Annotated in this window: 54 protein-coding genes (2 of these 54 running past the window's edge); 44 read left to right on the top strand and 10 right to left on the bottom strand. The window is 64.5% G+C overall.

From position 1 onward, the window contains the following. The 15 genes from ACYQ2U_RS03745 to ACYQ2U_RS03675 form a co-directional block, all read left to right on the top strand. Nucleotides 1-1341: the 3' portion of a phospholipid carrier-dependent glycosyltransferase gene (locus tag ACYQ2U_RS03745; protein WP_459948985.1), read on the top strand. It extends 345 nt beyond the left edge of the window; only the last 1341 of its 1686 coding nucleotides appear in the window; its start codon lies off the left edge, out of view; the stop codon is at nt 1339-1341. Further along, nucleotides 1338-1709, top strand: coding sequence for an SMR family transporter (locus tag ACYQ2U_RS03740; protein WP_459948984.1), 372 nt, complete (start codon nt 1338-1340; stop codon nt 1707-1709). Before ACYQ2U_RS03745 ends, ACYQ2U_RS03740 begins: the two co-directional genes overlap by 4 nt. Further along, the gene (locus ACYQ2U_RS03735; protein WP_459948983.1) at nt 1706-2839 is read left to right on the top strand and encodes a DegT/DnrJ/EryC1/StrS family aminotransferase; all 1134 of its coding nucleotides are present in this window, start codon (nt 1706-1708) and stop codon (nt 2837-2839) included. The genes ACYQ2U_RS03740 and ACYQ2U_RS03735 overlap by 4 nt, the downstream gene beginning before the upstream one ends. Before the next feature lie 13 nt (nt 2840-2852). After that, nucleotides 2853-3794: a glycosyltransferase gene (locus ACYQ2U_RS03730; RefSeq protein ID WP_459948982.1), complete on the top strand. Its 942-nt coding sequence runs from the start codon at nt 2853-2855 to the stop codon at nt 3792-3794. After that, nucleotides 3791-4741: a formyltransferase gene (locus ACYQ2U_RS03725; RefSeq protein WP_459948981.1), complete on the top strand. Its 951-nt coding sequence runs from the start codon at nt 3791-3793 to the stop codon at nt 4739-4741. Before ACYQ2U_RS03730 ends, ACYQ2U_RS03725 begins: the two co-directional genes overlap by 4 nt. A 7-nt stretch (nt 4742-4748) precedes the next feature. Continuing rightward, on the top strand, nt 4749-5795 hold the full coding sequence (locus ACYQ2U_RS03720) for a bifunctional UDP-4-keto-pentose/UDP-xylose synthase (RefSeq protein ID WP_459948980.1): 1047 nt from the start codon (nt 4749-4751) through the stop codon (nt 5793-5795). A 12-nt stretch (nt 5796-5807) separates the two neighbouring features. Then, nucleotides 5808-6731, top strand: coding sequence for a polysaccharide deacetylase family protein (locus tag ACYQ2U_RS03715; protein ID WP_459948979.1), 924 nt, complete (start codon nt 5808-5810; stop codon nt 6729-6731). Continuing rightward, the gene (locus ACYQ2U_RS03710; protein ID WP_459948978.1) at nt 6718-8310 is read left to right on the top strand and encodes an ArnT family glycosyltransferase; all 1593 of its coding nucleotides are present in this window, start codon (nt 6718-6720) and stop codon (nt 8308-8310) included. The genes ACYQ2U_RS03715 and ACYQ2U_RS03710 overlap by 14 nt, the downstream gene beginning before the upstream one ends. Next, nucleotides 8307-9506, top strand: a complete 1200-nt coding sequence (locus tag ACYQ2U_RS03705) for a sialidase family protein (RefSeq protein WP_459948977.1) — start codon at nt 8307-8309, stop codon at nt 9504-9506. Before ACYQ2U_RS03710 ends, ACYQ2U_RS03705 begins: the two co-directional genes overlap by 4 nt. Beyond that, nucleotides 9506-10087, top strand: coding sequence for a hypothetical protein (locus tag ACYQ2U_RS03700; protein ID WP_459948976.1), 582 nt, complete (start codon nt 9506-9508; stop codon nt 10085-10087). Before ACYQ2U_RS03705 ends, ACYQ2U_RS03700 begins: the two co-directional genes overlap by 1 nt. Continuing rightward, entirely contained in the window at nt 10084-11043 is a 960-nt protein-coding gene (locus ACYQ2U_RS03695) for a glycosyltransferase family 2 protein (RefSeq protein WP_459948975.1), read from the top strand. The genes ACYQ2U_RS03700 and ACYQ2U_RS03695 overlap by 4 nt, the downstream gene beginning before the upstream one ends. Before the next feature lie 107 nt (nt 11044-11150). Next, a complete protein-coding gene (locus ACYQ2U_RS03690; protein ID WP_459948974.1) occupies nt 11151-13721 on the top strand; it encodes a bifunctional diguanylate cyclase/phosphodiesterase in 2571 nt (856 codons plus the stop codon). 58 nt (nt 13722-13779) lie between these two features. Then, entirely contained in the window at nt 13780-14694 is a 915-nt protein-coding gene (locus ACYQ2U_RS03685; protein WP_459948973.1) for a lysylphosphatidylglycerol synthase transmembrane domain-containing protein, read from the top strand. A gap of 14 nt (nt 14695-14708) precedes the next feature. Then, on the top strand, nt 14709-15164 hold the full coding sequence (locus tag ACYQ2U_RS03680; RefSeq protein WP_459948972.1) for a peroxiredoxin: 456 nt from the start codon (nt 14709-14711) through the stop codon (nt 15162-15164). 182 nt (nt 15165-15346) lie between these two features. Then, nucleotides 15347-16726: a PhoH family protein gene (locus ACYQ2U_RS03675; RefSeq protein WP_459949241.1), complete on the top strand. Its 1380-nt coding sequence runs from the start codon at nt 15347-15349 to the stop codon at nt 16724-16726. Between the two features lie 47 nt (nt 16727-16773). Here the strand turns inward: ACYQ2U_RS03675 and ACYQ2U_RS03670 are convergent, their stop codons facing one another. Further along, entirely contained in the window at nt 16774-19056 is a 2283-nt protein-coding gene (locus ACYQ2U_RS03670; RefSeq protein WP_459948971.1) for a TonB-dependent receptor, read from the bottom strand. 230 nt (nt 19057-19286) lie between these two features. On the opposite strand from ACYQ2U_RS03670, the gene ACYQ2U_RS03665 reads away from it, so the two are divergent. Both ACYQ2U_RS03665 and ACYQ2U_RS03660 read left to right on the top strand, forming a co-directional pair. Further along, entirely contained in the window at nt 19287-20660 is a 1374-nt protein-coding gene (locus tag ACYQ2U_RS03665; protein ID WP_459948970.1) for a histidine kinase, read from the top strand. Then, nucleotides 20657-21319, top strand: coding sequence for a response regulator transcription factor (locus ACYQ2U_RS03660; protein ID WP_459948969.1), 663 nt, complete (start codon nt 20657-20659; stop codon nt 21317-21319). The genes ACYQ2U_RS03665 and ACYQ2U_RS03660 overlap by 4 nt, the downstream gene beginning before the upstream one ends. Before the next feature lie 9 nt (nt 21320-21328). Here the strand turns inward: ACYQ2U_RS03660 and ACYQ2U_RS03655 are convergent, their stop codons facing one another. After that, a complete protein-coding gene (locus ACYQ2U_RS03655) occupies nt 21329-23323 on the bottom strand; it encodes a sigma-54-dependent Fis family transcriptional regulator (protein ID WP_459948968.1) in 1995 nt (664 codons plus the stop codon). Nucleotides 23324-23606: 283 nt separating this feature from the next. Between ACYQ2U_RS03655 and pedF the strand changes: the two genes are divergently transcribed. From pedF to ACYQ2U_RS03635, 4 genes are all read left to right on the top strand, one after another. Next, complete coding sequence (gene pedF, locus ACYQ2U_RS03650; protein WP_459948967.1) at nt 23607-24035, top strand: cytochrome c-550 PedF; 429 nt, start codon at nt 23607-23609, stop codon at nt 24033-24035. Further along, complete coding sequence (locus ACYQ2U_RS03645; RefSeq protein ID WP_459948966.1) at nt 24025-24888, top strand: substrate-binding periplasmic protein; 864 nt, start codon at nt 24025-24027, stop codon at nt 24886-24888. Before pedF ends, ACYQ2U_RS03645 begins: the two co-directional genes overlap by 11 nt. 1 nt (nt 24889) lies before the next feature. Beyond that, nucleotides 24890-25831: a beta-propeller fold lactonase family protein gene (locus ACYQ2U_RS03640; RefSeq protein WP_459948965.1), complete on the top strand. Its 942-nt coding sequence runs from the start codon at nt 24890-24892 to the stop codon at nt 25829-25831. An 89-nt stretch (nt 25832-25920) separates the two neighbouring features. Next, the gene (locus ACYQ2U_RS03635; protein WP_459948964.1) at nt 25921-26457 is read left to right on the top strand and encodes a cytochrome b; all 537 of its coding nucleotides are present in this window, start codon (nt 25921-25923) and stop codon (nt 26455-26457) included. A gap of 139 nt (nt 26458-26596) precedes the next feature. Here ACYQ2U_RS03635 and ACYQ2U_RS03630 read toward each other — a convergent pair whose 3' ends face one another. The 3 genes from ACYQ2U_RS03630 to exaC all read right to left on the bottom strand — a co-directional run bounded on the left by ACYQ2U_RS03630 (nt 26597) and on the right by exaC (nt 29011). Further along, nucleotides 26597-26926, bottom strand: a complete 330-nt coding sequence (locus tag ACYQ2U_RS03630; RefSeq protein WP_459948963.1) for a c-type cytochrome — start codon at nt 26924-26926, stop codon at nt 26597-26599. 27 nt (nt 26927-26953) lie between these two features. Further along, nucleotides 26954-27370, bottom strand: coding sequence for a DUF779 domain-containing protein (locus ACYQ2U_RS03625; protein WP_459948962.1), 417 nt, complete (start codon nt 27368-27370; stop codon nt 26954-26956). A gap of 120 nt (nt 27371-27490) precedes the next feature. Next, entirely contained in the window at nt 27491-29011 is a 1521-nt protein-coding gene (gene exaC / locus ACYQ2U_RS03620; protein WP_459948961.1) for an acetaldehyde dehydrogenase ExaC, read from the bottom strand. A gap of 306 nt (nt 29012-29317) precedes the next feature. Between exaC and ACYQ2U_RS03615 the strand changes: the two genes are divergently transcribed. Beyond that, the gene (locus ACYQ2U_RS03615) at nt 29318-31138 is read left to right on the top strand and encodes a sigma-54-dependent Fis family transcriptional regulator (protein ID WP_459948960.1); all 1821 of its coding nucleotides are present in this window, start codon (nt 29318-29320) and stop codon (nt 31136-31138) included. A 25-nt stretch (nt 31139-31163) separates the two neighbouring features. On the opposite strand, the gene ACYQ2U_RS03610 is transcribed toward ACYQ2U_RS03615, so the two are convergent. After that, complete coding sequence (locus ACYQ2U_RS03610; RefSeq protein WP_459948959.1) at nt 31164-31820, bottom strand: response regulator; 657 nt, start codon at nt 31818-31820, stop codon at nt 31164-31166. Nucleotides 31821-32019: 199 nt separating this feature from the next. On the opposite strand from ACYQ2U_RS03610, the gene ACYQ2U_RS03605 reads away from it, so the two are divergent. The 3 genes from ACYQ2U_RS03605 to ACYQ2U_RS03595 are packed head-to-tail and all read left to right on the top strand — an operon-like array spanning nt 32020 to nt 35050. After that, nucleotides 32020-33921 (top strand): methanol/ethanol family PQQ-dependent dehydrogenase, encoded by a 1902-nt coding sequence (locus ACYQ2U_RS03605; protein WP_459948958.1) that lies wholly within the window; start codon nt 32020-32022, stop codon nt 33919-33921. A 54-nt stretch (nt 33922-33975) separates the two neighbouring features. Next, nucleotides 33976-34575: a pentapeptide repeat-containing protein gene (locus tag ACYQ2U_RS03600; RefSeq protein ID WP_459948957.1), complete on the top strand. Its 600-nt coding sequence runs from the start codon at nt 33976-33978 to the stop codon at nt 34573-34575. Between the two features lie 19 nt (nt 34576-34594). After that, complete coding sequence (locus ACYQ2U_RS03595) at nt 34595-35050, top strand: c-type cytochrome (protein ID WP_459948956.1); 456 nt, start codon at nt 34595-34597, stop codon at nt 35048-35050. Between the two features lie 81 nt (nt 35051-35131). On the opposite strand, the gene ACYQ2U_RS03590 is transcribed toward ACYQ2U_RS03595, so the two are convergent. Together ACYQ2U_RS03590 and ACYQ2U_RS03585 are read right to left on the bottom strand one after the other, a co-directional pair. After that, entirely contained in the window at nt 35132-35512 is a 381-nt protein-coding gene (locus ACYQ2U_RS03590) for a c-type cytochrome (protein ID WP_459948955.1), read from the bottom strand. 112 nt (nt 35513-35624) lie between these two features. Beyond that, complete coding sequence (locus tag ACYQ2U_RS03585) at nt 35625-37346, bottom strand: PQQ-dependent methanol/ethanol family dehydrogenase (RefSeq protein ID WP_459949240.1); 1722 nt, start codon at nt 37344-37346, stop codon at nt 35625-35627. A 434-nt stretch (nt 37347-37780) separates the two neighbouring features. On the opposite strand from ACYQ2U_RS03585, the gene ACYQ2U_RS03580 reads away from it, so the two are divergent. The 8 genes from ACYQ2U_RS03580 to ACYQ2U_RS03545 all read left to right on the top strand — a co-directional run bounded on the left by ACYQ2U_RS03580 (nt 37781) and on the right by ACYQ2U_RS03545 (nt 46751). After that, nucleotides 37781-38557: a quinoprotein dehydrogenase-associated SoxYZ-like carrier gene (locus ACYQ2U_RS03580; protein ID WP_459948954.1), complete on the top strand. Its 777-nt coding sequence runs from the start codon at nt 37781-37783 to the stop codon at nt 38555-38557. Further along, complete coding sequence (locus ACYQ2U_RS03575; protein ID WP_459948953.1) at nt 38554-39510, top strand: quinoprotein relay system zinc metallohydrolase 1; 957 nt, start codon at nt 38554-38556, stop codon at nt 39508-39510. The genes ACYQ2U_RS03580 and ACYQ2U_RS03575 overlap by 4 nt, the downstream gene beginning before the upstream one ends. A 7-nt stretch (nt 39511-39517) precedes the next feature. Further along, entirely contained in the window at nt 39518-40255 is a 738-nt protein-coding gene (locus ACYQ2U_RS03570; RefSeq protein WP_459948952.1) for an energy transducer TonB, read from the top strand. Continuing rightward, a complete protein-coding gene (locus ACYQ2U_RS03565) occupies nt 40252-41667 on the top strand; it encodes an ATP-binding protein (RefSeq protein WP_459948951.1) in 1416 nt (471 codons plus the stop codon). The genes ACYQ2U_RS03570 and ACYQ2U_RS03565 overlap by 4 nt, the downstream gene beginning before the upstream one ends. Continuing rightward, a complete protein-coding gene (locus tag ACYQ2U_RS03560) occupies nt 41664-42311 on the top strand; it encodes a response regulator (RefSeq protein ID WP_459948950.1) in 648 nt (215 codons plus the stop codon). The genes ACYQ2U_RS03565 and ACYQ2U_RS03560 overlap by 4 nt, the downstream gene beginning before the upstream one ends. A 152-nt stretch (nt 42312-42463) precedes the next feature. Then, on the top strand, nt 42464-44575 hold the full coding sequence (locus ACYQ2U_RS03555; RefSeq protein ID WP_459948949.1) for a TonB-dependent receptor family protein: 2112 nt from the start codon (nt 42464-42466) through the stop codon (nt 44573-44575). 364 nt (nt 44576-44939) lie between these two features. Further along, entirely contained in the window at nt 44940-46067 is a 1128-nt protein-coding gene (locus ACYQ2U_RS03550; RefSeq protein ID WP_459948948.1) for a porin, read from the top strand. A gap of 195 nt (nt 46068-46262) precedes the next feature. Then, nucleotides 46263-46751, top strand: a complete 489-nt coding sequence (locus ACYQ2U_RS03545; RefSeq protein WP_459948947.1) for a DUF302 domain-containing protein — start codon at nt 46263-46265, stop codon at nt 46749-46751. Nucleotides 46752-46810: 59 nt separating this feature from the next. Here the strand turns inward: ACYQ2U_RS03545 and moaA are convergent, their stop codons facing one another. Beyond that, nucleotides 46811-47875, bottom strand: coding sequence for a GTP 3',8-cyclase MoaA (gene moaA, locus ACYQ2U_RS03540; protein ID WP_459948946.1), 1065 nt, complete (start codon nt 47873-47875; stop codon nt 46811-46813). Between the two features lie 134 nt (nt 47876-48009). On the opposite strand from moaA, the gene ccmA reads away from it, so the two are divergent. From ccmA to ACYQ2U_RS03485, 11 genes are all read left to right on the top strand, one after another. Continuing rightward, on the top strand, nt 48010-48654 hold the full coding sequence (gene ccmA / locus ACYQ2U_RS03535) for a cytochrome c biogenesis heme-transporting ATPase CcmA (protein ID WP_459948945.1): 645 nt from the start codon (nt 48010-48012) through the stop codon (nt 48652-48654). Further along, nucleotides 48651-49331: a heme exporter protein CcmB gene (ccmB, locus tag ACYQ2U_RS03530; protein WP_459948944.1), complete on the top strand. Its 681-nt coding sequence runs from the start codon at nt 48651-48653 to the stop codon at nt 49329-49331. Before ccmA ends, ccmB begins: the two co-directional genes overlap by 4 nt. An 8-nt stretch (nt 49332-49339) precedes the next feature. Continuing rightward, on the top strand, nt 49340-50110 hold the full coding sequence (gene ccmC / locus ACYQ2U_RS03525; protein ID WP_459948943.1) for a heme ABC transporter permease CcmC: 771 nt from the start codon (nt 49340-49342) through the stop codon (nt 50108-50110). Continuing rightward, nucleotides 50107-50295 (top strand): heme exporter protein CcmD, encoded by a 189-nt coding sequence (ccmD, locus tag ACYQ2U_RS03520; RefSeq protein ID WP_459948942.1) that lies wholly within the window; start codon nt 50107-50109, stop codon nt 50293-50295. The genes ccmC and ccmD overlap by 4 nt, the downstream gene beginning before the upstream one ends. Further along, a complete protein-coding gene (ccmE, locus tag ACYQ2U_RS03515; protein WP_459948941.1) occupies nt 50292-50738 on the top strand; it encodes a cytochrome c maturation protein CcmE in 447 nt (148 codons plus the stop codon). Before ccmD ends, ccmE begins: the two co-directional genes overlap by 4 nt. Then, nucleotides 50735-52648, top strand: a complete 1914-nt coding sequence (locus ACYQ2U_RS03510; RefSeq protein WP_459948940.1) for a heme lyase CcmF/NrfE family subunit — start codon at nt 50735-50737, stop codon at nt 52646-52648. The genes ccmE and ACYQ2U_RS03510 overlap by 4 nt, the downstream gene beginning before the upstream one ends. Then, nucleotides 52645-53172 carry a DsbE family thiol:disulfide interchange protein gene (locus ACYQ2U_RS03505; RefSeq protein WP_459948939.1) on the top strand — a complete coding sequence of 176 codons (528 nt, stop codon included), beginning with the start codon at nt 52645-52647 and terminating at the stop codon, nt 53170-53172. Before ACYQ2U_RS03510 ends, ACYQ2U_RS03505 begins: the two co-directional genes overlap by 4 nt. Further along, complete coding sequence (locus tag ACYQ2U_RS03500) at nt 53169-54242, top strand: cytochrome c-type biogenesis protein CcmH (protein WP_459948938.1); 1074 nt, start codon at nt 53169-53171, stop codon at nt 54240-54242. The genes ACYQ2U_RS03505 and ACYQ2U_RS03500 overlap by 4 nt, the downstream gene beginning before the upstream one ends. Before the next feature lie 144 nt (nt 54243-54386). After that, nucleotides 54387-54824, top strand: coding sequence for a hemerythrin domain-containing protein (locus tag ACYQ2U_RS03495; RefSeq protein ID WP_459948937.1), 438 nt, complete (start codon nt 54387-54389; stop codon nt 54822-54824). After that, on the top strand, nt 54821-55042 hold the full coding sequence (locus ACYQ2U_RS03490) for a DUF2249 domain-containing protein (RefSeq protein WP_459948936.1): 222 nt from the start codon (nt 54821-54823) through the stop codon (nt 55040-55042). The genes ACYQ2U_RS03495 and ACYQ2U_RS03490 overlap by 4 nt, the downstream gene beginning before the upstream one ends. Before the next feature lie 3 nt (nt 55043-55045). Beyond that, nucleotides 55046-56347, top strand: a complete 1302-nt coding sequence (locus ACYQ2U_RS03485; RefSeq protein ID WP_459948935.1) for a hypothetical protein — start codon at nt 55046-55048, stop codon at nt 56345-56347. Here the strand turns inward: ACYQ2U_RS03485 and ACYQ2U_RS03480 are convergent. Then, on the bottom strand, nt 56304-56478 hold the 3' end of the coding sequence (locus tag ACYQ2U_RS03480) for a Crp/Fnr family transcriptional regulator (RefSeq protein ID WP_459948934.1). It continues 431 nt past the right edge of the window; only the last 175 of its 606 coding nucleotides appear in the window; its start codon lies beyond the right edge, outside the window; it ends in the stop codon at nt 56304-56306. The genes ACYQ2U_RS03485 and ACYQ2U_RS03480 overlap by 44 nt on opposite strands.

Below are 56478 nucleotides of genomic sequence, written 5' to 3'. Positions count from 1 at the left end.
GTCCTGGCCGGCGCCATCCTCGGCTCCAGCCTGCTCTACAACGTGATGGGCCACGTCATTACCCTGGACATGGGCCTTTCCTTCTTCCTCCAGGTGGCCTTCACCGGTTTCATCCTGGCCCAGGTGGAACCCCAGCGCAGCCGCCACTGGATGTGGCTGGCCTGGGCCGGGCTGGCCCTGGCGACCCTGTCCAAGGGACTGGTGGCCGGCGTGCTGACCGGCGGCGTGCTGGTGGCCTATTCCGTACTGAACCGGGATGCGTCGCCGTGGAAGCGCTTCGCCCCGATCAGCGGCCTGCTGCTGTTCCTCGCCATTGCCGCCCCCTGGTTCATCGCCGTGTCCCTGGCCAACCCGGAATTCCCCCACTTCTTTTTCATCCACGAGCACTTCGAGCGTTTCCTGACCAAGGTGCACAACCGCTACCAGCCGGCCTGGTACTTCGTCCCCATCTACCTGATGGGCGCCCTGCCCTGGACCTTCATGCTGCTGCACGCCCTGGCCAAGTCCTGGACGCCCCGGGAACCGGGCAGATTCAGCCCCGAACGCTTCCTCGTGCTGTGGTCCGTGCTGACCTTCGCCTTTTTCAGCGTCTCCAGCTCCAAGCTGCCGCCCTACATCGTGCCCATCTTCCCCGCCCTGGCCCTGTTGGGCGGCAAGGTGCTGGCCGACCTGTCCCGCCGCGCCCTGCTGATCCACCTGGGCCTCTTGCTGCTGGTGGCCTTGCCGGCTCTTTGGCTGGCGCCGCAAATGGCCCAGGAAGTGGACCAGGACTACAGCCAGGCCATGATGAACGGCCTCGCCCAATGGCTCACCGGCGCCGCCGCCCTGTGGACGGCCACTCTCGCCCTGACCGCTTGGCTGGTGTGGAAACATGCCCGCCTGCTGGCCCTGGTGGTGCTCGCCCTGGGCAGCTTCGCCGCCGGTACGGGCATCCTGCTCGGTCATGACCAGCTCCATCCCTTCAACTCCGCCTGGAGCAGCGCCGAGAAAATCCGTCCCCTGCTGACCCCGGGCGTCCCCTTCTACAGCGTCCAATGGTACGAACAGACCCTGCCCTTCTACATCAAGCGCCAGGTCACCTTGGTGGAATACCAGGATGAAATGGCCTTCGGCATCGAGCAGGAACCGGACAAATGGATCTCCACCGTCGCCGAGTTCAAGCAACGCTGGCTGGCGGACAAGGACGCCTTCGCCATGGTTTCCATCAACAATTTCAACGCGCTCAAGGGCGAAGGCTTCCCCATGGAGGAAATCTCCCGGGACCAGCGCAACGTTTACATCCGCAAGTCCCAGGCGCCCGCCACGCCGTCCGCTGACATCGCCGCCACCGCCACCCCATGACCCCCATCGCCTTCATCCTCATCCTCACCGGCGTGCTGCTCAATGCCGCCGCCCAGTTGCTGCTCAAGGCCGGCACCAATGCCGTCGGCCACTTCGACTTCCATCTGGAAAACATCCTGCCCATCGGCATGAAGATCGCCTTCCAGCCCTTCATCATGGGCGGCATGGCCTGTTACGCGGTGAGCCTGGTGGTCTGGATCATGGCCCTGTCCCGGGTGCCGGTGAGCATCGCCTATCCCATGCTGTCCATCGGCTACGTGGTCAATGCCATCATTGCCCACTACTGGTTCGGCGAAGCCCTGGCTATGCAAAAGGTGCTGGGCATCGGCTTCATCATCATCGGCGTCGTTTTGGTAGCCAAGTCATGAGCACACTACCCTTCCTGAATTTCACCAAGCCCTCCATCGACGAGGAAACCATCGCCGCCGTGGCTGACGTGCTGCGCTCCGGCTGGATCACCACCGGCCCCAAGTGCCAGGCCCTGGAAGCCGCCCTGTCGGCACGCTGCGGCGGCCGCCCGGTGAAGGTGTTCAACTCGGGCACCGGCACCCTGGAAATCGCCCTGCGACTGGCCGGTGTCGGCCCTGGCGATGAAGTCATCACGACGCCCCTGACCTGGGTGGCCACCGCCAACGTGATCCTTGAAGTGGGCGCTACGCCCGTGCTGGCGGACATCGACCCGGTGACCCGCAACATCGACCTGGACAAGGCCGAAGCCGCCATCAGCCACAAGACCAAGGCCATCATCCCCGTGGACCTGGCCGGTCTACCCGTGGACCGGGACCGGCTCTACACCCTGGCTGCCGATTACAACCTGCGGGTGGTGGAAGACGCCGCCCAGTCCTTCGGCGCCAACTGGGGTGGCAAGACCATCGGCAGCTCATTTGGTGACAATCGTGACTTCGTTTCCTTCAGCTTCCACGCCAACAAGAACCTGACCACCATCGAAGGCGGTGCCCTGGTGCTGCCCGAGGACATCGACCCGGCCCTGGTGGAGCGCTACCGTCTGCAAGGGGTCAAGCGCAGCCCCGACGGCGGCATAGACGTGGACGTGCTGGGCGGCAAGTTCAACCTCACCGACGTGGCCGCCGCCGTGGGCCTGGGCCAGTTGAAGCACATCGACGCCTTCACCGCCCGCCGCCGCGAACTGGCCAAGGCCTATTTCGCCAAGCTCGATCCAGCCTTGGGCCTGGAACTGCCCCCGGCCGATTTCGAACAGTCCAACTGGCACATGTTCCAGCCCCTGCTGCCTCGGGGTACCGACCGCGGCGCCTTCCTCGCCGCCATGAAGGAACGGGGCATCGGTGTCGGCGTCCACTACCCGGCCCTGCACCTGTTCAGCCTCTACCGCCAGCACGGCTTCCAGGCCGGCCAGTTCCCCCTGGCCGAGGACGTGGGCGCCCGCACCGTTACCCTGCCCCTTTTCCCGGCCATGGCCGACAGCGACGTGGATCGCGTCTGCGCCGCCCTGACCGAGGTTCTACCCCGGAAATCCTGACACGGACACCGTCATGAACACCCCCGAAATCTCCATCGTCATCCCCGTCTACAACGAAGAAGCCGGCCTGCCCGCCCTGTTCGACCGGCTCTACCCGGCCATGGACAAGATCGGCACGTCCTACGAAGTCATCTTCGTCAACGACGGTAGCCGCGACCGGTCCGCCGCCGTGCTGCGCGAACAGTTCGAGCGCCGCCCGGACGTGACCCGGGCCGTGCTGCTGGCCAACAACGCCGGCCAGCACATGGCCATCATGGCCGGCTTCGAACACAGTCGCGGCCAGATCGTCCTGACCCTGGACGCCGACCTGCAAAACCCGCCGGAAGAAATCCACAAGCTGGTGGACAAGATGCGGGAAGGCTACGACTACGTCGGCTCCATCCGCCGCAAGCGCCAGGACAACTGGTTCCGCACCTACGCCTCGAAGGCCATGAACCGGCTGCGGGAAAAGATCACGCGGATCAAGATCACCGACCAGGGCAACATGCTGCGGGCCTACTCGCGCAATGTGATCAACGCCATCAATTCCTGCAAGGAAGTGGCCACCTTCATCCCCGCCCTGGCCTACACCTTCGCCAGCAGGCCGACGGAAGTGGTGGTGGAGCATGAAGAGCGCTCCGCCGGCGAATCCAAGTATTCCCTCTACAGCCTGATCCGCCTCAACTTCGACCTGATGACCGGCTTCTCCCTGGTGCCCCTGCAATGGTTCTCCATGCTCGGTACCCTGGTCTCCATCGGTTCCGCCGCCCTGTTCGTACTGCTGATCCTGCGCCGGATCTTCCTCGGCCCCGAGGCCGAGGGCCTGTTCACCCTGTTCGCCCTGATGTTCTTCCTCATCGGCCTGGCCATCTTCGGCATCGGCCTGCTGGGCGAATACGTGGGCCGCATCTACATCCAGGTCCGCCATCGCCCCCGCTACCGGGTGGAGGCCATCCTGGAACAGAAAAAATCATGAGCCACGCGCCGGCAAAAGCCGTTGTCTTCGCCTATCACAACGTGGGCGCCCGCTGCCTGCGGGTCTTGCTGGCCCAGGGTGTGGACGTGGCCCTGGTGGTCACCCACCAGGACAGTCCCACCGAGAACATCTGGTTCGAGCGGGTGGCCGACGTGGCCAAGGCCTACGGCATCCCCACCATCACCCCGAAGGACCCCAATGTCCCCGAGATCGTGGAAGGCATTGCCGAACTGGCCCCGGACTTTTTCTTCTCCTTCTACTACCGGCTGATGTTGAAGCCCACCCTGCTGGCGCTGCCCAAGCACGGCGCCTACAACATGCATGGTTCCCTGCTGCCCAAGTACCGGGGCCGGGTGCCGGTGAATTGGGCGGTGATCCACGGTGAAAGCGAAACCGGCGCCACCCTGCACCGCATGGTGGAGAAACCCGACGCCGGCGAGATCGTGGCCCAGCAGGCCGTGCCCATCCTGCCCGACGACACGGCGGGCGATGTGTTCAACAAAACCACCCTGGCCGCCGAAATAGCCTTGAACGGCGTACTGCCCGCCCTGCTGGCCGGCACCGCCCCCCATGTGATGCCCGACCTCAAGCAGGGTGGCTACTTCGGCGGGCGCAAGCCAGAGGATGGCCGCATCGACTGGACCCAATCCGCCAAGGACGTGCACAACCTGATCCGGGCCGTGGCCCCGCCCTATCCCGGGGCGTTTTTCGACCTGCAAGGCCACCGCATCACGGTCCTGGGCAGCCTTTCCCTAGCCCTACCGGCGCTGGAAATCCCCCTGGAACCGGAAAAACCCCTGCTTTTCAGCCAGGATCACCAGCTTTTTGCCCGCTGCGGCGACGGCAGGGTTGTTAGAATCACGTCCCTTGAAGTGGACGGCCAGCCCCTCAACCCGGCTGAACTGCCCGCCCGCCTCGGCGGCAACCCAATTTCATTGATTTCCTAAGCCCATCATGACCAAAAAAATCCTGATCCTCGGTGTTAACGGTTTCATCGGCCACCACTTGTCCCAGCGCATCCTCGCCACCACCGATTGGGAGGTGTACGGCATGGACATGAACAGCGAACGCGTGGCTGATCTGATGGGCAATGACCGTTTCCACTTCTTCGAAGGCGACATCACCATCAACAAGGAATGGATCGAATACCACGTCCGCAAGTGCGACGTGATCCTGCCCCTGGTGGCCATCGCCACCCCCGCCACCTACGTGCAGCAGCCCCTGCGCGTGTTCGAACTGGACTTCGAGGCCAACCTGCCCATCATCCGCCAGGCTGTGAAGTACAAGAAGCGCGTGATTTTCCCTTCCACCTCCGAGGTCTACGGCATGAGCCAGGACCCCGAGTTCGATCCGGAAAACTCCCCCCTGATCTACGGCCCCATCAACAAGCCCCGCTGGATCTACGCCTGCGCCAAGCAGATGATGGACCGCGTGATCCACGCCTACGGCCAGCAGGAAGGCCTGCAATACACCCTGTTCCGCCCCTTCAACTGGATCGGCCCCGGCCTGGACTCCATCCACACGCCCAAGGAAGGTTCTTCCCGCGTAATCACCCAGTTCCTCGGCCACATCGTCCGCGGCGAGTCCATCAAACTGGTGGACGGCGGCGGTCAGAAGCGTTCCTTCACCTACGTTTCCGACGGCATTGACGCCCTGATGAAGATCATCGACAACAAGGACGGCGTGGCCAACGGCAAGATCTACAACATCGGCAACCCGAAGAACAACTACTCCATCCGCGACCTGGCCAACCTGATGCTCAAGCTGGCGGCCGAGTACCCCGAGTACGCCGAGGGCCTGGCCAAGGTCAAGGTGCTGGAAACCACCTCCGCCGAGTACTACGGCAAGGGCTACCAGGACACCCAGCACCGCGTGCCCAAGATCGCCAACACCATGGCCGACCTGGGCTGGGAGCCCAAGGTGACCTTCGAGGATTCCCTGCGCGGCATCTTCGAGGCCTACCGCAACGACGTGGCCGAAGCCCGCAAGCTGATGGACTGAGGCATCCTCGCGATGCCCCAACTTGCGTTAAAGATTGACGTCGACACCTACCGTGGCACCCTGATCGGCGTGCCACGGCTGGTGGAAACCCTGCGCCGTCACGGTGCCGGCGCCACTTTTCTGTTTTCCCTCGGACCCGACCACACCGGTCGCGCCATCAAGCGCGCCTTCCGGCCCGGCTTCATGAAGAAGGTGTCGCGCACCTCGGTGGTATCCCACTACGGCCTGCGCACCCTCATGTACGGCACCCTGCTGCCCGGTCCGAACATCGGCCGCCGCTGCGCCGCCATCCTGCGCGGCGTGCGCGATTCGGGCTTCGAAACCGGCATCCACTGCTGGGACCACGTGAAGTGGCAGGACGAAGTCCGCACGGCCGACAATGCCTGGACCGAAAAGGAAATGGACCTGGCGGTCCAACGCTATGCCAAGGTCTTCGGCAGCGCCCCCCTGACCCACGGCGCCGCCGGCTGGCAAATGAACCGCCACGCCCTGCGTCTGACCCAGCGCCTGGGTTTCAAGTACGCCTCCGACAGCCGTGGCAGCCACCCCTTCATTCCGGTCTGGGATGGCGAAATCATCGCCTGCCCGCAACTGCCCACGACCCTGCCCACCCTGGACGAACTCATCGGCGTGGACGGCCTCAGCGAGGACAACGTCCATGAGCGCCTGCTGGAAATGACGGCCGACGCGCCCTCCCAGGGTCACGTCTATACCCTCCATGCCGAACTGGAAGGCATGAAGCTCGCACCGATCTTCGAAAAGCTGCTGCTGGGCTGGAAACAGCAAGGCTACGAGCTGGTATCCACCGGCACGCTGCGGGATGGCCTCGACCCGGCCACCCTGCCCCGCCACACCATTGGCTGGGGCGAGGTGCCGGGCCGCAGTGGCGAACTGCTGGTGCAAGGACCGGAGTTCCTGGCGGATGTCCCTGCTTAAGGGCATCGCGCTCTTCCTGGTCGCCGCCCTGGTCCTGGGGCTGGGCATCTCTGCCGCCACGGGCCTGACCGGCAAGGACGAATACCTGCTGGGCCTGCGCATCCCTCTGGAAATGATCCAGGGCGACCATTGGTGGGTGCCCTTCATCGACGGCGAGCCCCGCCTGAAAAAGCCCCCCTTCCTCTACTGGATCGGCCGCGCCGCCTACGAAGCCTTCGGTCCATCCTTGCTGGCCGCCCGGTCCGTCACCGTGGCCTTCGCCCTGCTATTGCTGGGCTGCACCGCCTGGCTGGGCAAACGCCTGCTCGGCACCCCAAGTGCCGGCCTGCTGGCCGCCGGAGTGCTGTTGGGCACCATGGGCCTGGCCTCCGAATCCCGCCGCCTGATGCTGGACGTACCCGTGGCCGCCCTGTCCCTGGCGGCCTTTTGCGCCTATCTGAGTTGGCTGGAAAAACCCCGCTGGAGCCCCCTGCTGGCGGCGGCCCTGCTGCTGTCCGCCGCCCTGCTGACCAAGGGGCCGATCGCCCTGGTGGTCTGCGGTGCCGGCGTCCTGGCCCTGGCCTGGCATCGCGCCGACCTGCGCTACAAGGCCTTCTCCCGCTGGCCCCAGCAACTCCTGGCTGGCGTGCTGGCTCTGGTCGTGCCTGCCCTGTGGCTGATCTACGTCAAGCGCCATTTCGCCGAGCAACTGCTCAAGGTGACCCAGGACGAATTGGAAGCCCGCCAAGTGGCCCAGCTTTCCGCCGATCCCCTGATCGGCCTCGCCACCCTGGCGCTGCCCTGGACCCTGGTGGCCCTCTACGCCGTTTGGCGCTACCGGCGTGACGCGACGGTACGGCTGCTGACCCTGTGGCTGGCGATCACCCTGCTGCCCTTCTTTTTCATCAACAGTTTCAGCCGCTATCTGATCGGTTCCCTGCCGCCCCTGGCCCTGCTCTGCGCCGTGGCCCTGGAGCGGGGCGCCGGCAGCGCCGGCCTGGCCTGGTGCCGGCGCCTGGGCAGCCTGATCCCCGCCCTGCTTTGCGCCGCCCTGGCCCTGCTGCTGTGGCGCTGGCGCCTGAGCGGTTGGGAAGCACTGGCGATCGTCACCGGCCTGTTCCTGCTGCTCTGGTGGTGGCGCCGTTGCGCCCCGCCCCTGCTGGCCCTCAGCGCGGCCCTGCTCTGGATGACCGCCTGGGGCGTGGCCTTCCCCGGTCTCGGCGTCAATGCCGTGGCGCCCGAGGCCGTCGCCCTGGCCCATGACAAACCGGTAATTTTGTTCGACGGCCCGCAACCGGCCCTGCTGCCGATATTGCTGCACCGCCCCCTGCGCCAGACCGGCCAATTGACGGCGGACCTGGCGGCACCCGGCACCCTGATCGCCTTCCGTGCCGAGGATCAGCCCCGGCTGGAACAGCAGTTGCACGACCTCAAGTGCCGGACCATTCCCCGCGTGGAATACCGCAGCCTGACCTCCACCGGCTCCGGCGCCCGTTTCGCCCGGGAAGGAAGCACGCGAGTAGACTGGCAGCAGGCTTGGGACGAACGCAGTCCAGCCCCCCTGATGAGCACCGTCAAACTGTGGGAGGTGGTCCCATGAGTTTCCTCGAAAAACTGAAAGACTGGCAGGTGCGCCTGGAGCAGCAGCGCCATGCCATTTTGCCCATGGCACGCAACCGCTGGATTCCCATGGGGGTCTTCGTCGTCGCCGTGGCGGCCAGCGTGCCCTGGCTGCGTCCCCTGCCCGTGAGCCGTTTCGCCGTCGAGGCGCCGCTGACAGCCCTGCCCCTGCATAAGCCGGCCCGGCTGGAGCGACACGACATTCCCAATCCCGCGCCCTCGGCCCACAGTGCCAGTCTGGCCAGCCTGGGGCCGGAACGCATCGCTGCCGCCTGGTTCGCCGGCAGCCGGGAAGGCGCCGGCGACGTGCGCATCCTTTTTTCCGTGTTCAGCGGCCACGACTGGACCGAACCGGAAGCCATCATCACCCGCCGACGGGTGGAACAGGACACCGGCCGCCTGGTGCGCAAGCTGGGCAACCCGGTGCTGTGGCACGACGGCGACGGCCACCTGCACCTCTGGTTCGTCAGCGTGGCCTATGGTGGCTGGGCCGGCAGCGCCCTCAATCACACGGTGTCCCTCGACGGCGGCCGCAGTTGGGGCAAGGTGCGGCGTCTGATCACCTCGCCCTTCTGGAACATCTCCACCCTGGTCCGCAATGCGCCCCTGCCCCTGGCCGACGGCGGCCTGGCCCTGCCGGTGTACCACGAGTTCATCGCCAAGCGGCCGGAATGGCTGCTGCTCAACAGCCGCGGCCTGGCGACGGACAAATACCGCATTCCCGCCGCGGGACGCAGCCTGCAACCGGCCGTGGTCGCCTTCAGCCCGCACCAGGCACTGATGCTGCTGCGCGACGCATCCCCGACCCAACGCATCCGCGCCTCCCGTAGCGAGGACGGCGGCAGCCATTGGAGCGTCCCCCAGGCCACCGCCCTGCCCAATCCCAATGCCGGGATCGCCCTGCTGCATCTGGCCGATGGCCGCCTGCTGCTGGCCTACAACCCCCAGGAAAGCAACCGCAATCAACTGGCCTTGAGCCTCTCCGCCGACCAGGGGCAAAGCTGGTCGCCGCCCTACCTGATCGAGAACGGCAGCAGCGACGAGGAATTCTCCTATCCGACCCTGTTGCAGGACCAGGAAGGCTGGGTGCATCTGGCCTATACCTGGAAACGGAAACACATCGCCCATCTCAGTTTCCACCCTGAGTGGCTGCGACAACTGCGGGGGATCAACTGATGCTGCTCGCCCAAGTGCTGATCGTCATCTTCCTGCTGGATCTGCTGCTGCCCAAGCGGCTGCACCTGGTCGCCATCCTCGGCGGCCTGCTGATCCTGATCCCCCTGCCCGAGGTATCGCCAGCCATGGCCCTGCGCGGCCTGTGGGGCGACCCCAGCATCACCACCCTGCAACTGCTGGTGCTATCCCTGGTCAGCCGCCGGCCCAAGGCCTTCACCGAGGATTGGCAAGGCCCGGCACTGATCGCCTTCGCCGCCGCCCTGTTCTACCCCCTCTCCCTGGGCCTGGGCGACTTCGATCCCTACCGCCTCGGCTACCAGCCCTGGCGTCTGATCCTGGTGCTGACCCTGCCCGCCCTCTACTGCTGGTGGCGCGGCCACAACCTGTGGCTATGGCTGCTCTCCATCGACATCCTGGCCTGGGCCGCCGGCCTGCTCGAATCCCCCAATTTCTGGGACACCCTGCTCGACCCCCTGCTGGCCGTCGCCTGCCTCTACATGGCCCTGCGCAACGCCTGGCGCCGCTGGCGGCGCCCGCCTCCCGCCCCTTCCACCGAAGCACCCGCTGACACCCCGACATGACCATCGACACCCTCGACATTTCCGTCGTCATCCCGATCTACAACGAAGAAGAAAACCTGCCGGACTTGGTGCGTCGAGTGGAGGAAGCCCTGGCCCCCAGCGGCTTTTCCTTCGAACTGATCTGCGTGGACGACGGCTCCAAGGACGACTCCGCCCGGGTTCTGAAGTCCCTCGCAGCCCAACATCCCTGGCTCAAGCCCCGCTACCTGATGCGCAACTACGGCCAGACCGCCGCCCTGCAAGCGGGTTTCGACGCGGTCCAGGGCCGCTACACGGTAACCCTGGACGGCGACCTGCAAAACGATCCCCTCGACATCCCCGGCCTGGTGCGGGTGCTGGAAACCACCCCGGACATCAACATGATCTCGGGCTGGCGCAAGGACCGCCAGGATGCCGCCGTCAATCGCAAGATCCCCTCGATGATCGCCAACCGCATCATCGCCAAGGTCACCGGCGTCAAGCTCCACGACTACGGCTGCGCCCTCAAGGCCTACCGCAGCGACCTGATCCGCCGCATCCGCCTCTACGGCGAACTGCACCGCTTCATCCCGGTGCTGGCCGCCGAGGCCGGCGCCAAGATCCTTGAGGTGCCGGTGCGCCACCACGCCCGCACCAAGGGCGTATCCAAGTACGGCATCGACCGCACCTTCCGGGTCATCCTCGACCTGCTGCTGATGAAGTTCATGCTGCGCTACCTGCACCGGCCCCTGCACTTTTTTGGCGGCGCCGGCCTGTGGATGCTGACCCCGGGCCTGGGCATCTGCGCCTATCTGACCCTGCTCAAGCTGCTGGGGGAATCCATCGGCGGTCGCCCCCTGCTGATGCTGGGGGTGATGCTGGTACTCATGGGGGTGCAACTGATCGGTCTCGGCCTGCTCGGCGAAATTCTGATCCGCATTTATCACGAGCCCGAAGGGCGCGACCAATACCGCCTGCGGCCTCCGCCGGAGAATTAACATCCGCTTGATAATCAAGAAATAAGTGCATTGCCCGACCATTGATGGCAGAATGCGCGAAAGTTGAAAAAATATAACTTTCGTATTATCCATCCTGCATTACCCCAATGGTCTTTTTGCGTTTTTTCCGCCCCTCCGTCCACTTGCTGGTTCCCGCCGCGATGCTCCTGGTGGGCCTCGCCCTGACGGAACTGGTGGTCTGGCAGGAACAGGACCGGCTGCTGTCGGACCAACACGAGCAGACCATGGCGACGGCGGCCACCGTCCGCGCCGAACTGGAAGCCGAGCTCAACGCCACCCTGCACCTGGCCTCGGGCCTGGCCGCCTACATCCGCGCCACCGAGGGCAAGCCCGATCGCCGCGAGCTGCATTCCATGCTGGAAGGGCTCTACCGGCGCGGCCACCACCTGCGCAACATGGGCATCGCCCCGGACAACCGGGTCAGCGCGATCTACCCCGTCGCCGGCAATGAAAAAGTCCTGGGGCTCCACTATCCCTCCCTGCCCGAGCAATGGCCCACGATTTCCCGCGCCATCGCCAGCCACCAACCTACCCTGTCCGGACCCCTGGCCTTGGTCCAGGGCGGCCAGGGCCTCATCTACCGGATGCCGGTCTATCTGGCGGACGGCCGCTACTGGGGTCTGATCAGTACCGTGATCGACGCCGACCAACTGCTGCGGCTGACGGTCACCGCCCAGGAAAAGGCCAACCTGCACCTGGCCCTGCGCGGCCGGGATGGCCTGGGGGCGAAGGGTGCCGTGTTCTACGGACCGGCCACCCTGTTCGCCGACAAATCCGCCGTCACCATGAACATCGCCGTGTCCGGCGGCGAGTGGCAATTGGCCCTGGGACAAGCCGACAAGAAATCCCCCATGGCGCGCCTGCTGGCAATCCGCCTGGCCGGCAGCGGCATCTCCCTGCTGCTGGCCCTGCTGCTGGGCCGTTCCCTCAAGGCCTACCGGCAGCAACGCCTGCTCACGGCCCGCCTGCGCACCGAGCACGAAAAGCTCCACGGCCTCTACGAACTCTCGCCCCTGGGCATCGCCCTGCTGGATGAAGAGGGTCGCTATCTGGAAGTGAACCGCAGCTTCTGCCGCATCACCGGCTACGACGAGGAGGAACTGCGCCATCTCGACTATCGGCGGCTGACCCCCGAGGACAATGCCGCCCAGGAAGAAAAGCTGATGGCCACCCTGATGCGCCAAGGCCGCTACGGTCCCGCCGAAAAGGCCTACCTGCGCAAGGACGGCACCCGCATTTCGGTGCAGATCAGCGCCGCCCTGGTGCCGGGGGAAGGGGGCGAGCGCTACATCGGTGCCATCGTCGAGGACATCAGCGAGCGCAAGGCGGCCGAGGCCCGCATCCACCTGCTGGCCTTCTACGATCCCCTCACCACCCTGCCCAACCGTCGCCTGCTGATGGACCGGCTGGGCCATGCCCTGGCCGCCAGCCAGCGCCACCGCCAGTACGGCGCCCTGCTCTTCATCGACCTGGACAATTTCAAGACCCTCAACGACACCCGTGGCCACGACGTGGGGGACTGCCTGCTCCAATCCGTGGCCGACCGCCTCAGCAAGAGCGTGCGGGAACGGGACACGGTGGCCCGCCTCGGCGGCGATGAATTCGTCATCATGCTCGAGGAGTTGAGTGGCGAAATTTCCGTCGCCGCCGCCCAGTCCGAGGCCATCGCGGAAAAGATCCGCGACCAATTGGACCGTCCCTACCTGCTGGAAGGGGACGCCACCTCCTTCCATTGCAGCGCCAGTTTCGGCGTCAGCCTGTTCTGCGGCCAACGGGAAACGGTGGACACCCTGCTCAAGCAGGCCGACGTGGCCCTCTACCAGGCCAAGGCGGCGGGACGCAACGCCATCCGTTTCTACAACAGCGAAATGCAGGCCACCCTGGATGTCCGCGCCAAGATGGAACACGACCTGCGCCGGGCCTTGGTGAACAACGAATTCGAACTGTATTTCCAGCCCCAGATCGGCGCCGCCACCGGCCTCACCGGCGCCGAGGCCCTGCTGCGCTGGAAGCCCCGCGGCGGCGCTACGGTGTCCCCGGCCGAGTTCATTCCCCTTGCCGAGGAAACCGGCATGATCCTGCCCATCGGCCTATGGGTACTGGACCAGGCCTGCCGCCAACTGGCCCACTGGCAAACCATGCCGGCCACGGCCCGGCTGCAACTGGCGATCAACGTCAGCGCCCAGCAGTTCCGCCAGCAGGAATTCGTCCAGCAAGTACGCCAGGCCCTGACGAAGCACGGGGTGCGGCCCTCGGGCCTGAAGATCGAATTGACCGAAAGCCTGGTGCTGGACGACGTGGAGGACGCCATCGACAAGATGCAGGCGCTGCGCCGACTGGGCGTCACCTTCTCCCTGGACGACTTCGGCACCGGCTACTCTTCCCTTTCCTACCTGCGGCGACTGCCCATCGACCAGGTAAAGATCGACCGCTCCTTCGTCACCGACATCGCCGAGGCCGGCAACGACCTGGACAACAGCGCCATCATCCGGGCCATCATCAGCATGAGCGAATCCCTCCACCTGCAAGTCATCGCCGAAGGGGTGGAAACGGAAAGCCAGCAGGACTTCCTGATCCGCCACGGCTGCGACCACTTCCAGGGCTATCTGTTCGGCCGTCCCATGCCCGGGGACAGCTTCGCCACCATCCTGAACTGAGTCACCCCCGGCGCACGCCGATTGCCACGGACGGGCTTTTTTCTGTCATCCTCCGTCCATGCGTAAAGCGTCAATCCGTATCGCCGCAAGCCTGTTGCTCGTCGTCCTGGTTTTTTACTTCGCCGACCCGCCCCGGGTGATCCGTTCCCTGGGACACACCGACCCCGGCTGGCTGGCCGCCGGTTTCGCCAGCGCCGTCCTCGCCTCCCTGCTCTCCGCGCTACGCTGGCTGGACATCGCCCGCTGGCTCGGACTCCAGGTGGATACCACCGGGGGATTGCTCGCCTATTGGCGCGGCATCACCGCCAACACCGTGTTGCCCGGCGGCCACCTGGGGGGCGACGCCCTGCGCACCCTGCACCTGCAACAGGCCGGCAACGGTCTGATCACCGCCGCCGCCAGCGTCGCCCTGGATCGCTTGTCCGGCCTCTGGATGCTGGTGGTACTGTCCCTCGCCGCCGCCGCCGTGCCCGGCCTGCTGCCCCCCGGCATCCTGCCGGCACCGGGCATCCTCGCCCTGCTGGCCCTGGTTGCCCTGGCGGCACCGGTCCTGCTCTGGCTGTTTTCAGCCCGCCTGGCACCCTGGCTACCCAACAAGATCGCCGCCCTGCTGACCACCTTGCATCAGCGCCCCGCCCCGCGCCGCCTGTATCTGCGGCAAATGGCCTGGTCCACCGGCGTCCAGGTCTTTTCCGTGCTGGCCTACGCCCTGGGCGGCAGGGCCGTGGGATTGGACCTGTCCTTCGTCCTCTTCCTCGCCGCCGCCGGGCCGGTGTTCATCCTCGCCGCCCTGCCCATCAGCGTCGGCGGCTGGGGCACGCGGGAAGCCGCCTCAGCCCTGGTCCTGAGCGCCCTCGGCGCCCCGCGCGAACTGGCGGTGGCGGCGGCGGTACTCTACGGCCTGTTTGCCGCCCTGCAAGGACTGCTGGGGGCCGCCACCCTGCTCAGGGGGAAGTCGGCCCCCACGAACTAAAGGAGAAACAAACCATGCTCGACAAGCCAGTTCCCAATTTCACGGCCGCCGTCACCGGCGCAGAATCGGTTTCACTCACCGCCCTGAAAGGCAAAAAGGTCGTGCTCTACTTCTACCCGAAGGACAGTACCCCGGGCTGCACCACCGAGGCCCAGCAGTTCCGCGATCTCCACGGCGACTTCCTCAAGGCCGGCGCCCTCGTCTACGGCGTCTCCCGCGACAGCCTCAAATCCCACGAGAACTTCCGCGCCAAGCAGGGCCTGCCCTTCGACCTGATTTCCGACGCTGACGAAGCCCTCTGCGCGCTGTTCGGCGTCATCAAAATGAAAAACATGTACGGCAAACAGGTGCGCGGCATCGAGCGCAGCACCTTCCTGATCGACGGCAAGGGCGTGCTTCGCCATGAATGGCGCGGCGTCAAGGCCGACGGTCATGCCGCCGCCGTGCTCGCCGCCGTGCAAGCTCTGTAACCCATCCCCATTCCCCACCCCCAGGAGTCACGATGAACGCCAAGCGCAGCAGCCCCAGCACCCCGACTGCCAAGCCCGTAGCCAAGGCCGCCCCCAAGCTCCACGTCAAGGCGCCGCCCAAACCGGGCAACAAGGCCGGTGGCAAGGTCACCAAGCTGTTCGTCCTCGACACCAACGTGCTGATGCACGACCCGGTGAGCTTGTTCCGCTTCGAGGAGCATGACCTGTACGTGCCGATCATGACCCTGGAAGAGTTGGACAACAACAAGAAGGGCATGTCGGAAGTGGCGCGCAACGCACGCCAGGCCAGCCGCATGCTGGACGAGATCGTCAGCGGCTCCGAGGACGGCATCGCCGCCGGCATCGAACTGGCCGGCCCGTCGCGCGACCTGGCCACGGGCCGCCTGTTCCTCCAGGCCGAGGCCATCAGCGCCGAGCTGCCCACCTCGCTGCCCACCGGCAAGGGCGACAACCACATCCTCGCGGTGGTGATGTACCTGCACCAGAAGCATCCGAAGCGTCCGGTGATCCTGGTCTCCAAGGACATCAACATGCGCATCAAGGCCCGCGCCCTGGGCCTCGACGCGCAGGACTACTTCAACGACAAGGTGCTGGAAGACACCGACCTGCTGTATACCGGCACCATGGTGCTGCCCCCCGACTTCTGGGACAGCCACGGCAAGGACATGAAATCCTGGAAGCAGGAAAGCAAGACCCTGTATGAAGTGAAGGGCCCGCTCTGTCCCGACCTGCTGGTGAACGAGTTCGTCTACCTGGAAGAAGGTGGCGAGAAGCCCTTCACCGCCATCGTGCGCGAGAACAAGGGCAAGAGTGCCGTGCTGTCCACCCTGGTGGATTACAGTCACGGCAAGAACGCGGTGTGGGGCATCACCGCCCGCAACCGGGAACAGAACTTCGCCCTCAACCTGCTCAACGATCCCGACATCGACTTCGTCACCCTGCTCGGCCAGGCCGGCACCGGCAAGACCCTGCTCACCCTGGCCTCGGCCCTGACCCAGACCCTGGAGGCCAAGCGCTACTCGGAGATCATCATCACCCGGGTCACCGTTCCCGTGGGCGAGGACATCGGTTTCCTACCCGGCACCGAAGAGGAAAAAATGACGCCCTGGATGGGCGCCATCGAGGACAACCTGGACGTGCTCAACCGCCCCCACGACGAGCCCCAGGGCAATGAAAAGGGCGGCAGCTACGGTGGTGACTGGGGCCGTGCCGCCACCATGGACCTAATCCGCAGCCGGATCAAGATCAAGTCCCTCAACTTCATGCGCGGCCGCACCTTCATCAACAAGTTCCTCATCATCGACGAGGCGCAGAACCTGACGCCCAAGCAGATGAAGACCCTGGTCACCCGCGCCGGCCCCGGTACCAAGGTGGTCTGCCTGGGCAACATCGCCCAGATCGACACGCCCTACCTGACCGAAGGCTCCTCGGGCCTGACCTACGTGGTGGACCGCTTCAAGGGCTGGCCCCACTCCGGCCACATCACCCTGCAACGGGGCGAACGTTCGCGCCTGGCCGACCACGCGGCGGACGTACTGTAAGTCACGCGGCCCGCGATGGGGACGGCGTTTGCCGTCCCCATCGATCATCACAGGCTGTAGCGCACCCCGATAAAGACGCTGCGGGGCGCTCCTGGCGCCAGGAATGACTCCTTGCGCCACTCCGCCGAGTTGCTTTCAAAGCTGCCGCCGTGGAAGGCGTTCTCCCCCAATTGGCCGGCAGTGGCGTAGCGCCGGTCAAACAGATTGTTGATCCGGCCGAACAACTGCCAACCACCCCCGAGCCGTACTTCGCCGTTCACATTGACCACGGCATAGCCCGGCAGAATGCCCGGACCGAAAGTGTTGGTGCCGTCGGACTGGTGGGCGTTGTTCTCGTTGCCGCGGGCATACTGACTGGAAAACGCCACCACTTGCAGTCCCAAGCGGGTCCCTGCGGCAGGCTTCCAAGCCGCGCCAAGCTTGAACTGATGACGGGGGATGCCGGGAATGGTGTTTCCTGCACTGACCTGGATGTTACGGTTGCCGTCGGCCTGGCTATTGGAGGGACTGGCCACCACCGCGTCGCTTTGATAGGTGGCATCCACCAGGCTATAGCTCCCCTGCCAGTCGACACTATCCCCCTCGGCGCTCAAACCCAACTCCAGGCCCTGACGCCGGGTACGACCGAAATTCTGGAAATAACCGGTACTGGTGGTGGTGGCGACGAACAGGATGTCGTCCCGATTGTCGGCCCGGAAAACACCGGCATTCCAGCGTAGACCGCTGCCTAGCCGGCCGCGCAGCCCCGCCTCTTGGTTGGTGGTGACCACCTGTTTCAGGTAAGGATCGGATTGCATGGCGTTGGGCAGGGTGCAAGGCGCGTTGGGGTCGGCGCAGGCAAGCTCGATGGGACTGGGCGCCCGGTTGGTCTGCCCCCAGGATCCGTAGGCGGTCAGATTGGGCGCAGCCTCCCAGGTCAGGCCCAGGGCCGGATTGAGGCGATGATAGGTGAAGTCGTTGGACAGCCCCTGGGAATTCGTGAGGATAGGATTGGCGGGGTCGAACAAGTGATCTTCGGTCTTGACCCGGGTCTGGTTCCAGCGCGCCGAGGCCGTCATCAACCATCCCTCGGCCAGGGTTTCATGCCAGACCGCAAACAGGCCGTGGGAAGTGCTGTTGCCGCGCACATCGACGATGTCCGTTTCCGTGCCCAGAGGCACCACGCCGCGGCTGGCGTCGAAACTACCCAACTGATAGCTGCGCTTGTAGTCGGCACGCCCCGACTCGTGGCTGTATCCCACCAGATAGCGCCTCCCGGCGCTGCGTTCCAAGGCGACTTGCAGATTGAACCCCACCATCTGCTGATCAAGCCGTTGTCGATTGATGGAGGCCTCCTCGCCGGCATTGCCGGTATCCTCGTAGGGCTGCACGCCGAAACGGTTATCGGTGACCTGGTTAACATCGGGATTGATCCCCCGGGTATGGGTCTGTCGCACGTAGACATTGCCACTGAGGAACATCCCCGGCCGCAGTTCCCGCGCAGCTTGCAGATTCAGGTGCCAGGCCCGGTTCCTGGTTTCATCGCTATGGGTGTAAACCGACTCCCGCCGTTCCGCCAGCATCTCATCCGGCGTCAGTCCGTTCCCACTCAACTTGGCCTCCGACGCAGCGAAGGAAACATCCACGTCACCGTCTTCCACTTGGCGTCCCAATTTGGCGAACACCTGGTTTTGATTGGAAGGTGAAAAATCCCGCCAACCGCCGTCACGCCAGCTATTGGCGGCCAAAAACCAGCCCACGCCATCACGGCTACCGCCATGGGCGGCGGATAGGCCGCCGTAGCCATGGCTGCCCCCCACCCATTCCACTTCGCTGCCAGGGTGGGTCTCACCGGACTTGGTCCCCATGTTCAGGGCGCCGCCCAGGGCGTTGAGACCGAACACAGGATTGGCACCGGCCAGGAGATTGGCACCAGCGATGGCGTTGCGGGGAATCAAATCCCACAGTACGGTATCGCCGAAACTTTCATTCATCCGCATGCCGTCCAAATAGACCGACAAGCCCTGGGGCATGCCCATCAAGGGACTGGCATAAAAACCACGATAGGCCAAATCCACCTGCAAGGGGTTGCCGGTGACGCTGTTAGCGGAGACAGAAGGCAACTGCTCCGTCATGAATGCCGGCAGATTGGCAGACTGGGCGCGCTTCATGTCCTCGCCGGAAAAGGACTGGACATTGCTCGGCACCAGATGTTTATCCATGCCCAGACCGGGCACGAAGCTTTCACCGATCACCTCGACGGTGGGTGCTTCCACGCTGCGTTGTTGAGCCTGGGCCGTCCATGAAGCCAATGCCACGGCCATGGACAGGGCGAGTTGAGAACGGCGCATTGTCGCCTTCTGATCATTGCATCGTTGCTGGGCCAGCACGATTTCCTCCTCGAATTGTTTTTGGTGGCGGGACTATAAAAATCCGGATTCCCGTCGGCTATAGGAAGAATTCCCGACCCGACGTCTTGCCCCATCGGATGTCATCGGTGTCGACTTTCTACGTGAGGGATGCGCCGCTGGTATGGAATCTGCAATTGCTTTAAGCAAGAACCATCACGGCAGCGTCAGTCATGAAACCACCCATCGAATTACGCAGGCTTCTGTTGCGACGCATTGTCTGGATCGCCCTCGGCACCCTGCTCCTGGCCCTGCCCGGTCTTTGGTGGCAAGCCCGTGGCGACATCCGTGCCGAGTCCCAGGGGGCCGAGGAAACCGCCGCCTTGTTGTCCCACCTGTTGGCCTTGCAAAACAGTCGGGGCAGCGAGCTGGAGGCCCGGCTTGCTGCCCTGGCCGCACCGGACGCCATCAACAGGCTGCGCCACCTGAAGCTGATCGTCACGGATGAAACGGGACGCCGCATCACGCCAGAACCAGCCCCCCCCTCTGCCCTGGCCAGCGTCTTCTTGAGGAGCATGGAACCGCAGGCAAAAACCACCTACGCCAGTTGGATACAGACGGGCGATGGGCACAGGCTGCATATCGCCCTCATGAGCAATCCGGCCAGCGAGGCGGGGGAAGCCTTGGAAACCCTGCTCGATCTGGCGCTGTGGTGTGCCTTCTACACGGTACTGCTGGTGGTCGGCATGAGCTTTGCCGTGCACCGGGCCTTTGCCCCATTGCGACACATTGTGGAGAAAATGGCCGACTGCCTGTCACAAAATTACGCAACCAGGCTTCCCGCCTTCCCCATCCGAGAACTGGACCTGATCGGACGCTCCCTCAATCATTTGGCGGAGGAATTGGCAAAGACCGAGGCTTCGCGGCGGACCCTGAGCCTGAAAATGGCGTCGGTCCAGGAAGAGGAAAGAACGCGCCTGGTTCAGGAGTTGCACGATGAATTCGGCCAGAGCCTCACCGCCATGCGGGCCAGTGCCTCCTATCTGATCCGGGCCACCGACCCACAGCCGGAAATCCAGGCGGTGGCGCGTGAGCTTGCCAGCCAGTGCCAGCAGCTCCACGGAGGCATTCGCGATTTGCTGCGGCAACTGCGGCCCCAGGGTTCCGCCGACGCGCAAGGCCCCGTCCCCCTGCGCAATCTCTTGGAGAAATTGATCCGCAGTTGGCGTGAACTGCCCGGCAACGCCGTCGACTACGCGTTCCATTGGGCAGCGGAAGAGTCTGCCCTGGCCCCCACCCTGTCCCTTGCCCTTTATCGCATGACCCAAGAAGCATTGACCAATGCGGTTCGCCATGGCGCGAGCCACCGCATCCAGGTGATTCTGCGCCAGGAAGGAGAATGCCTGTACTGGTCCGTGGCCGACGACGGCGTCGGTATTGCCGACATCGATGCGGCCCTACAACGGGGTAACGGTTTGGCCGGCCTGCGCGAACGGATCTGGGCCCACGGCGGCAGCTTCAACCTGGGCACGGGCATGGAAGGCAAGGGTCTCGTCCTGCGCGCCAACTTCCGCCTCAAAGGCCATACCGAACAGGAGCCATCATGACCATTGCCGACCACGCCCCTGAACCCTTGCACCATCCGATGCGGATCGCCCTTGCCGACGACCATGCCGTGGTCCGTACCGGTTATCGCCGTCTGCTGGAACTGGAACCGGGACTGGAAGTCGTTGCGGAATTCGCGGATGGTGAAAGCGCCTACCAATGGCTGCAACAAAACCCGGCGGACTTGCTGATTCTCGACCTTTCCATGCCCGGCCGCGGCGGACTCGAAACCTTGATGCGGCTGCGGGCGCGGCATATCGGAACGGCAGTCCTGATTTTCACCATGCACGACGGCGCCGACATTGTGGCGCAAGCCCTGGAAGCGGGCGCGGCCGGGTTCATCACCAAGAGCAGCCCACCGGAAGACCTGGTCGCTGCCGTCAAGAAAGTGGCACAAGGCGGCATCGCCCTATCCGCCGATATCGCCCGATGCACGACGGCAAGGGCGCAAGCGACGCCAGATCGGAATCTGTCGCCACGGGAATTCGAAATCTTTCGTCTGCTGGCCCAGGGTGAGGAGGTGGCGGATATCGCCCGCCGCCTTTGCCTCAGCGAAAAAACCGTTTTCAACTACCAAACCAGCATCCGCCACAAGACCGGATTGGGCTCCACCCTGGACATGCACCGCTACGCCAGCCGCCGCCGCTTGATTGCGGCTTGACGGCCTGGCTCAGAATTTCCCGATCTTGCGGTAAATGGTGTTCCGGCTGATACCCAGCAGCCGGGCGGCGGCGGAGACATTACCGCCGACGGAGGCCAAGGCGCGCGTGATCGCCTGATGCTCCACTTCCCCAAGACTGGAGGGGAAGGACTCACCGGGTGTCACGGCGCGGGGCTGCTGGACCACCAGCGACGGATCCGCCGGTTGGTCCGCCGCCTCTCTGATTTCATCGGGCAGGTGCCACTCTTCGATCAACACTTCGTCGTCGTCGAGCATGGCGATCAACACGCGAATCACGTTGTGCAACTCCCGGATATTGCCCGGCCAGGAATAACGGGAAAACATGGCAAAGGCCCCTTCGCTCAAGGTAACCGGGCTGCGTCGGTCACGACACTCATTGGCGATCAACCGATCCACCAATGGCCGCAGGTCCGTGCGCTGACGCAATGCGGGCAAAGTCACGCACAAACCGTTGAGGCGATAGTAGAGGTCTTCGCGGAATGCGCCCCGCGCCACTTCTTCGCGCAATTTTCGGTGGGTGGCGCAAACCAAGGAGATATCGACCGGAATGGCCTTGGCGCCGCCCAGGGGCGTCACGCAACGCTCCTGCAAGACCCGCAGCAAGCGGGCCTGGAGCTGCAAGGGCATGTCGCCGATCTCATCAAGGAACAAGGTCCCACCATGGGCCTGCTGAATCTTGCCGCTGGCGCCTTCCTTGCGCGCCCCGGTAAAAGCGCCGCCCAGGTAGCCGAAAAGCTCGGATTCGATCAGGGTTTCCGGAATCGCCGCGCAGTTGAGCGCGACGAAAGGACCGTCCCGGCGGGGACCGCTATGGTGCACCGCCTTGGCAAATACCTCCTTGCCCGCACCAGACTCCCCTTGGACGAGGATGGGAATATCCCGCCCCAATACCCGCCGCGCCTTGTCGATCGCGGCACGCAGCGCGGCGTCGCCCGTGGCCAGGGATTCCAGCGTGACACTCGCCGCCGGTGCCGCCGTGACGGCCTTGGGCTGAGGACGACGCTCCGCTGCATCGATGACCAAGCGGGACATGCTGCTGGACACCGGCAGGCTGCCGCGCAAAGTCACCAAAAAGCCCAGGCCGCTCCGGCTCGTCATGGTGGCGAGTACGTGAGGATCACGGCGAATGCCGTCAACGAGCCCACCTAGGGGCGTTTCAAACAACAGCGAGAAATCCCGGCCCACCACCTCATGGCGCCGCAAGGACAGCAAACTCAGTCCGATGGGATTGATGGCCAGGATGCAGCCATCCGCGGATACCGCCATCAGTCCCTCGCCAAGGCTGCCCACGTACTCGCCGCGACGGTGGAAACAGACCAATATGCTGCGGGCCTGCTCTGACTCGAACAGGCGCTTCTCCACCATTTGCGCGGCCATGTGCACCAACCCGCGGGTATGGGGGGAATAGCTGCGGGCGTCACCGGAAATATCCAGCACGCCCATCAGGGCACCTTGGGAATCCTTCATCGGTGCCGCGCTACAGGTCAGGAAACCATTGCGCTCCAGATAGTGCTCGCCGCCGATGACTTCCACCGGCTGCTCTTCCACCAGCGCGGAGCCGACTGCATTGGTGCCACGAACGGACTCCGACCAATGGGCGCCGGGTTGCAAGGAGACGCGACATGCGCGATCGAGAAACCCCGCATCGCCCAGACACTGCAACAAGAGGCCATTGCGATCGGACAACACCACCATGTTGCCGGAATTACGAATCTGGTCGTACAGGTGCTCCATGACCGGCTGGGCATAGATCAGCAGGTTCCGGTTCCTTTCCAACTCCAGGGCCAAGGCATTGGGCGAAGCGGGCGCCAAGTCCGATGGGCCGGCGGGCTCCAGGCCCTGATGACGGCAGCGCTCCCAGGAACGGAGGAGGACGCTGTTTCCCAGGTCAGCCGGGGTTTCTCCTCGACCGAAATAGCTGTCGCGCATCTCGCGAATCTGTTGGCCGTAATCGTTCATGGCCACATCGTTTCCTCTGATCATTATTTTCTCCTCCTGCCAGACGGCTATTCTGCCGCATCCATCGACACTTTGTTGATATCTAAAATTGTTGCATTGCAGGACAACTGTCCATATTTTCAGCAACGATTGAGCATCGGCTACTTAGCAAAACCTTTGCCAGTTTCATTTATTCCTAAATTAATAGGGATTAAGGCAGCGACGACACCGTGGCATACCCCTTGCTGAACGGATCCACACCTGGCACTGACGTGCTTGCAGTGGCAACAGCATGACCATCGTTGATAAATAAAAGAGGGGACTCATTGTGACTTCACAGCTATCTTTCCGCCGCGGCTTGCTATCCGCATTATTTCTCGCATCCCTAGCCGGTGGCGTCTGGGCCCACGGAGACGTCACACCGCAAGCGGTGGACACGACCGGGCTCAAACCTGTGGGCACGGAATGGCAGGCGGCTAACCCCTACCGCAAAAATGAAGTCGCCATCCGTATCGGCTCTTCCGCCTTCAATCAGAACTGCGCCCGCTGCCACGGCCTCGGCGCCGTTTCCGGCGGCATCGCTCCCGATCTGCGCTATCTGCCCGAAGGCACCGAAGGCGACGAAATCTTCCTCAACCGCATTCGCCACGGCTCCACTCGGGATGGTCGCGTGTACATGCCCCCCTTTGAGGGCATGCTGAGTCAGGAAGCCATGTGGGCCATTCGCGCCTGGCTGGAGACTGTCCGTGTGGACTAAGGCGAAGCACCTGATCACCGCCCTGGCGATGACCACCACCCTGCTGCCTTTGGCCTGGGCCGAGGGCGGCGGCGAGGGACTCACCGCTCAGCCCGGCACCCTGCGCATCGCCCTCTACAACAACTACCCGCCCTACTCCAACAACGGCAAGGGTATCGACGTGGACCTGGCCCAGGCCATCGCCAAGCAGATGGGCCTGCGGGCCGAACTGGCCTGGTTCAACGCCGACGAGGACATGGGTGACGACCTGCGCAACATGGTCTGGAAGGGCCACTACCTGGGCGCCCGCCCCGGTGACCTGATGATGCACGTGCCTTTCGATGAGCATCTCGCCAAGGCCAACGAACAGGTGAACATCATCGCTCCCTACATGGTGGAAACCATTGCCGTGGCCCGCGATCCGCAGCGGATTCCTAAGAAGGTGGTTGGCTCCGCCGCCGTGGCCCTGGAAGTCTTCACCCGGGAAAAGGTGGGCGTGGAAACCGCCACCCTGGCGGATGCCTTCCTGCTCGGTTCCCTCAATGGCCGGCTGCGGGAACAGGTGGTGCACTACAAGTCCGTCGCCTTGGCGGTCAAAGGCATGGAAAGTGGTGAAGTGGCTGCCGTCATGGCCCCCCGAGGCGAACTGGAAGCTGCCCTGGCCGGGATCAAGAGCGCTGCCCGTTACGCCCTCGACGGCGTCAAGATGCCCGAACTCAAGATCGACAACTGGGCCCTGGGCATGGCAGTGAAGCAGGACAACACCGCCCTGGCCGAGGCCGTCTCCAAGGCCATGGCTACCCTGCAAACAAACGGCGAAGTGAAGAAGATCTTCGAGCGCTACGGCATCACCCTGCAAACCCCGGGAAACTGACATGAAACCGCTGCTCTGCGTCCTCGCCCTGCCCTGTTTGGTCATCGGAACGGCGCAGGCAGCGCCCTTCGCCTACGTTCCCAACGAAAAATCCGCCACGATCAGCGTGGTGGACACGGCCACCCAGCAGGTGCTCGACGCCCTGCCCGCCGGCAAGCGGCCCCGGGGCATCGCTGCCAGCTTGAACGGCCAATGGGTGTACATCACCGACGCTGCCAGCAACAGCCTGCTCAAGATCGACAGCAAGAGCGGCAAAACCGTCGCCCAATTGCCCCTGGGGGAATCGCCGGAAGGCGTGTACCTTTCCCCGGACGGCAAGCAACTGGCCGTGGCGGTGGAGGAGAGCAACAGCGTCACCCTGGTGGATGCGGACAGCCTGAGCAAACAGGCCGACATCAAGGTCAAGGGGAAGAATCCCGAACACGCCGTCTATAGTCTCGATGGCCGCTGGATCTACGTCAGCGCCGAGGAGGCGGACCAGGTGGATGTCATCGACCGGACCGCCAAGCGCCAGGTGGACCAGATCGCCGTGGGCAAGCGCCCCCGGGGCATCGGCTTCCTGCCCAACCTGCCGCGGGCTTACATCGCTTGCGAATTGGCAGGCAAGGTGTACGTTGTGGACACCGCCAGCCGCAAGGTACTGGCCGAGATCAGCGCCGGCCAGAATCCCAACGGTATCGCCGTCCGCCCTGACGGCCAGCGGGTTTACGTTTCCAATGGTCGCGACGGCACCATCATGGTCATCGACACCGCCATCAATCAGGTCGTTGCCACCATCGAGGTGGGCAAGCGCCCCTGGAACATGGCGCTGACGCCCGATGGCAAGCGCCTATATGTGGCCAATGGTCGCTCCAACTCGGTTTCGGTGATCGATACCGACAACCAGAGCAGGCTACAGGACATCCCCGTGGGCGAATCGCCCTGGGGCGTTGTCATCCGCTGAGCACCGCAGCCGCCCTGTCGGCGACAGTGGACGACCACTGTCCTGTCATCGTCAATTATCAGACCGTCCAGTCCATGCCAGGAGTCGCCATGAGCTTGCAACGCTATTCCCTCCCCGCCATCGCCCTGCACTGGCTACAGGCCGCTCTGATCCTGGTCCTGCTATCCCTGGGCTTCTGGATGGGGACCCTGCCCAAGGGACCGGACTTTTCCGCCGCAGTGGGCCTGCACAAATCCCTGGGGCTATGTGCCCTGATGCTGATCGTCCTACGCCTAGGCTGGCGGTTGCGCCATGCCCCGCCCCCGACGCCGGAGTTCCTTCCCCATTGGCAACGCAAGGCGGCGGAGCATACCCATCGCCTGTTGTACCTGCTACTAGTGCTCATGCCCGTATGCGGCTACCTCTCGGCCTCCTTCACCAAATATCCAATGAAGTTCTTCGGCCTGCCCATTCCACGCCCCTGGGGGCCTGACGACGGACTCAACGCCTTCTTCAACGGCGCCCATAAGCTCGGTGCCCTACTGCTCTGCCTGGCCCTGATCCTGCACATTGCCGCAGCCTTGCACCACGCCGTCCGTCGTGACGGCATTCTTTCCCGGATGCTGCCGGGGCAGCGGGATATGTAACGCCACTTTGTTTAAAAATAAAACAGTTGCTCCACCATGGAGCAACTGTTTTAGAAGACCTGGAACACCTTCACCTTTCGGATCGACGAACCAGTGCCGCCTTGGCGTCACATACGAGGGACGCCCTTGGCAAGCGACGTCACTTCAAGCCGAGAATCCACTCGATAGCCGTGTTCAAGTCGGCATCGCTGATCTTGTCCGGACCATTGGGAGTCATGGGAATCTCTCCCCAGACGCCACTGCCCCCGTTGCGTACCTTGTGCGCCAACTTGGCCACCGCACCAGTGTCGCCCCGGTATTTCTCGGCCACGTCCTTGTAGGAGGGCCCCACCAGTTTCTTGTCCACGGCATGACAGGCCACGCAGCGGGCTTTCTTGATGATGGCCTCGTTGGCATGGGCAACAGGCAGCGTGAGCGCAAGGCCCACGACGAGGCTGAGGGTGGCGAAGGGAGAAACAATTGCTTTCATGGTTTACCTCGTAGTCAATGAAATTGATCAACCAGCCTCATCGGGCCTGGCTGTTGCAGCACCGGCTGTTACGTCACCATCGGCAGCTGCGGCTTGCAGATCGGCCCATTCCTCATCGGTGAACAGCCGAGAGCGCAGGATGAAGGTCCAACCCTCGGGTCCTTCCAGGGAAAAACCGTTGCCGGTACCCTCGGCGGCGTCGATGATGAGTTGGGTGTGACGCCAGTATTCGTACTGGTAGGCGCTGATGTAGAAGGGACAGTCACCGACTTCCCCGAGCAGCAAATCCGCTGGACCGACGATGAACTCTCCTTCGGGATGACACATGGGGGAACTGCCATCGCAGCACCCCCCTGACTGGAAAAACATCAGGGGACCGAATTTTTCCTTGAGGCAGTCGATCAAGGCCAACGCGGTTTCCGTTGCCACCACCTTTTTCGTCATGACGACCTCCGGGCTCGGGATGCATTAGAGAAAAAAACGGGCGACCGAAGTCGCCCGAAAGACTTACACGCAGTGGAAGTAAGCAATACCGAAAGGGCGCGAGGCGCCCCTTCATGGAACTTAGAAAAAGCCCAGGGCCTTGGGGCTGTAGCTGACCAACAGGTTCTTGGTCTGCTGGTAGTGGTCCAGCATCATCTTGTGGGTCTCGCGACCGATACCGGATTCCTTGTAGCCGCCGAAGGTGGCATGGGCGGGATAGGCGTGATAGCAGTTGGTCCACACCCGACCAGCCTTGATGCCGCGACCCATGCGGTAGGCGGTGGAACCATCGCGGCTCCAAACACCGGCACCGAGGCCGTAAGGGGTATCGTTGGCGATTTCCAGGGCTTCCGCCTCGGTCTTGAAGGTGGTCACCGCCAGCACGGGGCCGAAGATTTCTTCCTGGAAGATGCGCATCTTGTTATGGCCCTTGAACAGGGTCGGCTGGATGTAGTACCCCTCCTCCAGCTCGCCGCCCAGGTGGGCGCGGTCGCCGCCGATCAGGCACTGGGCGCCTTCCTCCTTGCCCAGCTTGAGATAGGACTGGATCTTGTCCATCTGCATCTGGGAAGCCTGGGCGCCCATCATGGAGTCGGTGTCCAGGGGGCTACCCTGCTTGATGGCCTTAACGCGGGCCAGGGCGCGCTCCATGAACTTGTCGTAGATGGACTCATGGATGATGGCACGGGAGGGGCAGGTGCATACTTCACCTTGGTTGAAGGCGAACAGCACCAGACCTTCAATGGCCTTGTCGAAGAAATCGTCGTCGTGGGCCGCCACGTCGGGGAAGAAGATATTGGGCGACTTGCCGCCCAGCTCCAAGGTGGCGGGAATCAGGTTGGTGGCGGCGGCCTGGGCGATGACGCGGCCGGTGGCGGTGGAACCGGTAAAGGCGATCTTGGCGATGCGCTTGCTAGTCGCCAGGGGCATGCCGGCTTCGCGGCCAAGGCCGTTCACGATGTTGAGCACGCCGGGAGGCAACAGGTCGGCGATCAGTTCCACCAGCAGCAGGATGCTGATGGGGGTGGACTCGGCCGGTTTGAGCACCACGCAGTTCCCGGCGCCGAGGGCGGGCGCCAGCTTCCAGGCTGCCATCAGCAGGGGAAAGTTCCAGGGGATGATCTGACCGACTACGCCCAGAGGCTCGTGAAAATGGTAGGCGATGGTGTTCTCGTCGATCTCGCTGATGGCGCCTTCCTGGGAACGCAGGCAGCCGGCGAAGTAACGGAAATGGTCGGAAGACAGGGGCACGTCGGCGTTCAGGGTTTCGCGGATGGCCTTGCCGTTGTCCACGGTCTCGGCATAGGCCAGCAGTTCCAGGTTGGCATCGATGCGGTCGGCGATCTTGAGCAGGACGTTGGAGCGCTCGGTGGCCGATGTCCGTCCCCACTTGTCGGCGGCGGCATGGGCGGCGTCCAGGGCCAGATTGATGTCTTCTTCGGTTGAGCGGGCAGCCTGGGTATAGGGCTTGCCGGTGATCGGCGTGATGACATCGAAATATTGGCCCTTGACCGGAGCAACCCACTTGCCCCCGATGAAGTTGTCGTACTTGGCCTTGTATTGGATTTTTGCACCAGCGGTGCCGGGGAGTGCGTACAGCATGTGTTCCTCCTGATGTCTGTCGGTGATTTTTTGATGGGCAACGCGATCGAGCGTTGCCCCCACACCAGCATCTAACATGCCAGGACTAAAAATTTTGCCTGTAAAGCTTTAAGGCCCCAGCGCGACATCCCATCCCTCAGGGGATAAGCCTGGCATCAGGGGGAATGGCCGCTACCGACAGGGGCAAACCTGTTCCATTTTTTGACAGATGTACCAAGCAAGAGCATCGGCGCCACGTGAACCGCCGCCCACGACGGATTTCACCGCGCCATTGCTCGCGGCACGTTTCATGCGATCAGCGTCGCCATGCCCCCCCCCACCACCAGCGAGCTCATCCATCGATCCTGGCAGCGTTGCAATCAGCGCGGCCAGGACAGCCGACATTACCCGGCGGCGGCCCCCGTGGATCGCCACAAGCTCAGCCGCTTGATGGAGCAAAACGACCGACTGGTCTCCTATGCCCAGCCGCTCATTGAACACTTGCACCAATCCCTCGCCCGGACCTCATCCTTGATCGTGCTCGCCGACGGCGAGGCCACGATACTTCGGGTCATCGGCGCCCAGGGGTTGATGGCGAGAAGCATCACCATCCACTTGGTTCCCGGCGCGGATTGGCGCGAAGAGGCAAGGGGAACCAATGCCCTCGCCCTCGCGTTGATCGAAAATCAGGCCGTGGCGGTGGTCGCCGAGGAGCACTACTACGCGTGTCAGCGGTTTTTACGGGGCGTGGCCTGTCCCATACCGCAACCGGCATCGCCCGGTGGCAATATCGGCGTCCTTGGCATCCTCGGCGATGGTGACCTTTCCATCCCCCTCGGCCGGGCCCTGATACAAAACGCCGTAGACCTCATCGAAACGCGCCTGGTGAAAACCCATCCCGAGGGCTGCCGCGAGGCCGGTATCGCCCACAGCCAGGAAGCCCTGGAGACGCCCTTGGAGGGTCTTCTGATGTTGGACCGGGGGCAGAAAATCATTGCCGCCAACCGACGGGCGCGACAATTCATCGGCATGGGTCATGGCCTTCCCCTGGGGGAGGCCCTCGGCCTTTCCGTTACTGAAAAGCAGCTACTAGGAAAAACCACCGAGTCGATCACGCTCGAACCGCCCCCGGGGCGCGAAGAAGGGCTCTGGCTGCGACTGGGTCCGGCGCTTCATTCACCCGACGCCGAACCCGGCCACGGCTCGAACGGCCATCCGGTCGATGGCGCCCCCCTGCTTGCCCTCGACAGCGGGGATTCCCGCATGCGGGTCACCATCAACCGCGCCATGAAGGTTGTGGACCGCAACATTCCCCTGGTCATCCAGGGCGAAACCGGCACCGGCAAGGAGGTCTTCGCCCGTGCCTGCCACTTGAGTTCCCGCCGCCGCGACGGGCCATTCGTTGCCATCAATTGCGCCGCCATTCCCCCGCCCCTGATCGAGGCCGAGCTGTTCGGCTACAGCGAAGGTGCCTTTACCGGCGCGCGCCAACAGGGCGCGCCGGGAAAACTGAGGGAGGCGAATGGCGGCACCCTTTTCCTCGATGAAATCGGGGACATGCCCTTGTCGCTGCAATCCGTCCTGCTCCGGGTACTCGAGACGCGGAGTGTCACGCCTCTTGGCGGTGGCCGCGAATACCCCCTGGACATTGCCATCATCTGCGCCAGCCATCATCCCTTGCAGGAAAAAGTCGGCAGCGGGCATTTTCGCGCCGATCTGTTTTTCCGCCTCAACGGGATCACGCTCTGGCTGCCCCCCTTGCGCCAACGATCGGACCTGCCGAGCCTGGCCAGGCGGATTCTGGCGGAGGAAGCGGACAACCAGCCACCGAGCATCAGCAGCGATGCGATGGACCTGCTGCGACGCCACGACTGGCCGGGCAACATCCGGCAGCTACGCAACGTCCTGCGCCTGGCGGCGGCATTGATTGACGACCAGGATCCCTGCTTGCGCCCCCATCACCTGCCGGCGGAAATGACCGACCCCGCCCCCCTGCCGCAAGCGCAAAACGATGTCAGCCTACGCAGTTGTGAAATTCGCCTGGTCAGGGAGGCGGTGGCCCGTTGCGGCGGCAACATCTCTGCCGCCGCCCGGGAGCTGGGGATTACCCGCACCACGCTCTATCGAAAACTACAGCAGGAAGGTTGAACCTCCCTTCCGTGCGGGCTGTGGCTCAGGCCCGACCTTCCCACCCAGCGGGTGCGGCAATGAGACCGTGACGGGCGGCAAGCTGGAACAAGGCCATATCACCGCTGACTTCCAGTTTCTGACGGATGGCCGACATATGGTTAAAAATCGTCTTCGGACTCAAATGTAGTTGTGATGCGATCCGGATGGTGGCTTCCCCTTGCACGGTTAGCCGAAGAATTTCAAATTCCCTCGGCGTCAGGCGATGCATGGGACTGCCTCCGTCCAGCGATTGCAAGGCAATGGATTGCGCCATGGTGGGAGAGAGCACCCGCTCGCCACGAAATACACGACGGATACCATCCAGCATTTCCGTCGGCTCGGCATACTTCGTCAAATAGCCCAGCGCCCCAGCTTTCAGTGCCTGCACCGCGAAATCGGGCTCATCGTGCATGCTGAATACCATCGCCCGCAAGGTTGGTTGCCGCGCCAGCAAACGGGTAATTGCCTCGATGCCGCTGCCGCAGCGCAGGGACAAGTCCACCACGGCCACATCGATGGCTTCCGCCCGCAGAAAAGCGCAGGCCTCTTCCGCCGATGCCGCCTCGGCCACAACCACCATGTCGCCTTCGGCATCCACCAGGCGGCGATAGCCGGTCCGTACCACAGCATGGTCGTCCAGCAGCATTACTCGAATGGTCATGTTTTCCTCCTTGTTTTTGTCCGTCGCCGTTTTCGGCTTCGACAAACTATGCAATTTTTGTCCCACAACACCCCCGCTATCCCAGGGAAGATTTCCTGACCAGCAAGGGGGGCAATCCCAAGCCCCATATCGCAACGCCTCCTAGACTGAAATTTCCCGTGATAGCGGGATCGACGAACAACATTCAGGAGGAGAATTTGTGAGCACCTTATCCACCCCATCCCTGGCAACCGACAAGCCCCGGACTCCGGGTCGAGTTTTACGCCCCCTGGCAGCAGCCATCGCCCTCACCCTGGCCGGCAGCACCTGGGCCGCCGGCGCCAAGGTCACCTGGGACGACATCCAGAACGACGACAAGACCCCGGGCGACGTACTGTCCTATGGCCTCGGCCTCAAGGCCCAGCGTCATAGCCCCCTGACCAAGGTCAACACCAAGAACGTGGAAAACCTGGTGCCCGCCTGGAGCTTTTCCTTCGGCGGCGAAAAGCAGCGTGGCCAGGAAGGCCAAGCCCTGGTCCAGGATGGCGTGGTCTATGTGACCGGCTCCTACTCCCGGGTCTACGCCCTCGATGCCAAGACCGGCAAGCGCCTGTGGCAATACGAGCACCGCCTGCCCGAGGACATCCGTCCCTGCTGCGACGTGGTGAACCGTGGCGCCGCCATCTACGGCGACAAGATCTATTTCGGCACCCTGGATGCGGGCATCGTCGCCCTCTACAAGGACACCGGCAAGGTGGCCTGGTCCAAGAAGTGGGGTGACCACAAGATCGGCTACACCATGTCCGGCGCCCCCTTCATCATCAAGGACCAAAAGACCGGCAAGGTGCTGCTGGTGCACGGCTCCTCCGGCGACGAATTCGGCGTGGTGGGTTGGCTCTTCGCCCGCGACCCGGACACCGGCGAGGAAGTCTGGGCACGGCCCCTGGTGGAAGGCCACATGGGCCGACTCAACGGCAAGGACAGCACCCCCACCGGCGATGCCAAGGCGCCCTCCTGGCCCCGGGACAAGGACGGCAACCTGGTGGAGGCCTGGCACCACGGCGGCGGCGCCCCCTGGCAGACCGCCAGCTTCGACGCCGAAACCAATACCGTCGTGATCGGCGCCGGCAACCCCGCGCCCTGGAACACCTGGAAACGCACCCAGGAAGGCGACGATCCCCGCCACTGGGACAGCCTGTTCACCTCCGGCCAGGCTTACGTGGACGCCTCCACCGGCGAACTCAAGGGTTTCTTCCAGCACACGCCCAATGACGCCTGGGACTTCTCCGGCAACAACTCGGTGGTGCTGTTCGAGTACAAGGACAAGAACGGCAAGCTGGTGAAGGCCTCGGCCCACGCCGACCGTAACGGCTTCTTCTTCGTCACGGATCGCACCAAGCTGGCCGAAGGCGCCGGCTATCCCAACAAGCCCACCGCCCTGATCGGTGCCTGGCCCTTTGTGGATGGCATCACCTGGGCCTCCGGCTTCGACCTGAAAACCGGCCGTCCCATCGAAAAGGACAACCGGCCGCCGGCGCCCAAGGACGGCGCAGACAAGGGTGAGTCCGTTTTCGTCTCGCCCCCCTTCCTTGGCGGCACCAATTGGCATCCCATGTCCTACAGCCCCAAGACCGGCCTGTTCTACATTCCGGCCAACCATTGGGCCATGGACTACTGGACCGAGAAGCTGACCTACAAGGCCGGTTCCGCCTACCTGGGCCAGGGCTTCCGCATCAAGCGCCTGTTCGAGGATCATGTCGGCGTGTTGCGTGCCATCGACCCCAAGACCGGCAAGATCGCATGGGAACACAAGGAGAAGTTCCCCCTCTGGGCGGGCACCCTCACCACCGCTGGCGGTCTGGTGTTCACCGGCACCTCCGACGGCTACGTGAAGGCCTTCGACGCCCAGAACGGCAAGGAACTGTGGAAGTTCCAGACCGGCTCCGGCGTGGTCTCCGTGCCCATCACCTGGGAACAGGATGGCGAGCAGTACATCGGCATCGCTTCCGGCTACGGCGGTGCGGTCCCCCTCTGGGGCGGCGACATGGCCGAGCTGACCAAGCAGGTCACCCAGGGCGGTTCCTTCTGGGTGTTCAAGCTACCCAAGATGGCGGCACGCTGATGCCGTCCGGCCGGAGCGGCAACTTGCCGCTCCGGCTTTTTTTCAGGAACCAACATGCGCATACCGTTTTTCCTTCGCCGGATGTCCTTCTGCGCTTGTCTGGCGACCTCGGTCGTCCACGGCCAGGAAACCGTCGAACCCCTCATCATCAATGGCTGCCCTATCTGGCCCTATACCCGTTGTCCCGGGGCGGACCTGCGCCATGCCGACCTTGCCGGCAAGGATCTGGCAGGGGCCGATTTGCGGGGTGCCAAGCTCACCCGGGCCGACCTGCGGGGCGCCAATCTGGCTGGCGCCTGGCTGGACGAGACGGATTTGACCGGCGCCCGGCTGAACAAGGTGAATGCCCCCGCCGCGCACTTTCGCAAAGCCAAGATGATTGGCGCCGATCTTGAGTTTGCCCGTCTGATGCGTAGCGACCTGAGCGGCGCGGATTTAACCGGCGCCAATCTGGAAGCTGCCCGTGCCAACTTTGCCTGGTTCGCCGATGCCCGCCTGGTGGGGACCAACCTCCAGGAAACCAAGTTTGTCTCGGTGAACTTCAAGAATGCCTATATCGAAGGCAGCGTGCTGCGCTACACCATCTTCCCCGACTGTTATTTCGAAGGCTGCCAAGGCTGCCCCAAGGACTGGTATGGCAATCAATCGGACTAAACCGCGGCGTCATCGCAGCTTGCTGACCGTCGTCTTCTGCATTGCCACACTGTTCGCCATGGGGCTAGACGCGGCGGAAAACCTTCCACCCCCAGAAGGACAACTGCCACCGCTTGGCGATTCGAAGACGGAGAGCAATCCCTACCGGGATCGTGCCGATATAGCGACCATTGGTCGTGAGATCTTCAATCACAACTGCTCGCGCTGCCATGGCGTCGATGCAGTCGCCAGTGGTACCGGCGCCATGCCGGCCCCCGACCTGCGGCGCTTGGGTGGCTACTGCCGGCGCTTGGCGGAGGGATCCTTGAAGACCACATGTCGCGACGACACGGACGCCTACTTTCTCAAATCCGTGCTGAAGGGAAAAACCATCGTGGGCATTGAACACATGCCGGCCTGGGAAAACATCCTCAACCGGGAATCCCTATGGGCGATCCGTACCTACCTGGAGTCCAGGGGAGGAAAGCCCCGCTGACCGGCCCACCACAGTGGTCGAGGTGTCCGTCACTGTTTCGTTTTGCAGCAGTAGCGGAACACCTCGACCAATCAGCAGCAATCACTTCAGGGCCAGAATCCAGTGCACCAGTTTCTTGGCGTCGGCCTCGTTGATGGCCACCGCGTTGGGAGGCATGGCCAGGCCGCTGACCTTGTCCTTCCAATGGCTGCCGTAGGGATTGGACCCTTGCAGCACCGTCTTGAGCAGGTTCTCGGCGGCCTTCTTGTCGCCCTTGTAGCGCTTGGCAACGTCCTGCCAGGCAGGACCGATGGGGGCCATGCCGTTGGGACCGGGCTTGCCGGACTCGACACTGTGGCAGGTGAAACAGCCGGAAGCGGAGGCGAGCTTGGTCATCTTCTCGTCCAGGGTGGCATCGGCCAGGGCAATCTGGCCGACGGGAAGCAACGCCAGGGCACAGATCAGCTTGCGGGGGGACAACATGGTTTTTCTCCTTTATCAACGCACACGAAAAGCAAAACGCCGGTCGGCATCAGCCGAACCGGCGCAAGACCCATGCCCGCGATAGGGGCATGGGTTTGATCGGGGGGATCGATCAGGACTTGTGCAGCTTGAACACCCAGACGGAACCACCTTGCTCCAGGTAATTCACGCGCTTGGCCACATCGCCGCCCCACAGGGGAACGGCGCCACCCCAACCGGACACGACGGAGATGTACTGCTCGCCGTCCTGTTCCCAGGTGACGGGCGGGGCCACCACGCCGGAACCGGTCTGGAACTGCCACAGTTCCTTGCCGGTCTTGGCATCCACGGCCTTCAGGTAGCCCTCGGGCGTTCCATAGAACACCAGGCCGCCGGCCGTGGTCAGCACGCCGCCCCAGAGGGGAGCGTAGTTCTTGTTTTCCCAAACGATCTTGCCGGTGGCAGGATCCATGGCACGCATCACGCCGATGTGGTCTTCGTGAGTGGCCTTGATGGTGAAGCCGGCGCCCAGGTAAGCAGCACCCTTCTTGTAGGACACGGGCTCGTTCCAGATGTCCATGCCCCATTCGTTGGCGGGCACGTAGAAGAGACCGGTCTTGGGGCTGTAGGCCATGGGCATCTGGTTCTTGCCGCCAAGGAAGGACGGCGCGGAGAACACGGTGGTGCCCTTCTTGCCGTCAGCACCGGCGGAAGGATCGCCAGGACGGTTGGAATCCACGTAGTTGGGACGACCGGTCTTCAGGTCGATGCTGGTGGCCCAGGTGATTTCCTTGACGAAGGGGAAGGCGTTGATCAGCTTGCCATTGGTCCGGTCGAGCACGTAGAAGAAGCCGTTACGGTCAGCCTTGCCGCCAGCCTTGACGACCTTGCCATCCTTGCCCTTGAGGTCGAAGGACACCAGTTCGTTCACACCGTCGAAGTCCCAGCCATCGTGGGGCGTGGTCTGATAGTGCCAGACGATCTTGCCGGTATCCGGGTCGATGGCCACGGTGGAGGAGGAGAACAGGTTGTCGCCGGGACGCAGGTGGCTGTTCCAGGGAGCGGGGTTGCCGGTGCCGGCGAAGATCAGGTTGGTTTCGGGGTCGTAGGTGACGCCGTTCCAGGTGGCGGCACCACCGGTCTTCCACAGGTCGCCGGTCCAGGTGGCGTTGGTGGTACCGGAAATGCCGTTCTCGATCTTGTTGCCGTCCTTGTCGAACTTGTAGCCCATGTGACCTTCAACGGTAGGACGGGTCCACACCAGCTTGCCGGTCTTGGGATCGCGGGCGTCGATGCGGCCTACGGCGCCGAATTCACCCCCAGAGATGCCGGTGATCACCAGCCCCTTGACGATCTGGGGAGCGGCGGAGGCAGAGTAGCCGGCCGCATAGTCGTCCAGCTTTTCCTTCCAGACCACCTTGCCGGTGTCCTTGTTCATGGCCACCAATTGGGCGTCCAGGGTGGCGAAGATCACCAGGTCGCCATAGATGGCCGCGCCGCGGTTGATCACGTCACAGCAGGGCATGATGCCGTCGGGCAGGCGGTGTTCGTACTTCCACAATTTCTTGCCGGTCTTGGCATCCAACGCAAAGATACGGCTATAGGAGGCGGTGACGTACATCTTGCCATCGAAGATGATGGGCTGGGATTCCTGGCCCCGTTGCTTTTCGCCACCGAAGGAAAAGGACCAGACAGGGACCAGGTCCTTCACGGTCTTGGTGTTGACCGCACTCAACTCGCTGTAGCGTTGCCCCTGGGTACCCAGACCGAAGCTGAGTACGTCCCCCTTGGTCTTGGCGTCGTTCACGATGTCGGCGTCGGTCACTTCCTTCGCATGGGCCTGGCCCAGCCCCATCAGAGCGGCAGCGACCAGGGTCAGGGCAAACGCCGTGCGCCCGGTTTTATTTACCTGTTTCATTCAAAAGCCTCCTTGGTTATAGGTTTGTTTCAACGACCCGGCCCCACACCCTGACGCCGCGCCGTGGATGCCCTAAGCGCAAAGCCCGTGCCAGGGAAAAATTCCCGCATTTCACGGGCATTGCGGGAAACGCCCAAATACTTTCTGCTTCAAATATCGTCACCTGCTCCAAGCTGGAACAGACGGCCGGCAGCAACACCCTCGCATTTCCATCACGGCCAAACCGGCCATGACCGTCACTGCCGCCCTGCTTTGCCAATGCGGGCATTTCGCGCCAAGACAGCAAGCGCGGCACGAAGCTTGCAAAACGCAACTGCACAAAAACCGGCCGCAGATGCTGTTCGCAGGACCGGGAAAAAAACGGAGGAGCAATGGGTTCAAGACACACGCTGATGGCGATCGCCTGGCTGTGGACCGGGCTGGCGATGGCCGCCGGGCCGCAGGCCGATCCCCTCGGCTCGCCCCGCTGGGGTGACATGCGCAAGGAATTCTTCGCCAATGCCAAGGTGGTATTCGACGACCGGGTCGAGGTCATTTCTCCCCAGGTGGCGGAAGACCCCCTCAATGTGCCGGTGACGGTGGATGCCACGGCCCTGGGCCAAGTGCAGACCATATTGGTCTTCGCCGACTTCAACCCCATCCTCCACGCCCTCAGTTTCACCCCTCGCAGCGCGGGCGCCTACCTGGGCTTCCGGATTAAGCTGCAACAGTCGTCACCGGTTCGGGCCGCCGCCAAGACGGCTGACGGCGTCTGGCACGTAGGCGGCACCCTGGTCACCACCACCGGCGGCGGCTGTACCGTGCCGTCCACCGGCAGCGCCTCGCCGGAATGGCAGCAGCGCCTCAACGAACTGAATGGCCGCGTCTGGCAGCAGGGCGACAGCGAGCGCCTGCGACTGCGCATCATCCACCCCATGGACACCGGCCTGTCAGGCAGCACGCCAGCCTTTTTCCTGCAACAAATCACCATCAGCGACGCCAAGGAACAGGTGCTGATGGTCATCGAACCCCATGAACCGGTGGCGGAGAATCCGGTGTTCACCCTGCGCCTGCCCGGCGCGGCGGCCGCCGATGGCAGTAATAAGCGCATCCAAGTGAAAGGCCGCGACAACAACGGCAACCGCTTCGAAAGCTGGGTGGAGCAATGAAGAAGATTGCCTCCCGGCTTGCCTCTCTCTGCGCCCTGCTGGGCTGGACCGCCCTGTTGGTGGCGGCGGATTTCGACTACGGCCTCAAACCCCGTCAGATCGCCACCGGCACCTACGTGCTGGAAGGACGTAACGAGGACTTCAGCTTCGCCAATGGCGGCAACATCGTGAACACCGGGTTCATCGTCACCGAGACGGGGGTCATCGTCATCGACAGTGGCCCTTCCCTGCGCTATGGCGAGCAGTTGCGCCAGGCCATTGCCGCCATCACCGACAAGCCGGTGCTGCGGGTTTTCATCACCCATGCCCACCCGGATCACTTCCTCGGCAATCAGGCCTTTCCTGTGGCGACGCTCTACGCCACGGCGACGGCCAGGGAACAGATGCAGCGGGAAGGCAACGCCTTTGCCGAGAACATGTACCGCCTCAACGGCGACTGGATGAAGAGTACCGAATCCCTGCCACCAGCCCAGACCATCGGTGCCGGACACATCAGCCTTGGCGGTCACGAACTGGAACTGTTGTCCCTGCATGGCCACACCGCCAGCGACCTGGCTCTTTACGACCGGACCACCGGCGTGCTCTTCGCCGGCGACCTGGTGTTCAACCACCGGGCACCCACCACGCCCCATGCCCGCATTGCCGACTGGCTGGCCTCCCTCGACGCCCTGGAAAACTTGACCCGACAACCGGGCTTCACACGGCTGGTGCCCGGCCACGGGGCGGTGGCCGCCGACGCAGCCCCCATCGTCGAAACCCGTGCCTACCTGCAATGGCTGACGAGCACCATCCGCCAGGGGGCCGAGCAAGGGGAGGACATGAACGAGGTCATGGCCCACGCAAAGCCTGCTGCCTTCCGCGACATGGCAGTCATCGACAGCGAGTACCGCCGCTCCGTCGGTCACCTGTTCCCCGCCGCGGAACAGGAAGCGCTGAAACCCCATCGGCATTGAGCCCCCCATGGACGTCCAGCTGAGCGCACCGACCTTCACCTTCCACCGCCCGGCCACCGGCGCCCGGCCCGGCCCGCTGCTGTTTTCGCTCTTGGGCCACGGCCTGCTGCTGGCCTTGCCACTGGTCACCTTGCAGTCGCCCGCCATCAAGCTGCCGCCCCTGTCCGTGACTCTGCTGGCGCCGAGCAATAACGCGCAAGCAGGGACAGAACCCGCCATCACCACACCGCCACCCACCAAGGCCCAGCGCGTCCCGATGCCCACCACGGCGACGTCCAGTCTCTCGCCCGTATTGACGATGCCAAGCAACATTCCTGTGATGGCGACGACAACGGCGCCTGAAGCGCCAACCGAGGTCGTCAAGGCCACGCCGCCCAGTACTGCGGCCAATATCGTGGCCACTGGCAATGCAGCCCCCCAAGCCCCGTCGACGCAAGGCAACAACGCCCTGGCGCAATACGGCCAGTCTCTGAGCGACTGGCTGGCCCGCCAACAGCACTATCCCCGCCTCGCCGAAATGCGCGGTTGGGAAGGCGAGGTGCGACTCCATCTGCGCATTGCCCGCAAGGGCGCCTTGGTGGATGTGCAGATCAGTCGTTCCAGCGGCTACGACGTGCTCGACCGTAGCGCCCTGCAATTGGTCCAGGGGGCCACCTTGCCGCCGCCCCCGGCCAACCTCACCCTGGGCAGTGAGGAGACCCTGGACATCACCGTGCCGGTGCACTACCGGCTGCGCCGCTCATGATCACCCACCTTCGCCAACCCTTCACGCGTCTGGCTTCCCTGAGTTTGAAAACCAGAGTCAGCCTGCTCTGCACGACCCTGGCCTGCGTGCTGCTGCTGTTCCTCGGCAGTCTCTGGCTGACCCAAACCCGCAACAGCATTCGTGAAGAAATCGAAGCGGCGAGCCGCGTTGCCAGCCAATGGCTGATCGCCCTGGATCGCCAAGGCCTGCCCCCGCATCAGGCTCTGGCCCTGGTACAACAAGTGGGTCGCGTTCGCGCCAACGACCTGGACATCGTGGATGTGGACGGTCGCCTGATCTACCGCGCCCCGTCTCCCAGTTACAAAGCGGGGCGACACGCACCGGCCTGGTTTGCCGCCCTGGTCCAGCCGGACTTTCCTCCCTTGAACCTGCCCCTAGCCACCCATACCGTTCATCTGCAACCCGACCCCTCCCGCGCCGCCCTCGATGCCTGGGACGAACTGACCGCCATGACCGGCTGGGCACTGACCCTACTGACCTTGCTGTTCCTGGCCATGCGCTTCGCCCTGAATCGCAGCCTGCGTCCCCTGGCGGAAGTCATGACCGCCCTCGACAAGACCGGCCAGGGCGAATTCGCGACCCGCCTACCCCTCTATCCGGTGCGCGAGTTGCATCATCTGGCTTGCAGCTTCAACGCCATGAACGACCGACTGGACGCGGCCATCCGCGACAACGTACGACTGCAAAGTGAACAGGCTGTCGCGGGTGCCATCAACCGCCACTTGGAAGAAGAACGCAAGGCCATCGCCCGGGAACTGCATGACGAACTGGCCCAGGGAGTCACCGCCGTTCGGGCCCTGGCCGGCGCCATCGCCCACAAGGGCCGCAACGACAGCACCCTGCATGGGGCCGCCCAAAGCATCCTGGCCGTGGCCGGTGAAATGCAGCAGGGAGTCACGCAGATTCTCCGGCGCCTGCGGCCAACCCTGCGGGATGGCGGTCTGGAGCGCGCCCTGGAACAGCACCTTTATCTCTGGCAGGAACGCCACCCCGCAGTGCGCGTCCACCTGGCCCTGGCCCCCGAAGCTCTGTATCAACTGGATGAAGCCTGCTCCCATGCCCTGCTGCGCACGGTGCAGGAAGGCCTAACCAACGCCGCCCGCTACGCCGATGCCCGCACCATCTGGATCACCCTGGACACCGAGGGCAATGCCTTATCGCTGCGGCTTGACGACGACGGAAAAGGATTGGCTGCCAATGACGCCGCCCGAGACGCCACCCGACTGGGCTCCGGCCTCGGCCTGACCGGTTTGCAGGAACGCCTGGAAGCCCTGGGGGGCCGACTGGCGCTCGGTGCGAGCCCTCACGGCGGCGCCTGCCTGCAAGCCATCCTGCCCACACCCCATGCCTCCCATTCACCGACGCCCCTATTCGAGAAAGACCGATCATGAACGACCGCCTGAACCAATGCACCGTGTTACTGGCCGACGACCACGCCCTGGTCCGTCGGGGCTTTGCCCTGCTCTTGCAAAGCGCCGGAGCCCAACAACCCCTGGAGGCCGTCAGCGGCGAAGAGGCCCTGCGCCTCTATGGCGAACATCAGCCCGACCTGCTGGTGATGGACGTCTCCATGCCCGGCATGGGGGGGCTGACCGCCTTGGAACGACTGATGGCCTGGCATCCCCAGGCGAAGGTGTTGATGCTCTCGGCCCACGTCGACACCGTGACGCCTTTGCGCGCCCTGCGCTTGGGGGCCACCGGCTACATCGCCAAGCACTGCGAACCGGAAGCCTTCCTCAGCGCCGCCCGCCAGGTCTTGGATGGCAGGCGCACCCTGGATCCGAGCCTGGCACCGGCCCTGGCCATGGCCCAGCTGGGGGAAGGCGGCCATCCTGCGGAAACCCTGACCGACCGGGAGTACGCCGTTTTCCTACAACTGGCCCGGGGCCGTTCCGTGCAACAGGTGGCGGGCGACCTGCATTTGTCCAGCAGCACCGTCGGCACCCATCTCTATCACATCAAGCAAAAACTCCAGATCGACAACGGCGCGGAAATGGCATTGCTCGCGGTTCGTTGTGGACTGATCGAGGCATAGGGCGGATTGAGCTGCCGCCATTCGAGTTGTCTCATGATTTTCATGAGGTCCGAATGGCGATCGCAACGAGGCCAGTACGCAGCCAAAGGCCTATGCTCGGTCTTGCCTCCTCTCCCGAACCCACACCCCTCCGGAGACGAATCGAGATTCACATGTCCCAATTGAAACGGTTTACCCCGCGCCCCAGCCGCCTTGCTTTGCTGATCCTGTCCGCACTTGCCGCCCCGGCGATGGCGGCAGAAATCGAACTGGATCCGGTCATCGTCACCGGTACGCGCAGCGAGCACAAGAGCTTCGACTATGCGGCCTCCATCGATGTGGTGAACGGTGAACGGATCGACGCCGCCCAGGCCAAGGTCAATCTCTCCGAGGCCCTTGCCGCCGTGCCCGGCATTACCGTGCTCAATCGCCAGAACTACGCCCAGGACTTGCAGATTTCCTCCCGGGGCTTCGGCGCCCGCTCCGCCTTTGGCGTGCGCGGCATCAAGCTGATCACCGACGGCATTCCCGCCTCCACACCGGATGGCCAAGGGCAGGCGGCCACCTTCAATCTCGACACCGCCGACCGCATCGAGGTCCTGCGGGGTCCAGGCTCCGTGCTGTACGGCAACAACGCAGGCGGCGTCGTCCAACTGTTCTCCCGTACCCCCGGCAAGGACAATGCCCTGTCCGCCAATGTGAGCGCCGGAAGTTTCGGCAGCGTCAAGGTGGACAGCAATATCGAAGGTCACGCCGGCAATGTCGGCTACCTGCTCGACGCCTCGGACTTCACCACCGACGGTTACCGCGACCATAGTGCCGCCAATCGTCAGCAGAGTTACGGCAAGATGCTCGTTCCCATTGGCGACGACAGCCTGCTGACCGTGGTGGGCAGCGCCTTGAAACAAAATGACACCCAGGACCCCCAGGGCCTGGATTGGAACACGGCCACCACCAGTCCCCGCAGTGTCACGGCCAACACCTTGCTCTACAACGTGCGCAAGAGCATCGACCACCAGCAAGTCGGGGCCACCTTCGAACGCATGCTGGGTAGCGGTACGCTGGTCGTTTCCGCCTATGCCGGCAACCGGGAGGTCACCCAATATCAATCCATTCCCAAGGCGACTCAGGCGAATGCCAAACAAGCGGGTGGGGTGGTCGCCTTTGATCGCGACTTCACTGGCGTGGCCTTGCGCTGGACGCAGAAGAACGATTTTGCAGGGGGCCTTTTGACGACCACTGCCGGTTTGGATATCGATCGATCCTCCGATGACCGCAAAGGGTACGAAAACTTCATCGACTTTGGCGGCGGCAACGTTGTGTACGGCGTCAAGGGAGCACTGCGTCGCAACGAAACCGATACGGTGCTCAGCACCGATCCCTACATCCAGACCGAGTGGCAGCGGGGGGAGTGGCTGCTTTCCGGCGGACTCCGCCACAGCAACGTGCGCTTTGACGTCAAGGACCATTTCCTCAGCAACGGCAACGACGGTGGCAACGTTTCCTACAGTCAGACCACACCCTCGGCCTCCGCCCTCTATCGCCTGACCGACCGGGTCAATGTCTATGTCAGCGCCGGCCGTGGCTTCGAGGCGCCAACCTTCAACGAGCTGTTCTACTCGGGTGCCAACGGCACCTTCAGCTTCGACCTGAAAGCCGCCACCAGCCGGCATTTCGAAGTGGGAACCAAGACCTTGATCGGCGACAATAGCCGCATCAACCTAGCCGTCTTTCAAATCGATACGGACAATGAAATTGTCGTGGCCGGTTCCAACGGGGGACGCACCAGCTACAAGAATGCAGGACGAACCTCGCGCACCGGTGCCGAGTTGTCACTGGACACCACCTGGTCCCATGGCTTCAGCGGCAAACTGGCGCTGACGGCGATCACGGCCACCTATGAAGATAGTTTCACCAATGGCAGCACCGTCGTTGCCGCTGGGAAGAAACTTCCCGGCGTTCCCAACGCCAGTCTTTTCAGTGAAATCGCGTGGAAAGGTACGCAAGGCCTGAATGCCGGCGTTGAGCTCATCGGCCAGGGGAAGACCTATACGGAGGACACCAACCAGCTTGGCGCCGCGCCCGGCTATACCATCCTCAATCTACGCATCGGCCTGGAACAAAAATCCGGCCCCTGGCTGGTCAAGGAGTTCTTCCGGATCAACAATCTATTCGACCGTCGCTACATCGGCTCTGTCATCGTCGGCGACAGCAACAAAAACTACTACGAACCTGCCCCTGGGCAAAATTGGCTGGTTGGCGCCAGCATCCGCTACCGCTACTGAGCCTCTGCGCTCCAATCCTGCTCCCTTGCACCCCGCCGCCATCGCTGGCGGGGCCTTTCCCGTGAACACGAGTACCACCGTCCGTTCGCCCCATCGCGGTGTCACATCCTGAAACAAAGGGGGAACATGTGCGCATATTATTTATACATAAACAAACTATATCGAAAGCTTTACGAACGGCATGATCTTCATGCCGCCCCTGGAATCCCGCATTCCAAGGGCTTCCTGGCAGGACACCTGACTCTCCTCGGTGACTGGCATGCATTTCGCGAAGGTGGCCTACCGGCCATTTTCCGATGGCAAAGGGAGAAGATCATCCGGACGAAAAACCCGGATGGGAATACAACATCTGAGGAGACTATTGATGTCAAAGAAAATCATGGCGCTGGCCTTGGCCGCTGCATCGAGCGCTGCACTCGCACAATCCAACGTCACCATTTACGGCAATGTGGATGTGGGCTGGGTCAATACAGGAGGAAGCAATGGAGGATCCGCCAGCACATCAAACCGAAATGCCGTACAAAGTGCCGGTTCCCAGAGCTATATCGGTTTCAAGGGGGCCGAGGATCTCGGCAACGGATTGAAATCTATCTTTGACCTGCAATACCGCATCAGTCCTGACGAAAATACGGGGCTTACCCAAGCCGGGCATCAATACGTCGGCTTCACCGGTGGCTTCGGCACCGCCGTGGCAGGTTACCTGGACGGCATTCGCTACGGCATCTTCGGCAAATACAACCCCTTCGGCAACTATTCGATCGGCAACTTCGCCTCGATGACCACCCAGTACGACCGCGCGGCGAATGCGGTGGCCTATATCTCGCCGACCATGAACGGCTTCACCCTGGTACTTGCGGCGGCAACCAACACCCAAGGGGCGGAAGGCACTCTGAATGGCGTCCACGTTCCGGCCGGTTCGGCCGGTGGTAACCGCGGCGATGACCGCCTTTTCTCAGTCAACCTCCAGTATGCCAATGGCCCCCTCAACGCGGACGTCGATTACGAGACGACCCGTGCCGTCGGTTATGACAACAGCCGACTCTACGTCTTCACCACCGGCGCGTCCTACGACTTCGGCCCAGTCAAGGTCGGCGGCGTCTACGACATCATTCACGGCGACCCCAACTCCCTGATCGGCGGCAATATCGATTTGGACTCCACCAAGGCCGGCTTGCAGAATCTGGGCAACCTGGCTGCGGGTCAAAGCTATGACCGGCGCAACTGGTTCATCGGCGCCTCCGTCCCACTGGGCAGGACCAGTCTCCTGGCCAGCTACGGCAAGGTCCAGGACCGCACCCTGAACAGCGCCGATGCCAGCAAATGGGCCGTCGGCGTCCGCTACGCCCTGTCCAAGCGGACCGAGCTTTATGCCGACTATGCCCACATCAAGAACGAAAGCAATGCCTCGTTCCAGATCAATCCCAATGGCAACTCCGCCGGCTCGAGCAATGGGGTGAATGGCTTCGCCCTCGGGATGAAGCACGCTTTCTGAGCAATACCCCTTGGCGCTCCCCGGCCTGGACACGTCGCCAACCCGACGTTTGCCCGGCCCAAGCGCCAAAGGGATTACCGAGCTGTCCTGTGTGTGATCTCCTAGCTTGCTACGGTGCCTTTGGGCACCGTTTTTTTATCTTGGGACAGACCTCGGGCACAATGGCGGCATAGCCATCCTTTTTCCGTTCCTGCCATGCTTCATCCGCCGCCTGCTGTTCACCGCCTTTTTCTTCTCGCGCTACTGAGTCTGTTCGTCCTGGCACCATGCCAGGCCAAGGCCGGCGATACCCATCCCGAACTAATGGTGAACGCCACCCTGGCCGATGCGCAGGAAGTATTGCAGGAGGTGATCGAGGAGGAAGGTCTGATCCCGAGTCCGCCGACCCATATCAGCGACATGATGCTGCGCACCGCGCCGGCCTTGGGCAAGACGAAGCCGGTCTATGCCGAGGCGGTGGTCATCCCCTTTTGTAGCGCCAAGGTGGGCTGGCAGCTGGTGGAGGAAGATCCCCGCCAGTTGACCCTCTGTCCCTTTGCCGTGGCCCTGTACACCCTGCCCGGTAGTCCTGGCACGGTGCATATTTCCTATCGGTCCCCAGGCACCGCCACGCCGGCCCTGAAAATAGCCGATGGCCTGCTGCGGAAAATCGCCGCCACGACCTTGCAGCGGCTCAAGCGCTAGGCGCTGAAAACAAAAGCAACGCTGGAGCGAACAAGCGGCGCGCCGTCCCGCCCAGGCGGTCAGCCGCCGATGTAGGACATCTCGATGCGCTTGAGGGGAATCACCCGCCCCGGCTCGCGCTGGCCCTGGGCGCGCAGTTCCGAATAACGGTCAACGCGGGCGGACCACAAATCCGCCAGGGCCTCGGTCAATGCGGCCTCGTCGGCACCGGCACGCAACAGGGCGCGCAGGTCGAAGCCCTCGTGGGCGAACAAACAGGTGTACAACTTGCCTTCGGTGGACAGACGCAGCCGCGTGCAGTCGCCGCAGAAGGCGCGGGTGACCGACGAGATGACGCCCACCTCGCCCGCGCCGTCGCGATAACGCCAGCGCTGGGCCACTTCGCCGGGACTGTGGGGCTCCAGCGGTTCCAGGGGGAATTCGGCATCGATCATTTCCAGCACCTGGGCCGAGGGCACCACCTGGCCCAGATGCCAGCCGTTGCTGGTGCCCACGTCCATGAACTCGATGAAGCGGGGGATATGGCCCGTGCCGCGGAAGTGGCGGCAAATGGCAAGGATCTCCCCTTCGTTCACGCCCTTCTGCACCACCACGTTGATCTTGATCCGGGCGAAGCCGGCAGCTTCCGCTGCGGCAATGCCCGCCAAGACGTCGGCCACGGGATAGGCCGCGTCGTTCATGCGCTGGAAGATGTCGTCGTCCAGGGCGTCCAGGCTCACGGTGATCCGGCCCAAGCCGGCATCGCGCAGCGCAGCGGCCTTTTTCGTCAACAGCGAACCGTTGGTGGTGAGGGCCAGGTCGATATCGGGAATCGCCGCCAGGGAGGCGACCAAATGCTCCACGCCCCGGCGCAACAGGGGCTCGCCGCCGGTCAGGCGGATCTTGCCCACACCCTGGGCCACCGCCAGACGGGCCACCCGGGCGATCTCCTCCAGACTCAGCAGGTCGGTCCGGGGCAGATAGGGGTAGTCGGCGCCGAACACCTCCCGCGGCATGCAGTAGGTGCAACGGAAGTTGCAACGATCGGTGATGGAAATGCGCAAGTCGCGCAGCGCCCGCCCGCGCTGATCGAGCAGCGAGGGTGCGGTGGCAATCCGCGTTTGCGGGGCGAGACGGTCATCCATGGCGATATAAGCAACGAATCATATTTCGAGCATATCACCAGCTTTCGCCAAATTCGCTTGACGCGAATCATGTAATTCACGCCCCGGGCTCGCCAAAATACCCCTGACGATAACCCCGGCACTCCCCCATATCCATGCTCGACGCCCGACAACTCGCCGCCCAACGGGGCGACCGCCTGCTCTTCGCAGGGCTGGGTCTGCGCCTGCGCGCCGGCGAGGCGCTGTGGCTGCGGGGGGGCAACGGCAGCGGCAAAACCACCTTGCTGCGCATCCTGGCCGGCCTCCACGCGCCCCTGGAAGGCCAGGTGCTGTGGCAGGACACCACCTTGCGCCGGGACGCCCGTGTGGTCAGCTATCTTGGCCACCGCAACGGTCTCAAGGAAGAACTGACACCGAGGGAAAACCTGCGCCACGGCCTGGCCAGCGCCGCGCCCGAAGGCGGCGACCAGGACATCGACGTGCTGCTGGCGCGGGTGGGCATCGACGACGAGCGAGCCGACCTGCCCTGCCGCCATCTGTCCCAGGGACAGCAACGCCGCGTGGCCCTGGCCAGGGTCTTGGCCGAAGGCCGGCCCCTCTGGCTGTTGGACGAACCCTTCGTCGGTCTCGACGACCAGGCCAGCACCGACGTGATGGTCATCCTGCGCACCCATCTGCACAACCAGGGCCTGCTGATCATTACCAGCCACCAGCCCCTCGCCGCAACGGAACTGATGGCGCCCCTGACCGAGCTGCACCTGGGCCAACATCTGGGCCGACAACGGGAGCAGGGACAATGAACGGCCCCCTGCTCGCGCCTTTCCTCGCCCTGATCCGCCGCGACCTGCAACTGGCCTGGCGCCGACCCGCCGACCTGGCGGCGGGGCTGGTGTTCTTCGTTATTGTGTGCAGCCTGTTTCCCCTCGGCGTCGGCCCCGAAGGCGCCCTACTGCAACGCATGGCTCCCGGCGTGCTCTGGGTGGCGGCCCTGCTGGCCAGCTTCCTTTCCCTGCCGCGCCTGTTCGCCGACGACCACCGGGACGGCAGTCTGGAGCAGATCGCCCTCTGCGGCCTGCCCCTGCCCCTGGCCGTCGCCGCCAAGATTTTCGCCCACTGGCTGGCCAACGGCCTGCCCCTGGCCCTGATCGCGCCCCTGCTCGGCCTCCAGTTCCAATTGCCGGCGGAGAGCCTGGGGGTGCTGCTGCTCTCCCTGGTACTGGGCGGACCGCTGCTGTCGGCCATCGGCGCCGTCGGCGCCGCCCTCACCCTGGGCCTGCGCAGCAGCGGCGTGTTGCTGGCCCTGCTGGTGCTGCCCCTTTACGTGCCGGTGCTGATCTTCGGCGCCGGCGCGGTGGATGCGGTCATGGCCGGCCTCAGCCCCGCCCCCCATCTGTCCCTGCTGGCCGCCGGCACCCTGGCCGGCCTGGCCCTGGCGCCCCTGCCCGCCGCCGCCGCCCTGGCCCTGGCCTTGGAGTGATCGCCATCATGTCCCTGCCCTCCCGCTTCCCCCGCCTGTTCCACTACGCCGCCCCGGCGGCTTTCTATCCCCTCGCCCGGCGTCTGGCCCCGCTGTGCATGGCCCTGGCCCTGGCGCTCTGCGCCGCCGGCCTTGCCATCGGCCTGCTGCTCGCTCCCACCGACGCCCAGCAGGGCGAGGGCTACCGCATCATCTTCGTCCACGTCCCCGCCTCCTGGCTGTCCATGTTCGTCTACCTGCTGATGGCCTTCTGGAGCGCCGTGGGCCTGGTGTTCGGCACCCGCCTCTCCTTCCTCATGGCCCACGCCCTGGCCCCCACCGGTGCGCTGTTCGCTCTGCTCTCCCTGTGGACCGGCGCCTTCTGGGGCAAGCCCATGTGGGGCACCTGGTGGGTGTGGGACGCCCGTCTCACCTCGGAACTGATCCTGTTCTTCCTCTACCTGGGCTACCTCGCCCTGGCGCGGGCCATCGACGACCCGCGTCGCGCCGACCGGGCCTGCGCCCTATTGGCCCTGGTGGGCGCGGCCAACGTGCCCGTCATTTATTTTTCCGTGAAGTGGTGGAGCACCCTGCACCAGGGCGCTTCCGTCTCCCTGACCCAGGCCCCGGCCATGGCCGCGCAAATGTTGTGGGGCATGGGCATCACCGCCCTCGGCTTCTGGGCCTACACGGCGGCGCTGGCCCTGGGCCGGGTGCAATTGCTGATTCTGGAACGGGAGCGGCGCAGCGACTGGGTGCGCCGCCTGCTCGCCGCGCCGACCACCGAGGACAAACCATGAGCTTGCACTGGCATTCCCTCCACGATTTTCTCGCCATGGGCGGCTACGCCCTCTACGTCTGGCCCAGCTTCGGCCTGGCCGCCCTGCTGATGACGGTCGAGCCCCTGTTGCTGGCCCGCCGCCGACGCCGCTTGCTGGTCCGGCTACGGCACCTGGCCGCGCTCCAGGACAAGGAGGCGTCATGACGCCCCGTCGCCGCCGTCTGCTCTGGGTACTGGCGGGCCTGGCCCTGCTCGGCGCCGTGGTCGCCCTGGTGCTCAACGCCTTCAACGACAACCTGGTGTTCTTCCATTCGCCGAGCCAGGTGCTGGCCGGCCAAGCCCCCAAGGGACGGGTGTTCCGCCTCGGCGGCCTGGTGGAAAAAGGCAGCGTGCAGCGCCAAGCCGACGGCGTCACGGTGCGCTTCCTGGTGACCGACACGGCCCAGACACTGCCCGTGGTCTACAAGGGCATCCTGCCCGACCTGTTCCGCGAGGGCAAAGGCGTCGTGGCCCAGGGCCGACTCGAAGCCGACGGCCTGTTCCACGCCAGTGAGGTGCTGGCCAAGCACGACGAGAACTACATGCCGCCGGAAGCGGCCCAGGCCCTGGCCGACGCCCAGGCCAAGGACAAGAAGGCCGCGCCATGATTCCCGAACTCGGCGTCCTCGCCCTGATCCTGGCCTTCTGGACCGCCCTGGCCCAGGGCCTGCTGTCCCTGCTCGGCGCCCAGCGCCGGCGCGACGACTGGATGGCCCTGGCTCGTCCCGCCTGCGCCGCCCATGCCCTGCTGTTGGTCCTGGCCTTCGCCTGCCTGGCCTGGGCCTTCGTCGACGACGACTTCTCCGTGGCCTACGTGGCCCGCCACAGCCACGAGGCCCTGCCCCTGCCCTACAAGCTGGGCGCGGTCTGGGGCGGCCACGAAGGTTCGCTGCTGCTCTGGGTGCTGGAGCTGTCCCTCTGGAGCCTGGCCCTGGCCTGGGCCAGCCGCCGTCCGCCACGCCTGCCCCTGCCCGCCAGCGCGCGGGTACTCGGCGTGCTGGGCCTGCTCGGCGCCGGTTTCACCGCCTTCATCCTGCTCACCTCCAATCCCTTTGCCCGGCTGCTGCCCGCCGCCGACGGCGGCCGCGACCTGAATCCCCTGTTGCAGGACCCGGGCCTGGTCTTCCATCCACCCATGCTCTACATGGGCTATGTGGGCTTCGCCGTGGCCTACGCCTTCGCCCTGGCGGCCCTGCTGGAGGACGACCCGGCGGCGGACTGGAGCGAATGGGCGCACCGCTCCCGGCCCTGGACCCTGGCGGCCTGGCTGTTCCTCACCCTGGGTATCGGCCTCGGCGCCTGGTGGGCCTACAACGAGCTGGGCTGGGGCGGCTGGTGGTTCTGGGACCCGGTGGAGAACGCCTCCTTCATGCCCTGGCTGGCGGGCGCCGCCCTGCTCCACAGCCTGGCGGTCACCGCCAAGCGCGGCCACTTCCCGCGCTGGAGCCTGTTCCTCGCCGTGGTCTGTTTCTCCCTGTCGCTGCTGGGCACCTTCCTGGTCCGTTCCGGCATCCTCAGTTCGGTGCATGCCTTCGCCACCGATCCGAAGCGGGGCATCTTCATCCTCGCCTTCCTGGCAACGGTAATCGGCGCTTCCGCCTGGCTGTTCCTCGCCCGCCAAAGCCGGGCCTCGGGCGGCAAGCCCTTCTCCCCCCTGTCCCGGGAAACCCTGCTGCTGGGCAACAACCTATTGCTGCTGACGGCCTGCGCCTCCGTGCTGCTCGGCACCCTCTATCCCCTCGCCCTGGACGTGCTGGGCCTAGGCAAGATCTCGGTGGGGCCGCCCTACTTCAACAGCGTTTTCGTGCCCCTGGTGATCCCCGTCTGCCTGCTGCTGGGCCCCGGCTTGGCCAGCCGCTGGGGTCGCGACAGCGCGGCCCGCCTGCTGCGCCAACTGGCGCTGCCCTTCGGTCTCTGCCTGCCCGCCGCCCTGCTGTTGCCCCTGGCCTGGGGCCACTGGTCGGCTGGCGCGGCCCTGGGCTTGTTCGCCGCCCTCTGGATTGCCGCCAGCCATGTGCAGCAGATTGTCGCCAAGCTACGCAGCGGACGGCGTCCGGGCCGAGCCTGGTGGGGCATGGTGCTGGCCCACCTCGGCTTCGCCCTGTGCGTCGCCGGCATCACCGTGGTCAAGACCTACGAGACCGAGGAGGACGTGAAGCTCAGCCCCGGCCAGCAGGTGCGCGTCGGTGGGCAAGCCTTGCGCTTCGTCGGCGTGACCGCGGTGCCCGGCCCCAACTACCAGGCCCAGCGCGGTGACCTGGTGCTGGCCGACGGTATCCGCCTCGCCCCGGAAAAACGCCAATACCTGACCAGCGCCATGCCCATGACCGAGGCCGCCATCGACAGCACGCCGTGGCGGGACATCTACATCTCCCTGGGCGAGGCCCTGGAAGACGGCGCCTGGACCCTGCGCATCTACTACAAACCCCTGATCGGCTGGCTCTGGGCCGGCGCCCTGCTGATGGCGGCCGGCGCCCTGCTCGCCGCCAGCAGCCGGATACGCCGAGGTGGCCCATGAACCGTCGCGCCCTCATTGTCGTCGCCCTGCTGGCGGCCCTGTTCGCCCTGCTGGCCCTGGGTCTGCGCAAGGACCCGCGGGAAATTCCCTCGCCCCTGATCGGCAAACCGGCGCCGGATTTCCGCCTGCCCCTGCTCGGCGAGCAAGGGCGCTTGCTCGCCCCCGCCGACCTCAAGGGCAAGGTTTGGCTGCTCAACGTCTGGGCCTCCTGGTGCAGCGCCTGCCGCGAGGAACATCCGCTGCTGCTGGAACTGGCGCGGCGGCGCCTGGTGCCCATCGTCGGCCTCGACTACAAGGACGACCCGGACGCCGCCCAGGCCTGGCTACGGCAACAGGGCGACCCCTACACCCTGCGTCCGGTGGATGCCGACGGCCGGGTCGGCATCGACTGGGGCGTGTACGGCGTGCCGGAAACCTTCGTCGTGGACCGCCAGGGCGTGATCCGCTACAAGCACATCGGCCCGATCACCGCCGAGTCCCTGGAAACCCGGCTGCTGCCCTTGATCGCGGAGTTGTCGCAATGAGCGCCCGTCCCTTTTTCCGCCGTCCTTTCCGCCACATCGTCCCCTGGCTCGCCGCCCTGCTGACGCTGTGCTGCCTCCCCGCCCTGGCGGCGGACGAGGAGGTCAAGGCCGACCCGGTGGTCGAGGCGCGCATGGTGTCCATCGCCGACGAACTGCGCTGCCTGGTCTGCCAGAACGAATCCCTCTCCGCCTCCCGGGCCGACCTGGCGAAGGATCTGCGGCGGGAGATTCGCGGCCTGATCCAGGCCGGCAAGAGCGATCAGGACATCCTCGATTTCATGGTCGCCCGCTACGGCGACTTCGTCCGCTACCGCCCGCCCTTCAAGGCCAGCACCGCCCTGCTCTGGCTCGGTCCGGCCCTGTTCGTCCTGGTGGGCATCGCCTGGTTGCGCCGATTGCTGGCGGCGCGCCGGGAGCCCATGCCGATTGCCGACGCAGCAGCCCTGACAACAATGCCGGTCATCGAAGGCAGCAGTACCCGCACGCCGCACCGCCCGCCCTACCGGGCCCTCGCCATCGCCCTGCCCTTGCTGTCGCTGCTCACCTACCTCTGGCTGGGCACGCCGGCGGCCCTGAATCCCCTCAACCGGCTGCCCGCCGACGACCCGGCCGCCCTCGACCGCATGGTGGCCCAACTGGCGGCCAAGCTGGAAAAGCAGCCGGACAATGCCGACGGCTGGCTGATGCTGGCCCGCAGCTATCGCATCCAGGGCGATGCCGTGCGCGCCGCCGACGCCTTTGCCCGGGCCGGTGCCAAGGCCCACGGCTCCGCCGCCCTGCTGGCGGAGTACGCCGAAGTGCTGGCCAGCCGCGACGGCAGTTTCGCCGGCCAGGCCGGCACCCTGCTCAGCGAGGCCCTGGGCAAGGACCCCGACCAGCCCCAGGCCCTGTTCCTGGCCGGCGCGGCGGCGGCGGAACGGGGCGACGTCAACCGGGCCCGGGAACTCTGGCAACGACTGCTGCCCCAAGCAGAAGCGGGCTCCGAGGCCGAGGCCGTGCTGAAAAAAGCCCTGGACCGCCTGCCCCGGCAGGGCCAGGAACGGCTCAGCGGCAAGCAGCGGGGCGGTTGAGCCGGCCCAGGCGAAACCCCTGGCACGCCGAGCGGGGTTGATGGAAAATTACGTTGTCCTGCGGAACCGGGAATCCCTTGACTCGGGTCAAGGCCCGCCGCGAGACGCCTGGGTCACAATGAACCGCTCTCCAGGAGGACCGCCGTGACCACCAGCCAAACCCTGCAACGACATCACCAGCACTGCGACACCCTGTTCGCCATCGCCGAGGCCACCGTGGCCGACGGCGAGTGGGAACGGGCGGAAGCCGCGCAGGAAGCCTTCTGCCTGGAATTGGAACGCCATTTCCAGTGCGAGGAGGAGGAATTGTTCCCCGCCTTCGAAGCGGCCACCGGCATGACCCAGGGACCGACCCGGGTGATGCGCCTGGAGCACGGCCAGATGCGCGACCTGCTGGGGCAGATGAACCAGGCTCTGACGGCCCAAGATGCCGCCGCCTTCGCCGACGCGGCGGAAACCCTGCTGATCCTGATGCAGCAGCACAACATGAAGGAGGAGAACATCCTCTACCCCCTGTTCGATCAACGCCTGCCCGCCGCCATGGCCGCGCAAGTGGAAGCAACCTTGGACTGCCCGCCGTGAACAAGCCCACCGTCATCGACGGACGGAACATGGTGCCGCCGGAACCCCTGGAGGCAACCCTGGACGCTCTGGAAACCCTGCCGCCGGGAGAGGAGTTAACCTTGCTCCTGTATTGCCAGCCCCATCCTCTCTACCAGATGCTGCGCCGTGACGGCTACGTTTGGACGGAGCACCTGGAGGAGGACGGCACCACCGTGATCCGCATCCGGGCGGCCTAGGCCGTGGCGGCCCATCTGTCCTTCGACCAGGCGCCGCCCTTCTCGGTCCCCCTGCGTTTTTTCCTCACCGCCCCCTTGTTCGGCATCGCGGCAGGGCTGCTGCTCGCCGCCCAGGGCGGCGAGGTCCTGGCCAGCCGTTGGCACCCCGCCACCCTGGCCCTGACCCATCTGCTGGCGGCGGGCTTTCTGCTCCAGGTGATGGTGGGCGCCCTGTTCCAATTCGTGCCGGTGGTCACCGGCGGCAACGTGCCGCGACCGCGCTTGCTGGGTGGCCTGGTGCATGTCTTGATCAGCCTCGGCGCGCCGCTGCTGGTGCTGGCCTTCCTCACCTGGCGGCCAGCCTTGTTCACGGCGGCGGCCCTGGTGCTGGGAGGCGGGCTGGCCCTGCTTTGCGCCGTCATGGGCCACGCCCTGTGGCAGGCCTCCGCCCGGGGGGCGACGCTGGCCTCCCTGCGCGGCGCCCTATTGGCCCTGCTGCTCACCGCCGCCCTCGGCGCCACCCTCACCCAAGGGCTGGCCGGCCGCCTGGCAGGGAACATTCCCGCGCTGCTGACGGCCCACCTGGCCTGGGGCCTGGGCGGTTGGGCGCTGCTCCTGCTGGCGGGCGTGTCCTGGTCCGTGGTGCCGATGTTCCAGCTCACGCCACCCTATCCGCCCCGTCTCAGCCGGGGCTTCGGCCCCTGGCTGTTGGTGGCGCTGGCCTTGCTGTCCCTCGGTCTCGGCCTGAATCAGCCGCTGCTGACCGGGCTCGGCGGCGCCCTCTGCCTGCTGGCGGGCGCGGCCTTCGCCGGCGTCACCCTGGAGCGGCAGGCGAAACGCAAGCGCAAGACGACGGACACCACCCTGGATTTCTTTCGCGTTGCCATGGCCTGCCTGCTGGCCGCGGCCTGCCTCGGTCTGACGGCAATCGTCTGGCCCGTGGTCGCCACCATGGAAGGCATGCCGGTTCTGTTCGGCATCCTGCTACTGCAAGGGGCTCTCGCTTCCGCCGTCTACGGCATGCTCTACAAGATCGTGCCCTTCCTGGTCTGGCTGCACTTGCAAAACCGGCCCAAGGGCTCCGCCCTGCCGCCCAACGTGAATCGGATGATCGCGCCGAAACACAGCCGTCACCAGTTGCACTCGCACCTGCTCGGGCTGGCCCTGCTGCTGCCCCTGCCCTGGCTGCCCGCCCTGGGCCTGCCGGCCGGTCTTTGCCTGGCCTATACCAACGGACGCCTCGGACTGAACCTGCTGGAGGCCCTGGGGACCTACCGCCGCTTCAGACTTCAAACTCCCGCAGGCGACGGGCATCCAGAATCTTGACGTTGCGGCCCTGAACCTCGATCAGGCTGCGCCCGGACAATTCGCTGAAGATCCGCGACAGGGTTTCCGGCGTCAGGTTCAGCCGGGAGGCGATGATCTGCTTGGACATGGGCAGCGCCACCTCCACCTCG

It is taken from the genome of Denitratisoma sp. agr-D3 (genome assembly GCF_054658675.1).
This window is presented reverse-complemented; position numbering and strand designations above follow the sequence as displayed.

Coding starts and splice junctions, on each gene's coding strand:
- ccmC (WP_459948943.1), top strand. CDS start 49,340: ATGTCCCTGCCCTCCCGCTTCCCCCGCCTGTTCCACTACGCCGCCCCG.
- ACYQ2U_RS03655 (WP_459948968.1), bottom strand. CDS start 23,323: ATGATCAGAGGAAACGATGTGGCCATGAACGATTACGGCCAACAGATT.
- ACYQ2U_RS03585 (WP_459949240.1), bottom strand. CDS start 37,346: ATGGGGCTGGGCCAGGCCCATGCGAAGGAAGTGACCGACGCCGACATC.
- ACYQ2U_RS03730 (WP_459948982.1), top strand. CDS start 2,853: ATGAACACCCCCGAAATCTCCATCGTCATCCCCGTCTACAACGAAGAA.
- ACYQ2U_RS03500 (WP_459948938.1), top strand. CDS start 53,169: ATGAGCGCCCGTCCCTTTTTCCGCCGTCCTTTCCGCCACATCGTCCCC.
- ACYQ2U_RS03735 (WP_459948983.1), top strand. CDS start 1,706: ATGAGCACACTACCCTTCCTGAATTTCACCAAGCCCTCCATCGACGAG.
- ACYQ2U_RS03725 (WP_459948981.1), top strand. CDS start 3,791: ATGAGCCACGCGCCGGCAAAAGCCGTTGTCTTCGCCTATCACAACGTG.
- ccmA (WP_459948945.1), top strand. CDS start 48,010: ATGCTCGACGCCCGACAACTCGCCGCCCAACGGGGCGACCGCCTGCTC.
- ACYQ2U_RS03670 (WP_459948971.1), bottom strand. CDS start 19,056: ATGCGCCGTTCTCAACTCGCCCTGTCCATGGCCGTGGCATTGGCTTCA.
- ACYQ2U_RS03590 (WP_459948955.1), bottom strand. CDS start 35,512: ATGTTGTCCCCCCGCAAGCTGATCTGTGCCCTGGCGTTGCTTCCCGTC.
- ccmE (WP_459948941.1), top strand. CDS start 50,292: ATGACGCCCCGTCGCCGCCGTCTGCTCTGGGTACTGGCGGGCCTGGCC.
- ACYQ2U_RS03690 (WP_459948974.1), top strand. CDS start 11,151: ATGGTCTTTTTGCGTTTTTTCCGCCCCTCCGTCCACTTGCTGGTTCCC.
- ACYQ2U_RS03715 (WP_459948979.1), top strand. CDS start 5,808: ATGCCCCAACTTGCGTTAAAGATTGACGTCGACACCTACCGTGGCACC.
- exaC (WP_459948961.1), bottom strand. CDS start 29,011: ATGCTGTACGCACTCCCCGGCACCGCTGGTGCAAAAATCCAATACAAG.
- ACYQ2U_RS03575 (WP_459948953.1), top strand. CDS start 38,554: ATGAAGAAGATTGCCTCCCGGCTTGCCTCTCTCTGCGCCCTGCTGGGC.
- ACYQ2U_RS03615 (WP_459948960.1), top strand. CDS start 29,318: ATGCCCCCCCCCACCACCAGCGAGCTCATCCATCGATCCTGGCAGCGT.
- ccmD (WP_459948942.1), top strand. CDS start 50,107: ATGAGCTTGCACTGGCATTCCCTCCACGATTTTCTCGCCATGGGCGGC.
- ACYQ2U_RS03555 (WP_459948949.1), top strand. CDS start 42,464: ATGTCCCAATTGAAACGGTTTACCCCGCGCCCCAGCCGCCTTGCTTTG.
- ACYQ2U_RS03570 (WP_459948952.1), top strand. CDS start 39,518: ATGGACGTCCAGCTGAGCGCACCGACCTTCACCTTCCACCGCCCGGCC.
- ACYQ2U_RS03550 (WP_459948948.1), top strand. CDS start 44,940: ATGTCAAAGAAAATCATGGCGCTGGCCTTGGCCGCTGCATCGAGCGCT.
- ACYQ2U_RS03600 (WP_459948957.1), top strand. CDS start 33,976: ATGCGCATACCGTTTTTCCTTCGCCGGATGTCCTTCTGCGCTTGTCTG.
- ACYQ2U_RS03665 (WP_459948970.1), top strand. CDS start 19,287: ATGAAACCACCCATCGAATTACGCAGGCTTCTGTTGCGACGCATTGTC.
- moaA (WP_459948946.1), bottom strand. CDS start 47,875: ATGGATGACCGTCTCGCCCCGCAAACGCGGATTGCCACCGCACCCTCG.
- ACYQ2U_RS03635 (WP_459948964.1), top strand. CDS start 25,921: ATGAGCTTGCAACGCTATTCCCTCCCCGCCATCGCCCTGCACTGGCTA.
- ACYQ2U_RS03565 (WP_459948951.1), top strand. CDS start 40,252: ATGATCACCCACCTTCGCCAACCCTTCACGCGTCTGGCTTCCCTGAGT.
- ACYQ2U_RS03610 (WP_459948959.1), bottom strand. CDS start 31,820: ATGACCATTCGAGTAATGCTGCTGGACGACCATGCTGTGGTACGGACC.
- ACYQ2U_RS03740 (WP_459948984.1), top strand. CDS start 1,338: ATGACCCCCATCGCCTTCATCCTCATCCTCACCGGCGTGCTGCTCAAT.
- ACYQ2U_RS03700 (WP_459948976.1), top strand. CDS start 9,506: ATGCTGCTCGCCCAAGTGCTGATCGTCATCTTCCTGCTGGATCTGCTG.
- ACYQ2U_RS03545 (WP_459948947.1), top strand. CDS start 46,263: ATGCTTCATCCGCCGCCTGCTGTTCACCGCCTTTTTCTTCTCGCGCTA.
- ACYQ2U_RS03705 (WP_459948977.1), top strand. CDS start 8,307: ATGAGTTTCCTCGAAAAACTGAAAGACTGGCAGGTGCGCCTGGAGCAG.
- ACYQ2U_RS03680 (WP_459948972.1), top strand. CDS start 14,709: ATGCTCGACAAGCCAGTTCCCAATTTCACGGCCGCCGTCACCGGCGCA.
- ACYQ2U_RS03505 (WP_459948939.1), top strand. CDS start 52,645: ATGAACCGTCGCGCCCTCATTGTCGTCGCCCTGCTGGCGGCCCTGTTC.
- ACYQ2U_RS03630 (WP_459948963.1), bottom strand. CDS start 26,926: ATGAAAGCAATTGTTTCTCCCTTCGCCACCCTCAGCCTCGTCGTGGGC.
- ACYQ2U_RS03695 (WP_459948975.1), top strand. CDS start 10,084: ATGACCATCGACACCCTCGACATTTCCGTCGTCATCCCGATCTACAAC.
- ccmB (WP_459948944.1), top strand. CDS start 48,651: ATGAACGGCCCCCTGCTCGCGCCTTTCCTCGCCCTGATCCGCCGCGAC.
- ACYQ2U_RS03675 (WP_459949241.1), top strand. CDS start 15,347: ATGCACGACCCGGTGAGCTTGTTCCGCTTCGAGGAGCATGACCTGTAC.
- ACYQ2U_RS03580 (WP_459948954.1), top strand. CDS start 37,781: ATGGGTTCAAGACACACGCTGATGGCGATCGCCTGGCTGTGGACCGGG.
- ACYQ2U_RS03640 (WP_459948965.1), top strand. CDS start 24,890: ATGAAACCGCTGCTCTGCGTCCTCGCCCTGCCCTGTTTGGTCATCGGA.
- ACYQ2U_RS03720 (WP_459948980.1), top strand. CDS start 4,749: ATGACCAAAAAAATCCTGATCCTCGGTGTTAACGGTTTCATCGGCCAC.
- ACYQ2U_RS03685 (WP_459948973.1), top strand. CDS start 13,780: ATGCGTAAAGCGTCAATCCGTATCGCCGCAAGCCTGTTGCTCGTCGTC.
- ACYQ2U_RS03560 (WP_459948950.1), top strand. CDS start 41,664: ATGAACGACCGCCTGAACCAATGCACCGTGTTACTGGCCGACGACCAC.
- ACYQ2U_RS03710 (WP_459948978.1), top strand. CDS start 6,718: ATGTCCCTGCTTAAGGGCATCGCGCTCTTCCTGGTCGCCGCCCTGGTC.
- ACYQ2U_RS03660 (WP_459948969.1), top strand. CDS start 20,657: ATGACCATTGCCGACCACGCCCCTGAACCCTTGCACCATCCGATGCGG.
- ACYQ2U_RS03625 (WP_459948962.1), bottom strand. CDS start 27,370: ATGACGAAAAAGGTGGTGGCAACGGAAACCGCGTTGGCCTTGATCGAC.
- ACYQ2U_RS03510 (WP_459948940.1), top strand. CDS start 50,735: ATGATTCCCGAACTCGGCGTCCTCGCCCTGATCCTGGCCTTCTGGACC.